Raw genomic sequence first — 57,671 nt, forward strand, 5'->3', positions numbered from 1 at the left:
GCCAATCCCGCGGGAGAAAACGAAATCGTTTTGGACGAAGAGGGCAAGGAAGTCTCTCTAAACACGGGAGATCATCCCGCGTTTCTCAAACCTTCCAAGGATCCACTGGAATACTTTCGAGTTCATATTTCGAGCGACGGGTATCAACTCCGACAACTTCGAGGCTCCAAATACATCAAAAGAAAAGTGGATAAGGGCGGAGACGCTCTCATCAGCGAAGAATTGGTTCGTTACAATAAGATCAACTTTATCGACGACGGAATCATCATCGTTGTATTAAACGGAAATACGGGAGCTTTTGAAACGATTCGTTTTAATACGAGGGTTCCCAGAATCAACGACTTAGCAAAAATCGTACAAAACGACGTAACGCGCTGGTCCATGGAGCATTCGGAAGAAAAACCTGTGGTTACTAAATTCCAAATCCATTATACTCTCGAACTCAAAAACAAAGTGGGAAGCAATCGGGATGTTGTGAAGGAAGAATTGAAAAAAGAAGTGATTCGAAGGAAGTAAATTTTCGAAAACGAAATTTCAATCCATTTGCATTCGAAAAAAAGGGCTCGAAAACATTTCGAGCCCTTTTTTATTTATTCTCCGTTTTCCAGCTCCTATTTTGTCAAATCGAAACTCGAGTTTATAAATTTCTAAAGTGGGCTTCTACTCACAAATCGATCCGACTAAACCTTTTGGATCCTTTAAGTAACTTCTAATGAACTTGAATTCTAAAATTTGAATCTATATTACGGAAAAATCGTTTTTCCAGTTTAAAAAACTTGTTTTGAGTTTTGTAAAGAATCCGGGAAAGGTTTTATCGTATTTGCATTCCGCGATCAAACCCTTCGAAATCGATGATTTGGATCGATTTTTAACTCCTTTTTTCCTTTTACGCCAAGACTTTAAAAACGGAATCAATTGTAATCGAATCAAAATTGATAATAAAACTTAAATAGAGAGACATTCATAAATTTCCTGAATGAAATAGAGTTTGTCTTCCATTTTGATCCATCCTGATCCGGGATAGAAAGATTTATCCTAGTTAAGGCGAAGGCAACGCCATAATCTTAATCTGCTTTTGATATATAAATTGTTTATAATAAACTAATTAGATTTCGTTTTCTACATTCTAAATATTAAAGCCTTGTTTAAAATTTATTTAGCCTTATATTGATAGGATAGAAGGTTCATGCGTGTTGATATTAGTACTATCACGTCTGAATCCGTTCATATGCTCCATTTTTGTATAATAAGGCCTTTCATTTTAGATTCTAAATAGATTTATTATATTCTTACTTTTGAAACTACTACAAAAAAATTATTTAAAAACAATCTTCTCTTTTAAAACTACAAAATGAATAACAAACTTACTATTATAGAATACAATCCCTTATTATTTTATCGAGTTGCTTCCATTGAGTGAATGTTCCATGGAGCCATATAGAATTCAAAATATCCTCATTGTCGACGATCAAAAAACGAATCTCAAGTTGCTAAAAGTACAACTTGAATCCTTCGGTTACATAGTTTTCGAAGCATCCGACGGAATGGAAGCTTTGGAAGTATTAGAAAAAAGGAAAGTAGAAGTGATTATATCGGATATTCTGATGCCGAACATGCACGGATACGAGTTTTGTGCCAAGGTAAGGGCGGACAAGGCCTTGGATTCCGTTGTATTCATTTTTTATACCGCAACGATGACTTTAAAAAGTGAGGAACAGTTTGCGCTCAAGCTCGGCGCGGACGCATTTTTTAGAAAACCAACATCCTTAACTGCCATGCTGGAAGTGATCCAGGGTATCGCGAAGGATACGCAGCACAGAATTCTTACTCCGTTGATTCAATCGACGGAATCGATTCTCAGAGAATATAGCCAAAGTATCGTTAATAAATTCGAAGACCAGAACGCGATGCTGATCGAAAAGAACAATCTCCTGACGCATGAGATCGGTGAAAGGAAAAAGGCGGAAGAGGACGGCAAACGGCAGTCGGTGTTTTTTAGAATGTTATTCGAATCGTCTCCGATTGGACTCGTGATGGTCCACACGGATAATTCTGTCATCGCCGCAAACCGTATGTTTACTGAAATTTTTCAATATTCGGCGGAGGATTTGATCGGAAATAACCTGAGTGATTTTATCTCTCCGAATGGAAAATCAAACGAATCCAAAGAACTTTTGGAACAAGCGATTCTTGGATCCATTCTTCCTATACAAATCGTGAGAATGAGAAAAGATAAAAGTTTAGTCGAAATCCTGTTTCATATGTATCCGTTTATCGTCGATAACGAGCCGATTGCTCTTTGCGGGGTCTATGTAGATCAGACAAATCAAAAATCCCTCGAAAAACAATTGAGACAATCTCAAAAATTGGAAAGCCTCGGAACTCTTGCAAGTAGCATCGCACACGATTTTAATAATATTCTTACAATCATCCTGGGACATACCGGTCTTCTTGAATCCAAAAGTTCGGATAAGACCAAACTTTTACATAGTATTCAAATCATTCAAAACGCTTCCGAACGAGGGGCATCCATAGTAAGACAACTGCTCACCTTCGCTCGTAAGACGGAGATGATCTATCGGTCTGTAATGTTAAACGACATCGTAAGGGAGATCGAAAACCTGCTCCAAGATACGTTTCCAAAGACGATCGTCATCAAATCCGATCTGGATTCGGATATATCTTACATTTCCGCGGACGCAGGACAAATTCATCAGTTGTTATTAAATCTTTGCATCAATGCAAAGGATTCCATCCAGGAAATTCAGAGAATAGGAGCAATTACGATTTCCACAAAGGAAGTAGCGAAGGAGATAGTTCTTCAAATTTTTCCGAATGCCACCGAACATTCTTATATTAGAATACGCGTTAGCGATACCGGCGCCGGTATGACCGAAGAAACGATACAAAGAGTTTTCGAACCGTTTTTCACGACAAAAGGAGAAGAAAAAGGAACGGGCTTGGGACTTTCGGTCGTTTATGGAATCGTTGAAAATCATCATGGGTTTATCGATTTTCGAAGTAAGGTTGGAACTGGAACGACCTGCACGGTTTATTTTCCGAGTGAAACAAACGTTTCTAAATCTAAGAATTCCGATAAAGAAGAGAGCAGTTATCTGGTTAAAAAAAGAGCCGGAACGATTCTTTTAGTGGAAGATGAGGAATTTATTCGGGAGTTCACGAAAGAGGTTCTCACTGAGGTCGGTTACAATGTGATCTCGACGGAGAATGGGAGAGAAGCTCTGAGCAAATTTGAACAACATAAGGACGAAATATTCTTAGTTATATCCGATTTGGATATTCCGATCATAAACGGAGACGAAGTCTGTATAAGGATTTTTGCATTAAAGCCCGAAATGAAAATTATCGTTGCGAGCGGTTATATCAGTTCCGATGTAAAGCAAAGTTTGTATGATTGGAAGGATCAGATTCGATACGTACAAAAACCCTTTCGGCCAAGCGAACTTTTGGAAGCGATCGACCAATTGATAAAGGCAGTTTAACGTCCCAAACCGCAAAAGAAAAAATTCTGATCCTTTTGTTTCTATGACCGTAAACTCCTTTCCTCTTCGGACCGCCCATAAACGATGATCTAAAATACATTTAGACTCGCGCTAAAAGGTAAAGAATTCCGCTCAACATGTCTCGATTAAACTTCCTCCTCGAAGCCGAAGCTCCTCATTCCAATGCTCGCGCAGCAACGTTTACTACATTGCACGGGAAAGTTCAAACTCCTATCTTTATGCCGGTTGGAACCCAAGCCACCGTAAGAGCTCAGACGGTCGATTCTCTAAAGGCGATGGGCTCCCGCGTTCTATTGGCGAATACATATCATCTTCTTTTAAGACCCGGTGCGGAAGTTTTTCGCAAGATGGGTGGAATTCATAAGTTTATGAACTGGGATTTTCCCGTGCTTACCGACTCGGGTGGGTTTCAAATCTTCAGTCTTCCGAATTCTCGAAAGATGACCGAAGAGGGAGCTCTTTTTCGAAGTTACGTGGATGGAAAGATGATTCTTCTTTCTCCGGAACTGAGCATCGATATGCAAAGAGCGATCGGCTCCGATATCATGATGGTTTTGGATCAGTGTATTCCGTCTACCGCCGATTATGCGAAAGCAAAAGACGCGATGGAGATCACACATCGATGGGCGAAACGAAGTCTGGACGCGAGAGGGGATTCTTCCCAATCTATGTTTGGAATCGTACAAGGGGCTTGTTTTCCGGATCTCAGAAAAGAAAGCGCAAAGGCTCTGACTCAGATGTCCTTTGACGGATTTGCGATCGGCGGCTTGGCGGTGGGAGAAACCAAAGAAGAAAGAAACGATTTCTGCGAACTCTCGGCTTCCTTGCTTCCCAAACATCTTCCGCGTTATTTGATGGGAGTTGGAACTCCTATCGATCTTTTGGAGGCGGTTCACCGCGGAGTGGATATGTTTGATTGTACGATTCCGACCGAACTCGCTCAACACGGAGTCGCTTACACGAGCGCCGGAAAATTACAACTCCATAGAACCATTTATAAGTTTGAAGAATCTAAACTCGATGAAAACTGTGAATGCCCTTGTTGTCAGAACTATTCTCGTTCTTATCTCCATCATCTTATCAAGACGAGTGAAATTTTGGGATGGCATCTGATCGCGATGCACAATCTGAATTTTTATCACCGTCTTATGGCCGAGATGCGCGCTCGTATCTTTGAAGGAAATTTTGCTTCTTACTATTCCCAAAAAAAGGAAGAACTGACTCGAAGCGACAACGTAGATCCTTCCTTACACAAAAAAAGAACTCCGAAAGCACAGAGAAAAAGAATTCTCGGAGACTATGAGATTCGAGAAAACAAAGAAGGAAAGTATTGGAGCGTTCGTCAGAGAAGTTCCGGCGAAACGATGCATTCGGTAAACAATCCTTCCCAAGAAGCAAAGTCCCTTTATATCGTTCAATCCAAACTTTCAGAAAAACTTTCAGTCGATAGTTCCTTGTCTAAAAACTCTCGACCCTTTGTGATCTGGGACGTGGGTCTTGGCGCGGCTACCAATTCCATGGCGGCGATTCAGTGTTACGAAGAAGTCGATTCTCCCGTTCCGATGAATATGATTAGTTTTGAATGTGATCTGGATCCGTTTCGTCTCGCGATGAGAAACATCGGATGTTTTCCCCATCTTTTTCACAAAGCTCCAAGATCCATTTTGGACAAAGGAAATTGGACTTCTCCTTTCGGAGGACTTACATGGAACTTGGTGCTGGGAGACTTTGCGGAAACGTTTCGCGAAGAGCAAACACCGGATCTGATCTTCTATGATCCATTCTCTTTTAAAACGGATTCTAAACTCTGGGAACCGGAATTCCTCAAAGAACTCTTTACATTTTTTCAAAACGATTCTAAGAATACGATGCTCGTCACGTATTCGGCCTCTACCGCGGTTCGTTCTTCTCTTCTTTACGCAGGCTTTTGGGTTGGAAGGGGAAAAGGAACCGGACCGAAATCCGAAACCACGGTTGCTTATACAAAACGCCCCCAGAACCCGGATGAGTTTTCACAACTTCTCGGCGCGGAATGGTTGGGAAGAAGGGAACGAAGTCACGCTCGTTATCGAATCGAATGGAACGAGGAAGAAAATAAAATCTGGGAAGAGTCGATTCTTTCTCATTCCCAATTTCAAATTTAGCCTCATTCGTTTTTCGAGAATGGTTGCAAAATTCGCTTTCGATTGTATAAAACTTTCATTTTGAATCATTCTAAAAGGTAATCCAAAACTCTCTGATTCTACGTTGCGGGCCGAAGCCGTTTTAAAACTAGCTTGTCCGAGTCGGTTCCACTTTTTTTTAAACCAATCTCATTCATAAGCATATTTTAATTTATTACGAATGTGTAGTATACATAAATTCCTGCTTCACGATTCCGATCACAAATTCAAATACTTCGATTTTTCTAAAATCTTCTTTCAATCGTTTTTTCAGCATTAGATCCGAATCAGGGATTCACAATTCTTAAACATAAAGAGAGTTTGACACGGATAATTAGGGTTTAATGGAATTATTACATATTTAAGAAATAATTAGTTGATATTGAAATCGGTTCACCTATAATTCATCACACTCTAAAATCGAATATTTTTGGGCAATAGTAGAATATTCTTATGCAATAAGATAATGACAAATGCAAATATTTCAGAAATCGAAATCAATCTCTTGTTGGAGGCAATCTATCAAAAATACGGTTACGATTTTCGACAATACTCGGAAGCGCATATCAAACGGCGAATAACGAGTCGACTGGCGATTTCCGGATTGAAAACGATATCCGAAATGCAGTTTCAAATTTTACACAGCGAACAATTCGCATATGCATTATTGCAGGATTTGTCAATTACGGTCACCGAAATGTTCCGTGATCCCGAGTTCTATAAATCGTTAAGGGAGAACGTGATACCGATTTTAAAAACGTATCCCTTTATAAAAATCTGGCACGCGGGATGTTCTTCGGGAGAAGAGGCGTATTCGATGGCCATTCTTCTAAGAGAGGAAGGTCTTTATGAACGTTCCATGATTTACGCAACCGATTTCAATCAAAAGGTTTTAGATAAGGCAAAGGCCGGAGTGTTTCAAAACGATCTAATCAAGGATTATACGACTAACTATCAAATGTCGGGTGGCACGGAGTCCTTTTCCGATTATTATACTTCGAACTATAACATGTTTATCATGGACCAATCCTTAAAAAAGAATATAGTCTGGGCCAATCACAATATGGTGACCGACAACGTTTTTGCGGAGGTTCATGTGATCTTCTGTCGAAATGTGTTGATCTATTTTAAAAAAAATCTTCAAGAAAACATACATCTGCTTTTTTATAAAAGTTTGGTAAACGGAGGTATTCTTTGTCTTGGATCAAAGGAAGGATTGTATTTTACGGATTTAAAAAATAAGTACGATGAGCTGGATAAGAAACAAAGAATATTTAAAAAGAAGTATTGAGTAGGTTTGTTCGAATCAATGAAATATGAGGTGATCGTAATGGGAGCGTCTTCGGGGGGATTGAATGCAATCAAAACGGTTTTAACGCTGCTATCGGCCGATTTTGCCATTCCTATCATTTTAGTACAACACGTTTCACCTCGTTCGGACGGACAATGGATTCGATCACTTCACGTTACCGGTCTCAACATAAAAGAGGCCGATGAAAAAGAAACGATCCAAAAAGGAAACGTTTATGTAGCTCCGCCTAATTATCATTTGTTGATAGAAACGGATAAAACATTTTCTCTGACGATCGATACAAGAGTCAATTTTGCAAGACCCTCCATCGATGTTCTTTTTGAATCTGCCGCTGATGCGTATCGGGAAAAAATAGTCGGAATTATTTTCACCGGCGCCAATTCGGATGGTGCGATCGGATTGAAAAGAATCAAAGAGTTGGGAGGAACTACAATCGTTCAAGATCCTAATTTTTCAGAATCGCGATACATGCCCGAGGCGGCGATTTCATTGATGCCGGTCGATTACGTTCTTCCGTTGGAAAAAATCGCCGAACTGTTGAATACATTCGATAAGGATAATTGAGTTAGAATGTTATGGAACTAAAAATCAAAACCAAACTGTTATTCGGATTTTCGGTTATATTGCTTACGCTTATTGTCGCGTCCCTATTTGCAATCGATAAACTCGCAGAATCCAATAAGCGTTTGTTGAATCTCGTAGATGTCTCATCTAAAAGAATCAACTTATCCAACGAAATTTTGGTTTTTATTCTGGAATCGACTCGTCAGGAAAAAAACATCATTCTGGAAAAAAATCATTCGAGAAGAGTCTATTATAAAGAAAGAATATACGCTGCCGCCGATGCCGCCGATAAAAAAATAGCCGATCTGGAACCTTTACTGGAAGAGGGGGAAAGGATTATTTTGAATGAAATCAAATTTGCCTGGGTCGATTTTAGAAAAGATCTGGATCAACTCGTTGTGTATTCGTTAAACGGACAGACTGAAAAAGCGTTTGAGATATCCATAAAAAAAGGACTGAAAATGCGCGATGAAAACTTCAAACGTTTCGTTCAGTTAAACGCAAGAAATGAAGCAAAAATGGAGGCGGATAAGCTCAAGAATGACAGAGATTATAATTTAGCTCTATCCTTGTTGATCGCATTGATGGCTTCGAGCTTAGTCGCATCCTTATTTATTTTTTACTGGATCTTATACAGCATCACGCGTCGGATTTCTTTCATTGCGATCGAAGCCGAAAAAATAGCCAGCAGAGAATTGACCGCAGAGAGATTAGAGGACAAAACGGACGACGAACTCAATCCTATATTCAATTCTTTGATCAGCATCAACGAAAGTTTCCGTGAAGTAACCGAGAATGCAAACAGCGTGGCCGCAGGAAATTATACGATCGATCTGATTCCGAGATCGGAAAAAGATATTTTAGGAACGGCTCTGAAACGGATGACAAACTCCCTTAGGATGTCGACCGAAGAAAATGAAAAATACAATTGGCTCGTTACGGGTCAAAATAGACTCAACGAAAAACTTCGAGGAGAACAGAACTACGCCGAATTGTCGGAAAGTATAATCACATTCCTATGTGATTATTTAAACGCAAATATAGGAGCAATTTATCTGTATAACGATCTGGATAATTCCTTACGATTGAGCGGTAAATACGCTTTTTCTTCGACAAATCATGGAATTGATAGATTTGCTCTAAACGAAGGTTTGATTGGTCAGGCAGCTTACGATCAAAAACTCATTTCTATCAACGATATTCCCGAGCAGGATATTCGAGTCGTCTCTTCCGTCTTGGAATCAAAACCGAAACATCTGCTGATCGTTCCTTTTTCATTCGAAGGGGAAACTCTCGGCGTATTTGAAATTGGGAAATTAGTTCCATTCACTCAAACCGAGATACAATTTTTAAATTCTTCCACGGAAAGTATCGCGATTTGTGTGAACTCCGCACTCTCTAGAAAGAAAATACAGGACCTCCTGGAAGAAACGCAGGTCCAGAGCGAAGAGCTGCAGTCACAACAAGAAGAACTGAGACAGATGAACGAGGAATTGGAGGAACAGACACAGTATTTAAAACAGCAGCAGGAAGAGCTGCGCATGACAAACGAAGAACTGGAAGAACAAGCGAGATCTTTGGAGGCAAAAAATAAGGAAGTCGAGTTTGCAAGTTATGATATAGAGCAAAAAACAAAACAGCTGGAGATTAGCAGTAAATATAAATCAGAATTTTTAGCCAACATGTCTCATGAGCTGCGTACTCCGTTAAACAGTTTATTGATCTTATCCAAGGATTTATCGGATAATAAAAAAAAGAATCTAAACGCAGATCAGATAGAAAGTGCCAATATCATCTATAAAAGCGGGCAAGATCTTCTAATTCTTATCAATGACGTACTCGACTTATCAAAGATAGAATCAGGAAAGATGCGCATCAATATCGAACGGGTTTCTTTAAAAGAATTTGCAGGCGATCTCCTGCGCGATTTCGGACGTCAGGCAGAACAGAAAAATCTTCAGCTCACGGCTACGATTGACAGTGATATGCCCGAGTATATTCGAACCGACTCACAACGTTTGAATCAGATATTGAAGAATCTATTATCGAACGCGATCAAGTTTACTCAACAAGGAAAGGTTGATTTAAATATCCGATTGCACGGAAAAGACAATGCGATCCTCTCAGTAGTCGATACCGGGATCGGAATTCTTGAAGAAAATCAAAATTCGATATTTGAGGCGTTTCAGCAAGCGGACGGAAGCACATCGAGAAAATACGGAGGAACCGGTTTAGGATTGTCCATTTCAAAAGAATTGGCTAAGTTATTGGGAGGAGAGATCGTTCTTAAAAGTAAAATCAACGAAGGATCGTCCTTTTCTCTGATCATTCCGCTTGTCTTGGAGGAGGAATCTCAGAACGAACGTGACAAGGTCAGGATTCAAGAATCCATTCCGCACACCGTAGAAAATCCAAATAAATTTTTAGATTTCCCAGCCGCCGAAGACGATAGAACTCAGATTGAAAACGGAGACAAGACCGTCTTGATCATCGAAGACGACTTAAAGTTCGCTTCGATATTGATCAAACAAGCCAAAGTAAAAGGATTTAAGTGTCTATCCGCTTCCACGGGGGAAGACGGTTTGGTTTTGGCTAGGAAATACAAACCTCACGCTATCATTTTAGACTTCGCTTTACCCGGAACGAACGGTCATAACGTGTTAAACGAATTAAAAGCGGATCCTTCCGTTAGACATATCCCCGTGCACATTATTTCCGCGGAAGAACATTCGTTACAGCCGATCAAAGAGGGAGCAGTATCCTATCTTAGAAAGCCCGTCAACAAAGAACAACTGAATCAAGCGTTTGGCAGAATCGAAAACTTCATCGATCGAAAGATGAAAAATCTTTTAATCATCGAAGACGATCCGAACGCAAGAATCGCGATCAGAAAGCTGATAGGAAACGGAGATGTAAAATGTTTAGAGGCCGGCAGCGGACAAGAAGCTTTAACCGTTTGTAAGGAGAATTACGTAGACTGTATTGTTTTGGATATCGGACTCCCGGATATGAGTGGATTTGATTTAATCTATGAACTTGAAAAAATAGAACAACAGATCCCTCCGATTATCATTTATACCGGACGGGAACTTACAAGGGAGGAAAACGACGAACTTCAAAAATACGCGGAGAGCATTATCATCAAAGGAGTAAAATCAGAGGAGCGTCTACTGGATGAAACCGCTCTTTTTCTCCACAGAACGATCAAGGACTTACCCGAATCAAAACAAGGGATCATTCATAAATTGTATGATAAAGAGGCCGTTTTCCAATTGAAAAAAATACTTTTGGTAGACGATGATATGAGAAACGTATTCGCATTATCTAAAATACTCAAAGATAGAGGAATGAACGTAGTAAAAGCAGAAAATGGCAAACGAGCCCTGGACATATTGGAAAACATAGGTGATATCGATATCGTTTTGATGGATATTATGATGCCGGAAATGGACGGATATGAAGCGATGAGAAGAATCAGATCGAACATAAAATATAAAAATCTTCCCGTCATCGCTCTGACCGCGAAGGCGATGAAAGACGACAAACAAAAATGTATCGATGCGGGAGCCAACGATTATATAGCAAAGCCGGTCGATGTGGAACGATTGCTTTCCTTAATGCGGGTTTGGCTCGGGGCCTAAAAAATAAAGAAGATGGATTTAAAACCGAAAATATTAATCGTAGACGATAAACCGGAAAATCTAATCGCTTTAGAAGTCGTATTAAAGGATCTGGACATCGATCTTATAAAAGCATTGAGCGGTAACGAAGCATTAAAAGCCACAATACACAATGATTTTGCTCTGGCTTTATTGGATATCCAAATGCCTGAAATGGATGGTTATGAATTGGCCGGAATTCTCAGAGAGGAGGAAAAAACCGCCCGTCTTCCTTTTATATTTATATCCGCCGTATATACAGACAATCTAAACGTCTTCAAGGGTTATGAAAAGGGGGCATTTAGCTTTATCACTAAACCCTTTCAACCGGAAATATTGATCAATAAAGTGAAGTTCTTCATTGATAAACACATTCAAGAAATTGCACTTTTCAATTTGAACAAAGATCTTCAAAAGAAAAACTTAGAACTTGAATATATCAATGCGGAGCTTGATTCCTTTTGTTACTCCGTCTCGCACGATCTAAAGTCTCCGTTACGCGCTATTGACGGATATTCTAAAATTCTCAAAGAGGATTACGCTCAAAAATTTGACGAGGAAGGGAATCGATTGCTGGATGTGATTACCAGTAACGCGATGAGAATGAACGATCTGATCGACAGTCTTCTTACACTTTCTCGCTTGGGAAAAAAGGAAATCAGCAAGAAAACGATCGATATGAATTTGTTGATCAAGAAAGTAATCGAAGAATTTCCGCATGATACATTATCCAAGAATTTACACTTGGAAATTCAAGACTTACATCCAGTCATGGGAGATTTGGTATTGTTAAAACAGGTTTTTGTAAACCTTATCTCGAATGCGATCAAATACTCCGCGAAAAAAGAAAATCCTATTATTAAAATTGAAAGTCATACTCAAGATAATTCCATTGTCTACTCGGTTCAAGACAACGGGGTCGGTTTTAATATGGAATATCATAATAAACTTTTCGGGGTCTTTCAACGTCTTCATGACGGAACCGAGTTTGAAGGTATAGGAATCGGTTTGGCGATCGTCCAAAGAGTAATTTCGCGCCACGGAGGTCACGTTTGGGCGGAAGGAGCAGTGGACAAAGGGGCAACTTTTCTTCTTTCTTTACCTGCAAATTGATATAGATAACACTTGTTCGTATCGAATTTACAGATTTTTCAAGAAGAATTTTTTCGTTCCGAATAAAGTCGTTTATACTCTAAAAACATTCTAATTAAAACAATTTTTCAAAACAAAATTAAGCACTCTTTATAATTGTATAAAATATAATTAGAAGGATTTAATTGAATTTGAAGAATGTTTCAAAAAATAAGTGATATTCATACTGAACTTTGGTATATTTCTCTTCTGTGTTTTAGATTTAGCTAATAATGTATCAATAACTTATTTACTGTTGTGTCATGAATCGGATTCAATTTAGAATCTAACGATTATAGACTCATATTCGAGTCCCTGCTTGGATTGTATCTTTATCCTATTGCCCGACCTATCTATCACATCGGCAAATCTTGCCAATGTGGTTCAGAATATCGCAGCTCACTTTGATTCCGTCGCAAAGGAACGAAACATCCAATTTGAACTGAATACTCCCGAAACCTGCAAGAAGCAAATCGACGTTGCAAAGATAGAACTTGCAATTCTCAATTTGATTTCAAACGCGTTTAAATCCACTCCGGATTTAGGCAGGATTCAATGTTCTCTGAATCCGAACGGAAATTCCGTATGGATTCTGGTGGGCCACCGTTTTCTCTCAGGCGTTTAAACTCTTTTATTTCAGTTTGATGATCATTACAAACATAGGGATCATCAAGATCATTCCGGAAAGTACGGAGGCGGCGATCATTGTGCTCTTTGAGGCGATTTTTTCCTTTATCACCATCATCTTTGTACTTTCGGATTTTTTAAGTCTAAAAGAATCCTTAGGCCGGAGAAGAGGCGCCGTAACTAAGGATTCCGATTGAGAATTATTTTTTAGAAAGAAGTCTTTCTTCTTCCCATTCTTTCCAACCCAAGTAGACGTTTCCGATTCCTGAAATCAGAAAACCGGTTCCAGTCCAAATTAGAATCGTAAAGATTCCAATGATAGGGAAGAATAGAATTCCGATCGCGAAGAGTAAGGTTGCGATTCCCAAAGTCAAGGTCCAACCCCAAGGATAAGACTTGTAGACTCGAATTTCCATGGAAAAAGAAATGAGAGAAGAGGCTCGGAAGATCAGCAAAAAACCAAAGATAAACGGAAGAGTGACCACTGTGATTTCCGGATGTAAGACTAAAATGGATCCCACAACTAAATCAACAATTCCTAATATGAGATTCCAACCTAAGATTCCTGGACTTTTACGATTATAAAAAGCAAAAAGAATCTGGGCCACTCCCGTAACCGCAAGGATCACGGAAAATAAAAGTGCCAGTCCAAGATAACTCTGCTGTGGAAAAAAAACCGTAAAAGCTCCGGTTGCAATCCAGATCAGTCCTACGAGGATATGCAGCCACCAATGTTTTGTGTCTTTGAAAATACTCATCTGTGGATTATTTTTTTACCGCGCAAGTGCTGATTCCCAAAAGAGAGTAGACCGGGCACCAACCGACAACACCGGTTCCGATCGGAATCAAACCCACCAAAGATATCCCAGTTCCGAGCAAACCTTGCGTCATAAACCCGAGAACTACCAATCCCAAACCTACGACAATTCTAAGAATTCGATCTATATTACCTTCGTTCGTTTTCATCTTTTAAGTCTCCTACGATTTTGTTATCTCTATTTTGAAACAAAATTAGGAAAAATGAAATCTGAATTTGTGAATCAGAAGCCTTTGGGACGATGATATTTGTCAAGACAGGACTTTGTAGAACATATATACTCAGTGAGAGCATGACTTTCTTTCTCTTTGGCATCCTTACCTAAACAAACCCTCAAAATCATTTCTCAAAAGTGTGGTAAAATTCAAAAAAAATCATCTAAATCAAGGGATTAGTTGAAAAATTATTGAAAGCCGACTTATAATTTGATAGTTTCTTTCTCTGCCGCAAGTGAAGTATAGTGAATAGACGATTTTAAGATTATCTCAAGCCCAATTCGGATTTTATAATGAACGTGACTGAGTTAGAATCCAACGACTACCGCCTTATTTTCGAGTCCCTGCCCGGGCTTTATCTCATTCTACTTCCGAATTTCCAAATCACCGCCGTCAGCGATTCTTACTTACAAGCCACCAATACCAAAAGACACGAGATTCTTGGTCGTGGTCTTTTCGAAGTGTTTCCGGACAATCCTTCGGACCCGAACGCCACAGGGGTGAGTAATCTCAGAGATTCGATCCTGAGCGTGATCAAAGACAAGATCGCAAACGCAATGGCGGTTCAAAAATACGACGTAAAACGTCCCGAATCGGAAGGTGGAGGTTTTGAAGAAAAATATTGGAGTCCGATCAACTCTCCGGTTCTAAATTCCAAAGGAGAAGTTATTTATATCATTCACCGAGTCGAAGACGTAACAGAATTCGTTCGATTGAAGAATCTCGGAAACGAACAGAATAAAATCACCGAAGAATTAAGAAGTCTGACCGCTTCGATGGAAAACGAAATCTTTCAGAGGGCGCAGGAAATTCAAACTTCCAATAAAAAGCTTACCGTTCTCAACGAGGACCTAGTGCGAAGAGAAGAGGAACTGCAACAGGTTTATCAAAAGTTAATCGAACTCGATCAGTTAAAAACTCAATTTTTTGCAAACGTAAGTCACGAACTCAGAACTCCTCTCACTCTCATTCTTGGACCGACTCGAACCTTATTAAAACAAGAAACCGTTTCTCCCGAACAAAGAAACCTTTTAGAAACGATAGAAAGAAATTCTTATACTTTATTAAAACACGTCAACGACCTCCTCGACTTTTCCAAGCTCGAAGCCGGAAAAATGACATTAAATTATTCGAATGTAAATCTTTCTAAAATCATTTCCAATATCACAGCTCACTTTGATTCCGTAGCAAAGGAAAGAAATATAGAATTTTTGACGATCGTCCCGGAAACTTGTATCGTTGCGGTGGACGAGGCAAAAGTGGAACGGATCGTATTAAATCTGATCTCAAACGCTTTTAAATTTGCGCCCGACAACGGCAAGATTCGTTGTAAACTCAGTAGCGATCCGACAATGGCTCTGATCGAAGTGGAAGACGACGGTCCCGGAGTTCCGGAACCTTTGAGAGATTTGATCTTCGAAAAATTCAGACAAGGAGACGAAGGAGATTCTCGCTTCTTTGGCGGCACTGGTTTGGGGCTCGCGATCGTTCGTGAATTTTCAAATCTTCATCTTGGAAGCGCTCAAGTGGAAACGTCTTCCCTGGGAGGAGCTTCCTTTCAGATCCGGCTTCCGATCAAAACAAAAACCACCGTGGAAGACAAACATTCTTTCGAACGCGAAGATCTAACACCCGCGCTGATCAGCGGCTTGAACGATCAGAGAAAGATCAATCTAACTTTGGAAGAATCCAACCACACTTCTTCCTTAAAACGTCGAATCTTGATCGTAGAAGATAATCCGGAAATGAGGCGTTATATCTTCGATTCTCTTTCACACGAGTTTCAGGTATTAGTTGCGACCAACGGAAAAGAAGGATTGGAAAAAGCGATACAGGAAAAACCGGATATCATCGTAACCGATATCATGATGCCAGTTATGAGCGGAGACAAGATGGTTCGAGAGATACGCAATCGTCCGGAACTTTCTTTAACTTCCATCATCTTTTTGAGCGCGAAAGCGGATCAGGACGATCGTATCAAACTTTTGGAAGAAGGGGCGCAGGATTATCTGATCAAACCGTTTACTCCGGAAGAACTTTTGGTCCGAGTTCGAAATTTTATCAAACTGAAAAAAACGATCGAGTCGCTCGAAACCACCAACCAAGAAATGGAAGCGTTTAGTTATTCAGTTTCTCACGATTTAAGGGCTCCCATTCGTGGAATAGAAGGATTTGTGAATATATTGATGGAGGATTTCGGGGAAACCTTAGATCCCGAAGCAATGAAAGTCGTTCTGATCATACAAAAGAACGTGGTTCTGATGAACAATCTGATACAGAATCTTCTCGATTTTCACAAGGTTAGCAAAGTCGAACTGGCGACACGCGCCGTGGATATGGAAGCTCTCGTCCGAGACATTGTCGTCATGCTCCAGCAAGAACGTCCAAGCGAAAATCATAGTTCCATACGGATCGGAAAACTTCCGAATGCAATCGGTGACGGCGCCGCCCTAAAGCAGGTTTGGGTAAATTTGATTTCGAACTCGATTAAATATTCTTCCACACGTGAAAAACCTGAGATCGAAATCGGGAGCACGGAAGGAGAAGAATTGAACACCTATTTCGTAAAAGACAACGGAGTCGGGTTTGATAAACGTTATGCCGATCGGCTCTTCAAGGTGTTCCAAAGACTTCACTTACAGGAAGAATTCGAAGGCACAGGAGTGGGCCTCGCGATCGTGGCAAGAATCGTTCAACGTCACGGAGGCCATGTTTTTGCCGAGGGAGAAGCGGGCAAGGGCGCCATGTTTTCATTTACACTTCCTAAAATTTAAAAGTGATAGTTGCAGACAATTGTATATTCTAATATATTAAAACAATATATAGAATTAAAAATAAAGAACAAGGAGAGAATAGGATGATAAAGTGGAGGTTTCTTTTTTTAGAAGATTCTCTTTTGGATTTGGAGCTGATTCAAAGACAATTGAGAAAGGCAAAGATCGATTATGAACCGATTCACGTAAGTGATTCCGAGGGATTTTCTAACGCGATCTTACAGGATAAACCTCACCTGATTCTTTCCGATTTTAGTCTTCCAAAATACGACGGCTTCTCCGCGTTAATGGCCGCAAAAAAAATGTGCCCCGAAACTCCCTTTATCTTTGTATCCGGAACTTATGGAGAAGAAGCCGCGATTCAAACTCTTACGATGGGGGCAACCGATTACGTTCTCAAGGATAGAATTGAAAAATTGTTGCCCGCCGTACAAAGGGCGCTTCATGAACTCGAAGACCATGAACTCAGAAGAAAGGCCGAAAAAGAAAAATACGAACTGGAAGAGCAGTTGAGGCAGAGTCAAAAATTGGAAGCCATGGGACTGATGGCTGGAACTCTTGCTCACGAGATCAACAATCCTTTGTTTGCGATCGCCGAATACGCGGCTTTGATCGCAAAAGAAGACTTGGATCGCGAGAAGATAAAAAAGCTCGCGACTAAAATTCGAGATGAAAGCGCGAGAATTTCTACGATCATGAAGGATCTTTTGCGTTTTTCTCGAGAGGAGAAGGGAAACTTTTATCCGGTGGATGTTTCCGAGATTCTCATCAAAATTCAATCGATCTCCCAGCAGATCTTTAAAATGAACAAGATCGACGTTCGTTGGGAGAACATAGAACAGGGAAACATCATCCTTTGCAGATTGGGTCAGATTCTTCAAATCTTGCTCAACCTCATCAACAATTCCGTGGACAGTCTCAATCAAAGATTTCCGGAATATGATGAAAGAAAACGAATCCGAATTTCGGTCTTTCTACAGGAGATTCAGGGAAACATGTTCGCACAGTTTGAAGTGGAAGATTTCGGAATCGGAATTCCCGCAGAAATCCAGGCTTCGGTCTTTAAAACATTTTTTACCACAAAGTCGGCGGACAAAGGAACCGGACTTGGTTTATCCGTAAGTTTAGGAATTGCAGAGGAACACGGAGGCTCTTTGTCTTTTAAGAGCGCTCCGGGTGAGAATACATGCTTTTATTTGAATATTCCACTTTCGAAAACTCCCTTGAACTAAACTTAAATAAAAATGGAAGAATCGCTTTTTAATATGGAATGGATGAGGTGGAAACCAGCGAACCAAATCGGTAATACAATGCAAACTCGCGAAATGAGAGAAAATCAAAAGGCCTACGGAATTTTAAAAACCGAAGGCCTTTGATCTCTTCTTTAAGGTTTTTTAGGAGCGAACTTCAAAAAGTGTTCTACTTCTTTTTTGCTTCCGACGATCAGAGTCGTACGTTGGTGCAATTCTTCCGGAGTGAGATCCAAAATTCTTTCTCCGTAGACCGTCACCGCGACTCCACCGGCTTGTTCGGCGATAAATGCCATCGGAGCCGCTTCGTAGAGAAGTCGTAACTTTCCATTCGGATATTTGGTCGACTTTGTATCATTCGGATAAAGAAAGATTCCACCCTTCAAAAGGTTTCTATGAAAGTCGGCGACCAAGGAGCCGATATACCTTCCCGATTGAGGTTTTTTTCCGCCTTCGATCGATTTGATATCACGGATGTAGTTTTTGACTTCATCGGACCAGTAGTTGTAATTTCCTTCGTTGATGGAATAGATTCCGCCTGTCTCCGGCATCTGCATATCCGGATGAGAAAGAATAAATTCTCCACAGGAAGGATCCAAAGTAAAACCGGAAACTCCCTTGCCGGTGCAAAGAACGAGCATCGTAGAGGATCCGTATAACACATAACCGGCGGCTCTTTGTTTAACGCCTTGTTGCAAAAGATCGTCTAACGTTCCAGGCGTTCCGCCCGGAGTCTTTCTCAAATGAACCGAGAAGATCGTTCCGATGGAAACGTTAGCGTCGATATTGGAAGAGCCGTCCAGAGGATCGATCGCGATCGTATACTTTCCGATCTTGTAACCGTTCGGAACGGGCACGGTTTCTTCGTGTTCTTCGCTTCCGAGGATACAAAGGTGACCACAACGAGTCAAGGTGTGATTGAATACTTTATCCGCATACTCATCCAGCTTCATCTGGGTTTCACCTTGTACATTGACAACGTCCGTAGAACCGAGAATGTTTTCTAAAAGCCCGGCTTTACGAACCTCTCTGGATACGATCTTAGCCGCATAAACCAAATGGCTCATCAGAGCCGTAAAATCCCCGGTCGCCTGGGGTAACTTGAGCTGTTCCTCGATTAAATACTGGGAAAGACTCAATGTTTGTGTAGGATGGACAGACATAAATTCCTCTAGGAAAATGATTCCAACAGAGTTTTCTGAGTGCCTGCGAATTCAAGCGAAAAGCTCTTCTCAAAAAAGGCCGAGAACTTCGTCCCAAAATCTGAATTTGTGGGAACTCCTCCGTTTTTACTGATCGACGGATCAATTTCCCGAAAGGCGAAAGAGAGTAAACTGAAAGACTTTGTGGGAGATTCTACAAAGTCTTTTTCCGGTTTTGAAATAGGCTCGGAATTCTTCTTTGAAAAATTAGAAAAGGAAGGGAAGAATCTTGCGTTTTCGTAAGGATCCAATCCGATATTTAAGAAAAGAGGAAAGGCTCGTGGAATCTACAATCAAACCGATCACTCATAAGTATAAAATTTCGGAAGATCTCTTCGAAGAATTCTCAGATCAAATTTTGAGGGATATTCGAAACTCTTTGAGTAGCGAGATTGTGATTACTCATTTTCGCTTCCAAGACCTCTATTCGTATTTCAAACTCTTAGGAGAACAAAGATCCGGAGAGATCATGAAAGAGCTCAAGGCGATCATACAAGCTCACCTCAGACCTTATGACAAGCTCTATGTGCTCAATACAAGATCCATTCTGACACTTTCCCCCGATTGTAAAATTGAAATCGTACAAGCTCGTTTTGACGAGGTCGTGTTTCAAGTAAACCATCTCATTATAGACTATGAAATCCAGTTTATGGAACTGAATTCTCCATTGGAAAGTTTGGAACCGATCTGGAGAGAACTTCTCGTTTCTTCAAAAAGTACATGACGCCTGTTAAGCCTTCGTTTCCGATTCCGATGTACAAAGTTTGCCTTTTTTAAAAAGTTCTTCAGGGAATAGTGGATTGTACCGTAACTTTTCACGAGGCTTCAAAGCTTCGGAGGAACGTATGGATCAAGCAGAAAAGTTCAAGAGCACCTTGGCGCGATACATTGACTACAGAGGAATCGATATCATTCTCCATTTAAAAAACGGAACCGTGATCGAACTTGATAAAAACAGAAGATTAAACGGGGACGTGGTGATCAAAAACGGGAAAACTGGAATCGTAGCCCAGATCGAAATCTCTGAAATTCAGAGAGCCGAATTCTTTGCAGCCTAAAAGTTTCTGGAGAATCCCGACTGGATTCTGAGATTTTGTCGGAAAACCCTTGACATAATACCCCCTTTTTCCGGTAATGTAAATCTGGTCTATCCATTTCTTCCGGAAATTGGTAGTCATTTTTGCATGCAATTTTGTCACCGAATGTTTCGTTTTCGGGACATCTATTAAAACGAAGGAATCAAAAAATCGAATGGTAGGAATCATTGTTAAAGACGGAGAATCGATTGAATCGGCTCTGAAACGTTTCAAACGCGACTGCGCAAACGCTGGAATCATGAGCGAAATCAAACGCAGAGAATACTTCGAAAAACCAAGTATCAAAAAGAAAAAAGCGATCGAATCCGCGAAAAGAAAAGCTGAGAAGAAAAAACGCCTTTTCTCTAAAAAAGACAAAGCCTAAGTTTAGGCTTTGTTGAAACCGGAATCCACAAGATTCCTCTCTTTAAAGAATCATAAAACCTATGTCCCTGCAGATAAAAATCAATGACGATCTGAAAGAGGCGATGAAAGCGAAGAAGGAACCTCATCTTTCTACGCTTCGTCTTTTGAAATCCGACATACAGTACGAGCTCACAAAAACCGGAGCTAAAGAGCTTTCGGACGAGCAAGTCATTACCGTCATCAAGAAGGCCTATGCAAAGCGACTGGATGCGATCGGAATGTATGAAAAAGCGGGGAGAAAGGATCTTTTAGCTCAAGAAGAAGGAGAAGCTACCGTATTGAAGGAATACCTTCCTCCGGAACTTCCAGAGTCTGAAATGATTGCAACAATCGACCAAATTTTTGCGGAATTACAACCAACCGCAAAGGATATGGGAAAGGTAATGGGTCGTGTGATGGCCGCATTCAAAGGAAAGAGCATAGACGGTACCAAAGTTTCGGCAATTGTTAAATCCAGGCTTTCCTGAGTGGGCTCCCTTTGTCTAACAAAAAGGATTTCATCGATCGAATTCACCGGGAAGTCCCCATCGAATCTTATATATCTCGTTTTGTACCTCTTAAAAAAAGAGGGAAGAATTTCATAGGACTCTGTCCGTTTCACCAAGAAAAGTCTCCTTCGTTTAACGTTTCTGCGGAAAAACAATTCTACTATTGTTTCGGCTGTAAGGCCTCCGGAGATCTCATCCGCTTCGTAATGGATTACGAGAGAGTGGATTTTACAAGAGGTCTCGAAATCCTTTCGGAATATTCCGGAATTCCCTTAGAAGAGAAAAATTCCAAACTCGCTGAAGTTTCCGATTTTCTTTATAAAATCAATCAAAAGGTCTCCGAGTATTATCAACATCTTTTACATACACCCGTTGGAAAGAACGCCCTGGACTATTTGAAATCGAGAGAAATCGAAGATTCCGAAATCCGCCTCTTTGGTTTGGGTTATGCACCCGAAGGGTTTGATACCTTGGCTAAAGAAGTTCTTAAAACCAAGGATGAAATAGCAGGTGCGATCCAGCTCGGACTTCTCCGAGAAAAAGAAGCCGGGAACGGACGTCCCTATGACTTTTTTCGGGATCGAATCATGTTTCCCGTGTTGGATCTTTCCGGAAGGGTGATCGCGTTTTCCGGAAGAATCTTAGGTCCCGGAAAGGAAGCCAAATATATCAACAGCCAGGCTTCGGTTGTCTTTGATAAAAGTAGGACCTTCTACAATTTCTTTCGCGCCAGAGAAGGGGTTCGTAAAACCGGGGAAGCAATGCTCGTGGAAGGATATCTGGATGTGATCGGGCTGACGAGAAGAGATTTTGAAAACGTCATCGCCTCCATGGGAACCGCAATTACGGAAAATCATATCCGCACTTTGAAGAAGTTTGCGGAAAGAGTCGTTTTGGTTTTGGACGGCGATGTAGCCGGAAGAAAGGGGGCTCTTCACGCCGCTGAAATTTGTCTAAAAGAAGGAATGGAATGTTCCATCGTGATGCTTCCCGAAGGAAAAGACCCGTTTGATTTGGCCAAATCCTTAAATCGACAGGAATTGACCGAACTCCTTTCCCAACGAGTTCAGGGTTCCGAGTTCGTTGTGGAAGAATTGTTGGATAAAGCGGATTCTCGCGCGCTTCCGGAGAAAAAGAGAAAAGCCCTTCAAAATCTATATTCTTTTATTCAGAATCTAAATCGGGAAACTGACAAACAGTTCTTCCTTGGACTCGGAGCCAATAAGCTCGGAATCAGCATGGACGCGGTTCTTCGAGATTTTAAAGGCGGGTCCGGTGCTAAGAATGGACCTGCCAATGCCGATAATAGATCTAACGTAAAAGAAACGCAGACTCTCACGGGTCCGGCTCTGGATTGTGAAAGAAAGATCATCTCCATGCTCGTAAAACATACGGGTTTATTTTCCTATTCGGAAGAAATTTCTTCTATGGAATTTATGGATACCGCGAGCTCGTTTCTTTGGGATTATTTGTATACGATCTACACGGGAGAAGGGGAAATTTCCCCGGTTCAGATCTTAGCATCTGAAATTCCCGAGGATCTTAAACAAGCCCTGGCTCCTTATCTTTTGGAAGAGGATTTTGAAAAGATAGAACCGGGAGAGTTGCAGAAAGTATTTAGAATTCTGCTTTTGCAACAGAAGAAGTTTAGAATCGAAGAACGAATTCGAGAACTCGATCTAAAGAGAGAACGTTTTTTTACACCCGAGATCTTTACTGAACTCAGTTTTTATCGTAAAGAAAAAGAAAAGATTCTGGAGCATATCCGGAGTCAATCAGCTACCACATAAATAGAGGGAATTTGAAATGATGGAAAATCTGCAAAGCATGCCTGAGGTTCAGAAGATAATATCTCTTGGAAAGGCAAACGGAGAAGTTTCGTATGATGATATCAACGAGATTCTTCCCGACAAAATTCTGAACTCAGAGAAGATCGACGATTTCTTTACCCTCTTACACGAGATGGGAATCGAAATCGTGGAAGAATATACCAGAAATACTCTGGAGCCTGCTTCCACACTTGTTCCCAAAGACGATTCCAAACCGGCGAGAAAGAAAAAAGAATCCTCCGCGTCTGCGAGCGGTTCCGAAGACCCGATCAAATTGTACTTAAGAGAAATCGGAAAGGTAAGTTTAATCTCCGGTGAAACCGAAGTTTTTCTCGCAAAAAGAATCGAGAAGGGCGAGAAGATCATCGAAGAAACGATCTTGAGTTCTTCCATTCTCAGAGCGAACTATATAAAACTTCTTCCAAAGATTCGAAGCAAGAAGATCAAAGTCTACGATCTGATTCGTGTGGATAAGATGTATGCGCTCAACGCGGAAGAAGCTCACAAATTAGAAGAATTATTCTTTAAAAATATCCTCGTTATACAAGAGCAAGAGAAGGTTTTACAAGAAGCCGTTTCTAAGATTAGAAAGTATTCCGAGACTTCCAAGAAGTTCAAAGAATTCAAAGAGAAGATCGACGCATCCACAGACGTCATTCACAATGCGATCCGGGAACTCGGAGTTTCTCAGAAAGAGATTCAGAAAATCTCCCAGAAGATCAAGTCCATGGTTTTCAGAATCAAGGAGATCGATCGTCATTTCTTAAAAATCAAAGCTCAATACGGTCAAGACGTAAGAGACATCAAGGCGTTTAACAGATTTATCGAAAAGAACGAGAAGTTAGACGACATCGAAGTCAAGATGGGAGTGAATATCGACGAAGTTCGCGAAGTTATAAAAGATATTCGTAACAACGAAAGAAAACTCCGCCGTATGGAACAGGAAGCCGGTTCTACGGTTCAAGAAATCAAGGACTGGGGCGAGAAGATCATCAAGGGTGAGAGGGAAATCTCTCAAGCTAAGAAAGAACTCGTAAAAGCAAATCTTAGACTCGTGGTTTCGATCGCGAAACGTTATGCCAATCGCGGGATGCACTTCTTTGATTTAATCCAAGAAGGGAATATCGGTCTCATCAAAGCGGTCGATAAGTTCGAATACAAGAAAGGTTATAAATTCTCCACTTACGCTACTTGGTGGATACGTCAGGCGATCACGAGAGCGATCTCGGATCAGGCAAGAACGATCCGTGTGCCGGTTCACATGATAGAACAGGTCAATAAGGTAATCAGAGAGACTAGACTTTTTGTTCAGGAATTCGGAAGAGATCCGAGCAACGAAGAGATCGCGGAAAGACTCGGATGGCCGGTTCAAAAAGTCAAGATGGTGAAGAACGTTGCGAGAGAACCAATCTCTCTCGAAATTCCTGTCGGCTCGGAAGAAGATTCGGAACTTGGAGATTTTATTCCGGACACTGAAGTCGAAACTCCTGTGAACGCGGCGGCTTCCAGCATTCTCGCGGAACAGATTCGACAAGTACTTCATACGCTGCCTGCACGTGAACAGAAGGTGATCCGGATGCGTTTTGGTCTGGACGACGGTTATCCTCAGACTTTGGAAGAGGTCGGATATCAGTTCAAGGTGACGAGAGAAAGGATTCGTCAGATCGAGGCGAAGGCGCTTCGAAGGCTCAGACACCCGTCTCGTTCCAAGAAACTCAAGGATTATATTGACGGTTGATTTTGTAGGAGTTCCTACAAGCCTAAGAGGAAAAATTTTGTTTGAAAAAGAGAGATTTTTCTGATAAGGCAGAATCTCCGGAGTTTTCCCACCACCTCACCCCTCCACCCAAAGTCAGGGTGGGGCCGGCGCTTTTCGCGGTAAAACTGTAGTTGTTCCTACGAGATATTCTTTGAAGCTTTATTATATTCTAATTTTAGAATATAATAAATTTAGAATTTTCTTCTTCTATTCGGGCTGCAAAAAGTCGTCAAAGAATTTTATCGATATGATTTTTTCAAACTCTCGATAAGGTTCAAGGCTTCTGCTTCTTCCGCCTTCTTTGTCTTCTCTTTCCATTTGAGTTGTTTCGCAAGAATTGTCGCCACAGGAGCTACCATTTTTTGGGACAAATCCAGGTCTAAGAAAAGAATCCGAAACCTTCTCGCGAGAATATCGGTGACGCCTAACGCGAACTCTTCTTTGGCCGCAAAGACAACCTCTTCTTCAAAGAATGGAATTCCTTTTCCGATCAACTTAGGTTTTTTTCCTAAAACTTCAAAGACTTCAGTTCCATAGTAATTCTGAAGACGTTTCGCAAGCTTGGTTTCGATCTTATATGTCTTTTCCAATTCTTGATAAAGAGTTTCGGAATAACCCTTGGATCCTGGAAAAGGATAAACCTTTGTAGAACATTCTTCTTTGGTCTCTATACTTCCAACTTGAACGAGTCTATCCACAAGTTCTTCGGCCATCTTTCTATACGTGGACCATTTTCCTCCGCCCATCGTCACAAGCCCTGAGTTGGAAACGAGAATCACTTCCTCTCTAGAAATATTCTTCGTATCTTGATTTCCTTCGGGGGAAATGAGGGGACGAATTCCGACAAAGACGGAAACAATATCCTTTTGAGTCACCTTAGATTCCAAATAATCATTTCCGGTATCCAATAAGAATTGAACTTCGTTTCCGATCGGAAGAGGTTCATCTCCCGGATTTTCAATCGGAGTATCCGTGGTTCCTAAGATCACGTGATCTTCCCAAGGAATGATAAATACAACTCTTCCGTCCTTTGTCTTTGGAATGATCATTGCGGACTCGCAAGGAATTTTTTCCTTGGAGAATACAAGATGGATTCCTTGACTCGGAGATAAAACGTTAAACGTCCTCGAATCATCGAGTCTTCGAACGTGATCCACCCAGACTCCGGTGGTATTTGCGATGACCTTTGCATAGATTGGAAAGATTTTTCCGGTTTCGAGATCCTTGAGATTCGCACCCTTGAGCTTTCCATTTTCTTTGATAAAAGAAACGAGTTCGACTCTGTTCGCGACCGTTGCTCCTTCTTTCTCCGCGGCTCTCGCAAGAAGGACGTTCAAACGAGCGTCGTTGAATTGGGCGTCGTAATAGGTAATTCCGCCGAAGAGCCCGTCTTTTTTTATCGCTGAGAATTCTTTGATTGCTTCCGATTTGGAAATCGTTTTGTGAGAAGGAAGTTTTCCTCTGGATGCAAGAATATCGTAGAGGGTAAGTCCGATTCCGTAGTAAGGTCTTTCGTAAAATCGATAGGCCGGGAGAACAAATTTGAGGGGTTTTACGAGATGAGGAGCATTTTCTAAAAGTCTCTGTCTTTCGGTAAGAGCTTCGTGTATCAGCTTAAAATGAAACTGAGCCAAATAACGAACCCCACCGTGGATGAGCTTTGTGGAACGAGAAGAAGTTCCGGAAGCAAAGTCTCTCTTTTCAATGAGAGCGGTTTTGTAACCTCTTTTGGCAGCGTCAAACGCGGCGCCGGCGCCGGTGGATCCTCCTCCGATAAAGAGAATATCATAAGATTCTTTTTGTAATTTTGAAATTTGTTCGGCTCTGCCTTGTTTTTCCATTTTCACAATTCTTCCTGCTTTACAGGTTTCTTTCCCCCTGCAAATTTGCATTAAGTTTCACAATCGAAACCAATTTTTCTTGCATGGACATTCAAAAACAAATCGAAATTATTCGCCGGGGTTGCGTTGATTTAATCAGCGAAGAAGAACTCAAATCCAAACTCGCCAAAAAAGGTACGCTCAAAATTAAGGCAGGTTTTGATCCTACGGCTCCCGATCTTCATCTGGGACATTTTGTTCAGTTAAAAAAACTGAAACATTTCCAAGACCTAGGTCATGAAGTTTCCTTTTTACTCGGAGACTTTACCGCAATGATCGGGGATCCAACCGGAAAGTCCGAAACCAGAAAACGTCTTTCCAAAGAAGAAGTTTTGGAAAACTCGAAAACATATCAGAGCCAGGTATTTAAGGTTCTCGATCCTCAAAAAACCAAGATCGTCTACAATTCAACCTGGTGTAGCGAGATGAAATTCGAGGACGTTCTTGTTCTAAGTTCTAAATACAACGTCGCGAGAATGCTGGAGAGAGACGATTTCAGCAAACGTTACAAAGCCGGACAATCGATTTCGATGATAGAATTTTTATATCCCTTGGTGCAGGGATATGATTCCGTCGCGATGGAATGCGACGTCGAACTCGGGGGAACCGATCAGAAATTCAACCTTCTTGTGGGAAGGGATTTACAGAGAGAATACGGAAAGGAAGCCCAGTGTGTAATCACACTTCCTCTGTTAGTCGGTCTTGACGGTACCAAGAAGATGTCCAAGTCCCTCGGAAACTATGTGGGAATTACGGAAGCTCCGATCGATATGTTTGGAAAACTCATGTCCATCAGTGACGATCTGATGTGGAATTATTTCGAACTTCTCACCGATCTTCCGCTTCCTGAAATTCAAAATCGAAAGAATGGAATTGAAAGAAAAGAACTCCACCCCAAAGAAGTAAAAACCGAACTTGCAAAATTGATCATGGACCAATTCTCGTCGCCTTCTGAAAACAGCGAAGCGATCGAAGAATGGAAAAAAGTGCACAATCCAAAATCTCGCGCCGTCCCCGATGATATCCCGGAAGTAAAACTCGGAGAAGAATTTTTTGCGGAAACCCCCGAACCTTTGCTCGTTTGGGTTTTGAGCAAATTGGCTTTTGTCCCTTCCGTCTCGGAAGGAAGAAGGTTGATCAAAGCGGGCGGGCTCTATCTCGAAGAAGATAAGATAACCGATGAAAAATTGGCGATCCAGAAGGGAAAAGAATACTTGGTGAGACAGGGGAAAAAGGGAAAATTTTTAAAAATTCTTTCCTAAAAATGATTTGAAGAATCTGCGTTTTCTCTTTTCAATCAAATCCCCATGTTAAGCGAAGAAGAATCTTCCGAACTCTCCAGAACGATTTCCGAAATCAAAAGAAGCGGAATCGAATCTGAGGTAATAGAAAGAAAGTTTAGAATGCTACGCATTCTATTTTCCATCGGATTCTTTACTTTTTTGGGTTCGGTATCGATTCTTACCCTGACTCATAAGATCTTTCGATTGGAAGCGACCGTTGAAAAACAAACGGTCCATATTACCAATTTGGAAGAAACTCTTACCTCTCTTCGTTTGGAAGAACAGCAACAAGAAGAAGAACTTCTCAAATTCAAATCCGAACTCTACAACGCGGTTCCGGACGGGGATTTATCCGATCAAGTCGCTGAAAACAAAACGAGCCTGGAAGCTCTTCCCGGTCCGGATATCGGAAAGAATATCAATCGAGGAAACGTAAACTTTAAGGAAATCTCCCTTACTTTTGACTTGGGAACGGGAGAGGACCTCAAACTTCTCTACGAGTATCTTTCTAAATTTCCGATCAAGATCACTTTGTTTGTCTCCAATGAAAACCCGGCTCATAAAAACGGATCCCTCTTTAGCAATACAAACATCTACTATCTAAAAAAACTTTCGCAGCTCGGAAATCGAGTCGTTTTTGGAAATCATACATGGAGTCATTATAATATTCCAAGAAGCTTATACGAGGCATCTTTGCGAAAGAGAGCGCTTTTGACTTATGTTTCGGATGAGATTCCGGATACAAATTTCCTCCAACAAGAAATGAGAAAGGTAGAAGAGAAGTTTGAATCGATTACGGGAAAAGAACTTACAAAACTCTACCGTCTTCCTTACGGAGGTTTCGACCCGCTCGTGATCAAGACCTTTGGAAAAATCGGATTTACCCAGCATATTTTTTGGAGTAACAATTCCGTAGGCTCTTTGGATATTCCAGATTTCGTATATAAGAAATTTATTTATAAGAAGGATCCGCAGACCGGGAAAACACGGATTCTACCAAATCCAAATTATAAAACGCGGGCAGAGGCGCTGGACTTTTTATATCGTTGGGAAGAGGCGGATAAGAATGGAATGAACGGGGCCATTATCTTGATGCACTTGGGTTCGCCGAGACAGACTGAAAAGTTGATTTATATTCTTCCGGATTTTATCCAAGAGATGCTCTCGAAGGGTTATAGTTTTGTAACGATTCCCGAGACCCTCAATGATCAACAAGACTGATTGATCATTCGCTTTGCGTTTTTGAAAAGGATTCTTTGATTGAATTCTTGTGAGAGTTCCTACATGAGAAGTGATCTTTTTTTCATTGCCAATTTGGGATTTTTCTGATAAAGCAGAATCTCCGAAGTTTTCCCGCCGCCTCACCCCTCCACCCAAGTTTCAGGGCGGGGCAATTTTTCACAAAAGAACGGTAGGAGCTCCTACAAATTCTTTGAAAAAATTCTGATTGCAAAAGATGGAATATTCTGCTAAAGGAAAATTTCCGAACTTCTCCCGCCAATCCCGCCTCCACCACCCAACGAGGGTGGGGCGCGTTTCTACTACAAAATTGTCGTTTAAACGACTGCAATCTAAATGAAAGGACCTCTTTTAAAATCCATCGAGTTTGATTTGAATTTCTTTGAATAACGGATCCCAAACATTCTGTTTACACCATTCCGTGTTCAACTCGGTTTGTTCGAGATTGTTATTCCAAAGTCTATACTTTAGATGCCTTTTTCTTTATTCTGTTTTTCAATAGCAATTTTGAATTCTTTCAACGCACGAAACGTTTTATCCTTTGACTGGTTATAAGATCTTGTCAGATCTCTATTGTAAAGCGCTTCGTCAATCTTTGTCGCAGTTACACAATTCGTATAAATACAAATAGACGCAAAGATAAGTAAAATTTTCTTCACTTACAAACTCCTTTTGATTTCGCCTTTTTCAAGGCTCTCATCGGAAGCGCCAAAGAAAAACAGTAAAAAGGGAACTAACGTTCTCGTTTTCGGAATCAAACGTTATATTCAATTCCTTTAAAAACGACAACGTTTTTCTATTTAGTATAGAATTACGCCCTTCCTAAAAGACGATTGAGTCTTTGTTGCGCGTTGTAAACCGTCTTATACAAAACGGGAACCGCGACTAACGTCAGAAAGGATGAGAATGCCAATCCCCAACCGAAAGCGAGAGCCATAGGAACTAAGAATGGATCCCTTCCTCCAATTCCATAAGCGGTAGGCAACAATCCCAATACGGTAGTTACGGTCGTAAGGACCACCGGTCTCAAACGCAAAAGACCCGTTTCGATCAGAATCGAATCGATGTCCTCACCGGGTTTTTCAGTTCTTAGCTGATTTGCAAAATCAACGAGGACAATGGAATCGTTTACGACCACTCCGGCTAAACCTACGATTCCTAAAAAGGCAAGGAAACCGAAGTATTCTCCGTGTAAAACGAAAGCAAGAATCACTCCAATCAAAGAGAATGGAATGGAACTGACTACGATCACAGGTTGGATCAAAGATCGAAAAAGGGACGCCAAAATCATAAAAATGATGATAAACGCGACAAGAAAGGCTCTTCCTAAGCTTGCGAGAGATTCTTCCGTGTCCTTGTTTTCTCCTCCGAAACGCATCCGATAACCGGGATATTTATCGATGATTCCTTTTGCGAGCTTCGCAATTTCCGCATTCGCTCTCCTTGTATCGGTCTTCGATTCATCCAAGTTAGCCGTCACCGTAAGAAGACGTTTTCCGTCTAAGTGATTGATGTTTGCAAAACCGGGTTCTCTTATATAAGTGATCAGCTTGGAAACCGGAATCAATTTACCGATTTGATTGCTTACGAAAATATTATTCAAAGAACCGATGGACTTTCTGACTTCTTCCGGAAAACGAACCTTGACTTCGACTTCTTCATCCGCTCTTTTTATCTTAGTCGCAACCGTTCCTTGAAAGGCGGTGTTGATCGCTTGAGCGACCTTGAAAACGGAAACACCGGCCGTGGAAGCAAGAGATTCGCTGACCTTGATTCTTACCTCGTCCTTTCCTTCGTTGAAGTCGTCTCCGATATCGGTAACTCCGGGAACCTTTGCCATAACTCCCTTGTATTCTTCTCCGATCCGAATCAAGGTTTCATAGTCGTCTCCTCGAATTTCAATCGCGACCGGTTTTCCGACGGGAGGACCTCCGGAAATTTTTTCAAAATCGAGCGCGAGCAACTGTCCTTTGAATCTTGAGAATTCAGCCGGAAACGAGTTTAGATTAAAAGGTTTGTATTCCTGTTTCTTTTTCTCCGCTTCCTTTTTACGAGTCTCTTCTAAAATCTGAATCGATTTTTGATTGAGAAGCCAGATCGTTTTCTCTCTGACTTCCGAAATGATTTCATCCGTATTTCTCTTTCTATTTTCTTCGGGCGTTAAATAGACAAGAATTTGTCCGTAGTGTTTTCCTCGTTTTGTAAACGGATCGTTCGGATCTTTTTGAATGATCCCGACTCTCGTTACGTAGTTCTCCACTTCTTCCTTGGATACTTTCGCGAGTTCTTTTTCTAAAACGTTTGCGAATCGTTCCGTTTCCTGTAAAGAAAGTCCGGTTTGTCCCGTGAGTTTGATTTGAAAGACGTCGACGGAACCCGGAAAAAGTTTGAATTTGCCGGCAACTGCGAATAACGCAAAACTTCCGATCAACATGGCGAACAAATAAACAAAAATTTGAAGTCTGTGTTTGAGCGCAAACTTTAAGAGAGGAAGGTAATAGTTGACCTTAAGTTTATAAAACCATCCGCTTTCTTCCTTGATCTGCCCCGAATGAAACTTGTTTTTATTAATATCATATAAGTGAGAAGGAAGAATAAAGAACGCTTCCGAAAGCGAGGCGAGTAACGCGATGATTACGACCAAGGGAATACTATAGATAAACTTTCCAAAGATCCCGGTCATAAAAAGCATCGGTGCAAAAGCCGCGACGGTTGTCGTTACGGTGGCAGTTACCGGATCAATTACTTCCGAGGTTCCCTTGAGAGCTGCTTCGTAAGCGGGCATCCCTTCTTCCATATAACGATAAACGTTTTCGCAGATGATGATCGCGTCATCGACTAAGATCCCGACTACGATGATCAAACCGAACATAGAAATCAGATTGAGGGTCAATCCGAGATAATTCATGATCACAAAAGTAGCGCCGAAAGAAACCGGGATTCCAAGCGCGGTCATTAAAGCGACTCTCCATCCTAAGAATAGAAAGAGGGAAGCAGTTACTAAAATCAAACCACCCGCGGCGTTTGAAAGAAGAACACCGAGTCGTCTTCGGATGTATTTTGAAAGATCGTTTACGAACGCGTATTCAAATTCTCCGTTGGAACTCTTTCTGAATTCTTCTATGACTTTTTTGGCTTCGTCTACTACGAGAATCGCGTCCGCTTTCTCCCTTTTGATGACGGTCATAGCGATCGTCTTTCTTCCATTTACCTTGTCGAGATACTCCGCCTCTTTTAGGCCCTCGGTTACGGTCGCGACGTTATCGATTCGAATCGAATTTCCAATTTCGTTCGATCGGATATGTACTCCCGAAATTTCTTTTGGAGAATCGAATTCTCCGATCGTTCTTAGTATGACTTCTTTTTGATTTCCGGCGATGTTTCCACCTGGAAAGTTTATATTACGATTTTTTAATGCAAGGATTACGTCCTGACTCGTGAGATAGTGGGAGAACATTGCGGCGGGATTGATATCCACCTGCATCTCCGTTTCTCTCCAGCCTCTTTTGGAAATTCTCGCAACACCGGGAATATCTTCGAGAGCCTGTTCTACGACCTTGGCTTGAGCCTTGAGTCGTTTTTCCGCTTCTACGCTCGCGTCCTCGGATTTTAAACTGATATCGATTTCGATCACCGGTTGTCTGGAAGTAGTGACTTCCGTTACCAGCGGATCCTCGGCTTCCTCGGGAAGATCTTCCACTCGATCAATGGAGGACTTGATATCGTCCACGACCTTTTGTGTATCCTTTGCATCCGGATCGAGGGTAATCACAATACCGGAACGATTTTCGATCGAGGCGGATCGGAACTCTTTGATTCCATCCACTTCTTTGATCGCTTCTTCCAAAGGTTTTGTGACCAGTTTTTCAATTTCGGAAGGAGACGCGCCCGGAAAGACGGTGACCACGCTTACGATATCGAAGTTGATATTTGGAAACGCTTCCCGATTCATTCTCACTGCGGTAAAACCGCCGATAAGGATGATCAGAAATGTAAGAAGGTTTACGAAGATACTTTTAGAAAGGAAATACTCAACAAGGGATTTCATATATTTTTATTTTATAATTTTCTAATCTAGAATTTTTCCGCCGGAATCCAATGTGTCATTGAATCCAAATAACTTTGTGTCTTTCAGTCGATCCACATAAAGAACGCCCAAAAGATGATCGCATTCGTGTTGATAAACTACGGCCTTGTAGCCGTCGATTGTCTCGTCGAATTTGTTTCCTTTTTCGTCCATCCATTGCATTCGAATCCGATTCGGTCTTTCAACATAACCGCGCATTCCGGGAACGGAAAGACATCCTTCCCAAAACCCGGAACTCTCGCTCGTCAGGGGAGTGATGATCGGATTGAGAATGACTCGATCCGGCACATCCGGGGTTCCCGGATAACGCTCGTTATCCTCCGAACCCACCACCACGATCTGTTTCAAAATTCCGATCTGCGGAGCCGCGAGTCCCACACCTTCCGCGTGACGCATCGTATCGAACATATCCTTGAGCAATTTCTTAAATTCTTTTGTCTGGATCTCGTCTTCAGTGACGGGTTCGGATACTTGACGGAGAAGCGGGTCTCCCATTCTTAAAATTTTTCTTACTGACATATTAAAAACCAGGTTCTATCTTAAAGTTCGACTTTTTTTGGACAGAAGAAATCGGTATCTCGGCGAGAATTTTCACGATCAATTCTTTAAATAGAACTTGGATCGAATTTCGATCTGCGGACTCGATTCTATAGACTCGAAAGGACTGTAATTCTTTTCCGGACGCTTTCATTTGTTCCGTGATCATCCCCGGAATTCCAGTGAACAAAACCGTGGGCAGAAGATTCGATTCTTCCATTCCTTTCCGAAAACTTCTCTCTAACGTTTCAAACAAGAGATGTAAATCCTCCGAGAGAAGAAACCAAGGATTCCAAGGAAATCGTTCCAGGATCCATTCTACATTTTTTGGAAACCAGGGGAAGGGATCTCGGACTTTTGGAAACGGAGGGTTGACGATACAAGCCGCTTCGATTCGATCCGGAAATTTCTTGATCAATTCGAAAACGATCCCCGAAAAATATCCTTCTCCCAAAAGTTTAACTTTTCCCTTGGTCTTTCGGATTTCCTCGGAAATCGATTCGATCCATTCTTCGTATCTTGGAAAGTCCGTTTGGAAAGATTGAATCGGAACCTCGAAGACTCGAAGCGAAAAAGCGGAGGCAAAGGATTCCGTCTGAATTCTTCTTCCGGGAAAGTCAAAATCCGGAAGAAGGAATAGGGGCGCTTGTGTCGAAGAGCCCAGCCGTTGAATGGAGATTCGATTTGACATAGGTTTGAGGTTTTGACTGGGTTTTAAGATCGCTTTAGCGAGCTTTCTCTTTCCAGTGGAAAATAGCCATAAAAAAAGGACGGATCAAGAGCGGATTACAAATGAAACGATTCGAACTTAGGAGCTTCCCGTTCTTGTTTTCAAAGGCGAAAGGTTTCCACTTTCTTCCAGGTAAAATCTGGTTGGCAAGAAGTTGTAAAAGAGTTTGACAGAGGTTAGAAAGTTTAAAAACTCAAGTGGCGGAAGTCGTAACTGGAGACGAGGGGAATCGAACCCCCGACCTTTTGAATGCCATTCAAACGCTCTCCCAACTGAGCTACGTCCCCATTTTGGAATCAGGTTTTTACCAAATTCCATGAAGTCAATACAAATACAGGAGTGTAAGGATGAGTGAATCTATCGAGGATTTACAAAAAAAATTAAAGATTCAGAACGATATCATCAAAGGTTATGAGAAAGTTCTTAGACTCAACGAGCAGGAATTGGAAAACGCCGACGAGATCATTCGTATGTACGAAGGTATCATTCAGTATTCCGGTTCCGAACTCAAAGACGCGAAGGAAGCTTTTGACGCGACTAACGTTGTTACCAATCTCTCTCGCGAAGAATTGATGGGAGCCTTGACCCGCATTCGTGAATTAGAAAATGCAAATAAGAAACTGAGAGAAGAATCCTTAAAGTTTCAGGCCGGCTGAACCTCTGCTTTGATCTCGAGTAAAAAACAAGATTCTCTCCTCAGACAAACCTCTGATGGAAAACTTTACCTGGAAGACAATCCAGGTTTAACAATTGTTTTTGAATCTCTCCTCACGGAAATCATCCAACTCACTTCCGCAAAATTCGGTATATTCAGTTTTCGTTTAGAAGATGGAACACCCCGTTCGATCTTAGGAAATCCTCCTCCAAATGCGATCGAAGAAGCCAGACTCGTTTCTGATTTTTGTTTCAAAACCGGACAAGACATCAACCTCAAAAAAGGAAGAAGCCCGAGCAAGCTGATCCCTCCGCTCCAATACAATGCGGTTTGTTGCGTCCTTCACGTTGGAGAATTGGGTGTTTCTTCTTCTGAAAATCAGAAAAAAATATTCGGAACCATCTTCATCGGAAGACCCGAAAGCGAAGGAGGAGAATTCAGAGAATCGGACTTTGAACACCTGCGGGCCACGACTCGAATCATCTCCGATCTTTTGGAAGAATCCTTTGTTTCCGGAGAATCTTCTCTTGTAGTTTTGTCTCTGATGACGACATCCCGGGTCGCATTGGAATCGGTGCAGATTCGCAAGCAAACCGATCGTTTTGATTTTTTATTAACGGAGATCATTCGAGTTTCCGGTCTTATCAATAAGTCCTTGGATCTTTCCCAACTTCTGGAAGCGATTATGCTTTCTTCGAAGTCAGTCTTTCGCACGGAAGCCTGTAGCGTTTTGCTCCTGGACGATTCCAGAGAATATCTCTATTTTCATACGGTCTTGGGAGAAAAGAAAGACGAGGTGACGAAGGTAAGAGTCCCCGTTGGAAAGGGCGTCGCTGGAATGGTCGTACAGGACAAAAAGCCGATGATCATCAACGACGCGATGAACGACCCTCGAGTCTATCGCGAAGTGGATAAGGTCTCTCACTTCGTAACCAGAAACATCATGGCAGCTCCGTTGCTCGTGGAAGGACAGGTCATCGGTGTGATCGAGGCGATCAACACGATCGATCGTTCTTTTTTTACGGAAGGGGATCTCGAGTTGTTCTTGAGTTTTTCAGGAACTTCCGCGCTCGCAATTCAGAAGACCGGACTTCTTCAAAATTTAGAAGCCGCCAACAAGGATCTTCGTAAAAAAGTTTCGGAATTGGAAAGTCTCTTTGAACTTTCTCAAGTGGTTTCTTCCGCTAAAAATCAAGCGGATCTTATGAAACAATCCATCCCCGTGATTCACGGAGAAATGGACGCGCGTAAAACGGGAATCTTTCTTATCAACCGAAAGTTGGGAATCCTGACTTCGATTTCCTACACTTCCGAAAAAACCGTGGAGATTTTTCGAACCACGAACTACCAAGGAAGTTTTATCCATCGTTCGATCGAAGAGGAAAAAACGATCGTCAAAGAAGATATTCAAAATTCTGCATTCGATCACGAACTCGATCAGGAATATCTCAAAGGTTCTTATATCGTTCTTCCTCTCACTCACCAAGGAAGAAGCGCTTTTGGTGCGATTACGGTTTCGGATCGTGTGGACAAACTTTCTTATAATCATTCTCATCTCAGACTTTTACAAACCTTTGCGTCTTTGATCGCGAGGGGACACGAAACTCTCAAGCTGCAAAACGAAATGATTTCGAGGAAGGCGATGCAGCGTTCCTTGGAGCGGGAAATCGAGATCACGCGAGAGATTCAAAAAAACATTCTTCCGGAACCGAAAAGTTTTAATTCCAACTTTGATCTCGGAGTAAAGTCAGTTCCCGCAAAGGAAGTTTCCGGAGATTTTTACGATTACTATCAATACCAAGACGGACAGTATTCTTTTTTAGTTTCGGATGTTTCCGGAAAAAGTCTTCCCGCCGCGATCTTTATGGCGATGAGTTCTTCTATCATTCGAACCTTGGCTCGAAATCACGATCTCAATCCGGAAGAGATCTTAAAACAAGGAAACGCGCTCATCTACGAAGATTCTCACAATGGAATGTTTGTGACTACCTTCTTTATTCATTACAATCCCGCAATATTTACTTTGGATTATGCTTCCGCAGGTCACAACGATCAGATTCTCATCCGCAAAGATGGAACCTGGGAATTGATCAAAGGCTCCGGTCCTCCGCTCGGGGTCATCACTTCCGCGAGTTACAAGGGAGGAAGTCTGATTGTAGAACCGGGTGATATGGTGATTCTGTATACGGACGGTGCGATTGAAGAGAAAAATGCAAAGGATGAAGAATTCGGTTTAGAAAGAATGATCCAAGAGATCATCGCGAGAAGAGATCTTCCTTCTTCACAGATCATCGACGAACTTTTCGGTTTGGTCCGAGCATTCTCGGGAACGCCTGAACTCTACGACGACTTCACTGTGATGATCTTAAAGTTTAACGACGACTATCAATTCTCAAGAGAATTTGAAGCGAGCACTTCTGCGATTCCTTTGTTTCGAGAATTTGTATATGAGACGATCAAGGTTCGAGATCTCGACGAAGCTCTGAGAGACGATATTCTTCTCGCTTGCGACGAAGCCGGCACTAACATCGTAATGCACGGTTATGAAAACACAACTCTGAAAAATCCAAAGTTTGAATGTAAAATACGCTTTACAGGGGACTGGATCACCATTGTATTAATTGATTCCGGGAAAGTCTTTCAGAGAAAAGAAGTTCAAGAACCTTCGATCGAGGACAATCTGAGCGGTAAAAGAAAAGGTGGATTCGGAGTCTATCTGATCGAAAAGCTCATGGATTCCGTCGATTATTCGAGCGAAGGCGGAAAGAACGTTTTAGTTCTCAAGAAGAATTTTCAACACAAGGCCTCGAATGGAAATCACATCTGAAATAAAAAATCATTCTAAAATTATCCACTTGATCGGAAACTTAGACGTTCATAACACTCACAGAATTGAATCGGTGTTCATGGATCAGATCAAGACAGGCAATTCTCCCGTTCTCATATTAGATCTTTCTTCCGTCGAATTCATTTCTTCCGCAGGCCTCCGTATCATCGTAGCGGCTCTCAGAGAATGTAAGGAAAGAGACGTGGAACTCAGACTCGCGGGAATCAAACCCGCCGTAAAAAAGGTTTTTGATATCATCGATATGAATTCGATGTTCAGCATTTTCGAAACTCTCGAGTCCGCTATAAAATAGCTACGATCCTCGCCTCGATTTCGAATTTAACTTTCCCGAGAATCCTTTTCTTAAAAACTGGATATATTTCATTCCATTTAAAGGTTCCCGTATGTCCGAAGCAAAATACTCACTGGATAATCCATTCCAATCCGCGACCGAACCTGACGTTCCGAAAGCTCGTGGTCTTTATGAAGAGGCTAACGAATTAGGAAAAGAACTCCTAAACAAACCCCTTGCGGGCGGTGGAGTCGACAGGATTCTCGTTCAACATTCAAAAGAAAGAATGACCGTTTGGGAAAGAATCAAAGTTCTCACCGAACAAGAACCCAACATTCTTTATCAAAACTGGGGAAAGAGTCTCGACGGGGCTTCCCTCGTTACAGGAATTTTAAACATCAACGGAAGAGACGTCGCGATCTACGGACACGACTTTACTCTTCGCGCGGGTTCGATGGATGCGACCAACGGAAGCAAACTCGCCCGACTTATCTATATGGCTGGGGAACACGGAATTCCATTGATCGGAATGAACGATTCTGCCGGGGCTTATGTTCCTGCGGGAGTAGGCGGACTCGACGGTTACAGCGAGGCTTTTACCGCACTTCGAAAAATCAGCGGCGTGGTTCCGAGTTTGATGCTCATGTTCGGATTCAACGCGGGGGGCGGTGCCTATCTCCCTCGTCAGGGATCGTTTATGATCCAGTGCGAGAATACGTTTTTCGGTTTAACAGGACCGGGTGTAGTGAAGTCCGTTCTCGGTGAGGACATTTCCGCGGACGATCTAGGCGGACCCAAAGTACACGGACAAAGCGGAGTCGTCGATATCGTAACCGGAGACGAGCTCGGATCTCTTAGAACCGCGCTACGTTTGTTATCGTATCTTCCGGACAACAACCATTCCTTCGCTCCATTTCATCCGACCTCGGATCCTACGGATCGTTTTATCTACGAAGAAGAAATTCTATTTAAGAAAACGTTCAACTCTCCGACGGGGATGAACACTCCTTTTGATATCACCCTCTATCTGCAAAACATCTGCGATCACGGTCAATATTTTGAAATTCAACCGCAGAGATCCAGAAACCTCGTCACCGCTTTCGGAAGAATCGGAGGTCACGTCGTTGCCTTTGTCGCGAACAACTCGGCGGTTTCTTCGGGACAGATCGACATCAATGCCGCAAGAAAGGGAACTCGTTTTATCCGTTTTTGCAACCTCTACAATATCCCGATCGTCTTTTTGGAAGATACCACCGGATTCTTACCAGGAAAAGATCAGGAACAAAACGGAATCGTTTTAGAAGGAAGAAAACTTTTGGATTCCATCATCGATATCCGTACACCACGTCTGACGTTGATTATCCGAAACGCATTCGGCGGAGCCTATGCTTGTTTTAACTCTTATCACGTGGGAGCTGATATGGTTTTTGCGCTTCCTACCGCGAGAATCGCGGTGATGGGACCTGCTGGAAAAGACTACGTCTACAAAGACGACGTTTCCGCGATTCACAGAGAATATCAGGAAAACGTAAAGAAGGGAATGTCCGAAAAAGAAGCGATCGTGGTTCGAGACAAAAAACTTCAGACCCTTTCCACACAGTATGAAAGGGAACTGATGAATCCGAAAGAAGCTCTTTCTCTCGGTTCGGTTTCCAGAATCGTTCTTCCCGGAACTACCAGAAACATTCTTTTTCAAAACCTGGATTATTTAATCCGACATTACAAACCGGCGCCTTTGTCCGGACCTCAAAGGGAGTTTGAGTAATCGACATGATCGACTTTCAAAACAATCGCATTCAATTTCATCAGTCCAATTCGCCTTGGATCCGTTCTTTTTCTCTGGAATCGATCAAGTGTTTGATCGTTTGTAGAGGACCGGTTCGAAAAGAAGCCATGGAAATCTTTGATCTAATCGGAATCAGAGAATATGGAATTCTTCTTTCCGAAAAAGATTCCGTCGTGTATCCGATGGCGCTCGCTCCCGAACTCAGAGGATTTCGTTTTCCTCATAACATTCATCGTGTTCCCGATTATATGGGATCGGGAAACGCTGAAAAATTAGAAAGGATTCAGCAGATCATCTCTATCGCAAAGGATAACAAATACACTCATATCTTTGCCGGTTACGGATTTATGGCGGAAGACTCCGAGTTTATTTCCGCGATTGAAAAAAGCGGAATCGTTTTTATGGGTCCCGCTTCTTACGTGGCCGACCAAGCAGGTTCCAAGGACGCGGCGAAGAAGATCGCGAGAAAGCTGGAAGTTTCCGTAACTCCCGGTGTGGATAATATTTCCTCGCTTGCGCTTCTCGCCAAAGCTCCCGATGGGAAAGCTTTGGAAAAGCTCGCGAAAGATAAGGGAATCGATTTTACTTTTGATTCTTCCGTTTCTCTCGAAACAAACGCCGAAAATTTATTGGATCTCGGATACGCTAAAATCGTAGAACTCGTGAGTATCGCCGACCTTCAAGTCGAAGCCGAAAAAGAATGTAAGAAGATCTGGGAAAAATTTTCCAAAAATCGGATTCGTTTTAAATATATCGGCGGAGGCGGGGGAAAAGGTCAAAGGGTCGTTTCCAAAATCGAAGAAGTAAAAGCCGCGGTTCAAGAAATTCTATCCGAATCAAAAGTTACGGCTCCCGGAACTAATAAAAACTTTCTTATAGAATTAAACATCGAAAACACAAGACACAACGAAATTCAATTGATCGGTAACGGAGAATGGTGTCTCGCTCTCGGTGGAAGAGATTGTTCCGTGCAGATGCACGAACAAAAACTTCTCGAGATATCTCTCACTCAAGAATTGCTTGAAAAAGAAATCGCGGTGTCGGCTTCCACGAATCCGAAAAAAGCTGAAGTTTTAAAAGGTGATTTGAAAGTTCTTCGCGACATGGAAGAACAATCCGAACGTTTCGGCGCGGCCGTAAAACTCAACAGCGTTTCGACATTCGAGTCCATCGTGGATGGAACCAATCACTTCTTTATGGAAGTAAACACTCGAATCCAAGTGGAACACAGAGTAACCGAGATGGTCTATTCCCTGAAGTTCAAAAATCCGGAAAATGCAAACGATTTTTTTATCGTAGATAGTTTGATCGAGGCGATGGCTCTTCTTTCCTTACACGGAAAAAGACTTCAGAAACCGGAAAGAATTTTGAGATATCCTTCCGGAGCCGAGGTTCGTATCAACGCGACCAACAAAGCGATCCAACCACACGCAGGCGGCGTGATCATGGGTTGGTCCAAACCGCTTCCCGAAGAAATTCGCGACGATCAAGGGATCAGCATCCGAAACCCGGATATGGGTCTATTCGTACATTATAAAGTAGCCGGAGCTTACGATTCCAATATCGCCCTCTTGATCACTCATGGTGAAACTAGAGAAGACAACCTAAAACGTCTGAGCAATATTCTGAGAAGAACCGAACTTCGAGGACACGATCTTCAGACAAACCTTCTGGTTCATTACGGTTTGATCAATTGGATTCTTGGAAAGGACGCGATGTTCAAACCTTCTACCGCGTTTATGATTTCGTATCTCGCGGGAGTTGGATCCTTGGAAAGATTGATGAAGGACGTGGATTTGGAAATCGCCTGGAAAAAAACGATCTCCGAAGCCCCTGCCGAAGCAAAAAAAGTTCTGAGTCGTAAACTCACCCTAATCACAAGACCGATTGAAGCGATCGCAAAGGACGCTCATTTGGTCGCGGGTTTTATCGGATTTCATCTCAACCATTCTTGGAAGATCGCAGGATCTAAGATTGAGTGGCTGAGAAACCCGATTTTTATTTTAGCGGATCTCTATCACTATCTGAACATGGAAGCGGACGTAACTCAACCTCCTTCCGAACAGATCTGGGATCACGATAATGAAATCCTTCAAAAAGCGATTTCATTCTATCAGGAATTGTCAAAGAAAACAGGGATTGCGGCCGACTCCATCGAACTCGTTTCGAGCCTAAACGCAGGAAAAGCTTTGAAAGGTGTGGATGCTTCGATCCTACCGCAAGTGATTCAATCGCACAATGGATTTCAAATCGGACTCGAGTTGATCAAACTTCTTCCGTCCGCAGGTTTGAACTCCGGTTTTTACAACCTGGGTGTAGATGAAAAACTGGAAGCCATTCTTCCGGAAGAATTTAAAAAATCCGATACGAGAGACGCTTTTATTAAATTCTTAGCTCCTCCTCCGAAAGCAAGTTCGGATGAAATCGTAGCTCCTATGGGTGGAATGTTTTATTCGAAAGAAGCTCCTGATCTTCCTCCGATGGTTCAAGTCGGAGATCATTTCAAAGCTGGACAACCTCTCTTTATCGTCGAAGTGATGAAGATGTTTAATAAGATTTCGGCTCCGTTTAGCGGAACCGTGAAAGAGATTTTGTTAAACGACAGCGACGGAAAGATCATCTCGAAAGGTCAAACGATCTTCAAGATCGTTCCGGACGAAGTGATTCATATCGAAACGGATCAAGAGATCGCAGACAGAAAGAAAAAAATTACTTTAAGTCTGATCTAACCTTCCATTAAGAACGCGGAAATCATCCGCGTTGTATATTCAAAAACGCTGAACTTCTCCCACGATCTTTGAAAGTGGGAGAATCGTGTCCGCGGCGCCTCTAAGAATCGCTTCTTTTGGCATTCCAAAAACTACACAAGTCGCTTCGTCCTGAGCGATTGTAGAAGCCCCGTGTTGTTTCATCTTAAAAAGTCCGTTCGCACCGTCGCTTCCCATTCCCGTTAGAATGATTCCCTTTGCGTTTCTACCTGCGACCTGTGCCACCGAATTAAAAAGAATATCGACGGATGGTCTGTGCCGATTAAACAAGGGCCCGTCTACGATTCGTATACGAAATTGGGCGCCGCTCAAATAGATTTCCATGTGCCGATTCCCCGGAGCAATGTAAGCCGAACCTTCCTTTACCGGATCTCCGTCTTTTGCTTCCTTCACTTGAATCTCACAGATAGAATCCAATCGATTGGCAAATGCTTCCGTAAATTTTTCGGGCATGTGTTGAACGATTACGATTCCCGGACAGTGAACGTTTAGTTTTGTAAGAATAAATTCGAGAGCTTGTGTTCCGCCGGTCGAAGTTCCAATGGCGATCAATTTATCCGTTGTGCTGATCTTTGAAAAATCGGCTTTGATAGGTTTGGAATCGGAAAGTGCGGAAAGAGAATCCTTCCCGGAATGAAACTTCATTCTCGCCCTTGCCGCGGCTTTGATCGAATCTGTGAAGAGGATTTCAGATTCTTCTAAGAAGTTTTTTACTCCCAATTTCGGCTTTTCTATAATATCGATCGCTCCGAGTTTCATCGCGAGCATCGCCGTCTCCGATTCCTTTTCAGCTAACGAGGAACAGATGATCACCGGAGTTGGTCTTTCGGACATGATCTTTTTTAAAAAAGAAATCCCGTCCATCCGAGGCATTTCCACGTCTAGGATAAAAACATCGGGCCACATCGTGGATAATTTTTCCGCAGCGAATATGGGGTCGGAAGCAAATCCGATGATTTCTATCTCCGGATCTTTTGTAAGAATTTGAGTCAGAACCTGCCGAACAACGGCCGAATCGTCTATGATAAAAACTTGAATCATGAATCTTTCGGCCTTTCGATATAAATTTCTCCATCCCACAAAGAAAAGAAAACTCTTCGATGAGAAAATCCTCCCAAATCTTCCGATGCGATAGGGAGATGATTTCTGGAAAGAATCTCTTTTACGGAATGAATGTTTTTCATCCCGATATCGCGGACCGATTTGATTTCTAAAAGTTTTTCTTCTTCCGTAGAAAACATAGACGCTCCTCCGAAAAGTTTGATTTGATATTGACCGTATCTCCCACCGGTCTTTTGAATCTTATCAAAAAATAATTGAATGGCGTCGTCCGCATACTTTGCATTCAACTCAAGAGCGGATTCTCCCGGCGGACGATTGGGAAGCATCACGTGCGCCATTCCTCCCGAAAGCTGAACCGGATTCCAAAAACAAATAGAAACACAGGATCCAAGTAAAGTCCTGATTCTTAAATTTTTTTGCCCCCAACAAAATCCCCCAGGTTGTAAAAATAAATCCCGAACGATATCCGGTTCCATCATGTATTTTCTACGAGCGCCTCTGTGTCTTGATTTTCTTCTAAAGAAGTCAACTCATCCAGATTCAGAATTTTTTCCGTATTCAAGATGATGATAAATCCGTCTTCCTGACGAGCCATTCCAAGAATAAAGTCCACTTTAATCCTGGAACCGAAAGTAGGGGCCGGTTCAATCTCGGAGCCGGAAATGGAAACGACTTCGTTTACGGATTCGACGAGAATTCCTAAATCGGTCTTTTCCTTTTTATCCCCGGTTTTCGTGGCGTGAAGTTCCACGATGATTACACAGGTTTTACGATCCGGTTCTATTTTCTGTTTGAAAAACTTGTGTTTGAGGTCCACAACGGGCACAACGTTTCCACGCAGATTGATCACCCCCGGAATGAATTCTGGCATCAAGGGAACGTTTGTTAAACCGGAATATTCAATAATCTCTTTGATATGTAATATTCCAATTCCGTAACATTCCTCTCCCAGATAGAAGGTCAGAAATTGATTGTCCTCCATCGTGCTCATACTTTCACTCCGGTTCAGTATTTCTCGAATTTATCGGCGGGAGACATTCCCGTTGTATCCGACTTTGGTTTCGCTAAGACGTCTTTTTTGGCAGGTAAAGCCGTCTTACGCGCTGCGATGGACGGAGTCGGAGGAGTTCTCTGCGCCAATCCTCCGTTAGTCGATCTTTTATTTTCTCCGTCTACGATCTTAAAGAACAAAACCGATTCTCTGAGTTGTTCCGCTTGAGAATTCATTTCTTCCGAGATCGCGGCCAATTCTTCCGATGCGGAAGCGTTCTGCTGAGAAACCTGATCGAGTTGCCCCATCGCCTTATTGATTTCGGAAACTCCCGCGGCTTGTTCGTCGCTAGCCGCTGTGATTTCTTGCACCAAATCCGCGGTCTTACGAATGGATGGAACAATTTGGGAAATCAATTCTCCCGCTTTTTCGGCGATCGCAACGCTATTGCCTGCGAGACTGCTGATCTCATTCGCCGATTTTTGACTTCTTTCCGCAAGTTTACGAACCTCGGAAGCCACTACCGCAAATCCTTTTCCGTGATCTCCGGCTCTCGCAGCCTCAATCGCCGCGTTCAACGCGAGAAGATTCGTCTGATAAGCGATGTCTTCGATGATACTGATCTTTTCCGCGATCTGTTTCATGGCCTTAACCGTTTCAACAACGGAGCTTCCGCCTTCTTCGGCGTCCTTAGAAGACTTGGAAGAGATTTGTTCCGTTTGACGGGAATTCTGCGCGTTCTGATCGATCGACGCCGTCATCTGTTCGAGAGAGGAGGTGGTTTCTTCCACACTCGCGGCTTGCTCCGAAGCGCCTTGACTCAGAGAATTCGCCGTAGAAGAAACTTCAGTTGCCGAGGTAACCAGACTCGAAGAACGGATGATGATATCACCGATGATCTCGTTTAACTTGTCCATCGTGGTATTGGAATATTCTTTCAATTTCCCGAAAGTTCCGTGATATTCGTTCGTGATTTTTTGGGTGAGATTTCCGGCTGAAATTCTTTCCAGCGCGTCCACAACCTCGTTCAAACCTCGATTGCTTACTTCCAAAAGTTGATTGATCGACTGACTGAGTTTTAAGAAGAATCCGGTTTTGGCCTCGAGGGAAATCCTAGTCACAAAATCACCGTTAGTCGCCGCCGTTACAATTCTTTCGACTTCTTCTTGGACGACGAGTTCGTTGGTAACGTCGGACCATTCCACAACGGAACCCAAACGTTTTCCATTCGCGTCGATGATCGGATTTGCAATCAGATTGAAAGATCTCACTCCGATTTTGATAGAAGCCCGGTGGACGTTGGTGAAATTACCCAAAAGCCCTCGTTGATGTGCCGGATTCTTATGAAAGGTGTCGATGCTCGAGCCGATCAGAGTTTTTAAATTGAACTGAGAAAATTGTTTTTTAATATCACTTTCCCCGTTCTGGAACATTTCAATAACGGCCTTATTCATATAACGAATATTGAAATCATTGTCGGCGATCATGACGTTTGTCGTAGTGCTGTCCAGAGCGACCTTAACTCGAGTCAATTCTTCATTTTCGATTTCTCGTTGCGCCGCGATTTTATTCTGCTCGGTGACATCGGCCCATTCCACGACGGAACCGAGGCGATTTCCTTTTTCATCCACGATAGGATTCGCGATCAGATCAAACTGTCTTCCTCCGATCGAAATCGAAGAACGAAATACATCGGTAAGTTTGCCAAGCAGGCCTCTTTGGTGCGCCGGATTTTTATGAAAAGAATCGATATTGGTTCCGAGGAGATTCGCAAGATTGAAGTTCCCCAATTGTTTTTTGATATCAGTCTCCGCCCGATTGAACATAGAACGAATCGCTTTGTTCATATAGACGATATTCAAGTTTGCGTCCGCCATCATGATGTTGGTTGTGACGTTATCCAGAGCGACCTTGACCCGAGTCAGCTCCTCGTTTTCAATCTGTCTCTGCGCGAGAATCTTGTTTTGTTCGGTGACATCGGCCCATTCCACAACCGAACCAAGCCTCGTTCCTTTTGCATCAATGATAGGATTTGCGATCAGATCAAATTGTCTTCCTCCGATTTCGATCGAAGAACGGAAGGTTTCGGTAAATCTACCAAGCAAACCTCTTTGATGCGCCGGATTTTTGTGAAAGGAATCGATATTGGTTCCCAGCAGATTTGCAAGATTAAAGTTTCCGAGTTGTTTTCTAATATCCGATTCGACGGCGCCAAACATGGAACGAATCGCTTTGTTTACGTAGACGATATTCAGGTTGGAATCCGCCATCATTATATTCGTGGTAACGTTATCCACGGCGGTTCTCATTCTTAGATATTCTTGTTCAAACTTTTGCGCCATTCCGTGACCCGCTTGATTGAACCAAAATAGAAGTCCCAAAAGAAAAATCGAAATGGAAGAATAACCCAAGATAATAGTAAAAAAGTTATTTCCGCTTGTTTGCGTCATAGAAGCCACTTCGGTATCTTTTAACGATTGAGCTAAGAATGCGGTTCTTGACTTTCTAAACTGAGAAAGCTCCGAATAAAAATCCGCTTTGGAAATATCCGGAAATTCTTTTTTTAGATCCGAGGAAGTAAGTATCTTTTCTTTAAATTCATTCGTTGAAGAGAAGAGAACGGTTATACTTTTTTCAAACTTCCGAACCTCTGGATCTTCGGATTGTTTCGAAGTGGATAAAAGGGTTTTTAACTTTTTCAAACTCGCTTCGACTTCTTCCAAATCGGAAACTAATGCGTCCTTATCCTTTCCAACCGAAAAATGGATTGAAAACTCGGCCACCGCTTCTTCCGTACCGAGCAACGACTCGTTTAGAGTGGGAAGAATTCCCAAAAGACTTTCGCTCGTTGTAGTCGTCTCCGAGGCTGGCGAATAAAAATTCTGAACGGATAAAAATAAAAAACCGTTCAGCACGATTGCCAGACCAATGAAAATTCCTAAGCTTTTTCGAAACATTTTATTTCTCCAAATTCAAAAAGTAAAATACTCTCTACCGAATGGAAGCTTCCTTGCTTCTCAAAATCTCCTGATCTCTGACCAGGTTGTACAATCCCGGAACGTCCAAAATAAAAGCGATTTCTCCGCTTCCTAAAATCGAAGTTCCGCTAAAACACTTCACGTTCTTAAAAATTTCCGCCATCGGGCGAATTACGGACTGAACCTCTCCGTGAAGTTCGTTAACCACAATTCCAAAGGTTCTGTCCTCATATTCTAAAATCACTATATTCTCTTTTTCTAATTCTTCTTTCTGGATCGATAAAAAGCGGGAAAGATGAAGAACCGGAACCAGTTCATTTCTTAGATTCATGGTTCCTGAGGCCGAATCGTCCAAATCCGCTCTGGATTCTACGGTTTCCCGCACCAACTGCATCGGAACGATAAAGTTGGAATCGGAAGCTTTGACTAAAAATCCGTCTATGATAGCGAGAGTAAGGGGCAGACGGATCAGAAAAGAACTTCCTTTGTCCTTTGTGGATTGAATCTGCACGGAGCCTCTTAGAGATTCTATGTTTCTAAGAACTACGTCCATTCCGACACCGCGTCCCGAAAGATTGGTAACCTGTTCCATAGTGGAAAAGCCAGGTTGATAAATGAGAGAATAGATTTCCGATTCCGTAAGAATCTGATCTTTTCCTATCAGACCCTTTGCGATCGCCTTGTTTACGATTCGTTCCGCATCCAATCCCTTGCCGTCGTCTGTGATCGAAATCAAAATACTTCCCGTTCCATGACTTGCCTGGATTTGAAGTTTTCCGGCGGGAGATTTTCCTTTTCGAATTCTTTCTTCCGAAGTTTCGATTCCGTGATCAAGAGCGTTTCGAAGAATGTGAACGATCGGGTCCGCGATCTTTTCAATCACGGAACGATCGAGTTCGGTTTCTCCTCCGAAAATCTCGAGTTCAACTTGTTTATTCAGTTCTTTGGAAAGATCTCGAACTACACGTTTGTATTTTTCAAAAAGATCCGCGATCGGAACCATACGAAGACTCAACGCAAATTCCCGAATCTCACTTACGAGTCGATAGAGTGATTCCGAACTTTCGATCAACTGAGTGTCTTCGGAATCGATGATCTTTCTGCTGAGATTGGCTTCCTGTGTGATCAATTCTCCTACAAGACTGATCAGTGTATCGATCTTGGAAGAATCCACTCTCAAGGTTTTGGTCTGCATTCTCAAGGCTTCGGATTCTTTTCCATTCTCTTTTGTGGAAGAGACTTCCGATGAAAGGTCCGTTTCTATACCGGTTGTAAATAGGCCGTCTCTTAGGGTCTGAATTTCCGTCGCACTCAGCACCTTTTGAATTTCAAGCGCGGTCAGATAAGCTTCTTTTCCCAATGGAAAGTTTTTGCAATTCTCATCAAAGAGTTCGAGATCACAAAGGGGAGGGAGAATCTTTAGATAACTTCCTTCTTTTAAGAATTCGAGAGTGGAATGAATTTCCTCTCCGTTCGAAGGGGATTCATAACAAATTTCAAAACCAAGATAAGAATGTTCCGGATTGAATCCCGACCATTCCGGGATCGATTCCGGATAGATATAGAGGTGTTTGATCTTTCCCGATTGAGAAAGATATTTCAGAAACGTATAAGTGTCCATTCCCGATTCAAATAGATGAAGATTCGGAATGAGAGTAATCTGCCAGTTCGCGGAATGAGAAGGTGTTCCTGACTTAGAAACCGTTTGGGGATTTTGAGAAGAATCTTTTGTTTCGGAGAGAGGACTCGAGGAAACTTCGGAAAGTAATTTTTTCGCAAGAACGATAAGCTCCGCGTGTTTTCGTGAAGCCTTGGAATCCAGAACCAAAGTATCGCTTACGTTCTCCACCATATTTCGAATGTGATCGCAAGCCAGGAAAAGAAATTCGATTCCTTCTTTCGTGAGATTTTGTTTACCGGAACGAATCCGATCCAGAAGAGTTTCCACTTCGTGTGTGAATTTTTCGATCGGTTCGTATCCGAACATCCCCGATGTTCCCTTGATCGTGTGGATTGCTCGAAAAACCGAATGGATGTCTTCTGAACTTTTAAGATCCTTCTCTAGTACAAGAAGATTCGATTCCATAGAGGAGAGGAGTTCCAAAGACTCCGAAATGAATGTGTCCCGAACCTCGGATAAATCCATTTTTAATCCCTACCCATTCCGTATTGAAAGGAGAATTCTTTTAAGTCTTCTTTTTGAAGTTTGATCTTATCTCTTAAAAAACCGGTAAGACCGTAGAGATCGATAAGTTTTAGAACCGCGTGACTGTGATTGATAAAACGAATCGTAAATTCTTGTTTCCTCGCTTCCTTTTTAAGGGCCAAAAGAATCTGCAAACAGGAAGTATCCAACTTTGAAATTCGGGAAAGATCGATTTCAAAAATCGAATTCGGATTTTTAAAAAGACCGTCGAAGGTTTCTTTTAATTCCATTGCGTCATAGATCGTAAGTTCGCCCTCAATAAAGATCTTCAAGCCCGAAACTTGAGCGTTATCCAATCGGAAGGTCACTGATTCTTTTTTAAATTGGAATGCCATGGCTTTTAATTACGGTAAAAGTTTGTGAATCGTTTGTACGAGTTCTTCTGGTGAAAATGGTTTTGTAAGCCAAGCCCTAGCGCCTGCGGCGAGACCTTCCGTTTTGACTTCTTCTTGTGATTCCGTGGTCAACATGATGATCGGAGTGAATTTATTCTTGGGATCTTTTTTGATCTCCTTTACAAAGGTGATTCCGTCCATGTTCGGCATATTCATATCGCTGACGATGAGATCCACTTTCTCATTTTGTAATTTATCCAATCCGTCCTTTCCATCCACGGCTTCTACGATCTGAAACTCGGAATTGCTGAGATGTAGATTTAAAATTTTCCTAAAAACGGCTGAATCGTCTACGATGAGAATTCGTTTCATTCCAATCTCCTTATTGAACTAACGGTAAAAATATTTCGGCGAGCACGCAAAGACTGATATCATCGGAAGTGTGATCGTTCGCATTGTGAATAAAGAAAAGCCCGCTGTGTTTTCTTACGATATGATCCACAGCGGTGAGGCCTAATCCGAGACCGAATTTTTCCAGATGAGAAACGTTTTCGACCGGAGGATAAATTCTAAAAAACGGTTGAATAACCAGTTGTTCGAACTTTTCAGGAATTCCTCCATAGGGTCTTTCGTTCACTCGGTTTTTAAACGTGATACAAAAGTATCCTTGATTGATGTTCGCGAAGATCTCAATTGGAGCGTTATTGGAAGAATATTTGTATGCGTTGAGGAAGAGTTCTTCCAACGCCAGATTCAAAAAGGAAAGATTGACTTTAATTTTATATTCTCTTTTAAAAATCGGGAGATTGACGGTGATTCTTTTTGAAAGAAGAAACGTTTTTAATTGATCCGGAAGCTCTTTGATCTGATCCAAGACCGCGTTCGTAGAAATTATGGAAGGATCCAATTCTTTATCGATCAGATTTAAAAGTTTTTCCAAACCCAAAAGCATATTTTTAGTAATTCGATTGTTGGTAAGAAGGAGATCTAAAATTTCCTTATCTACCTTGTATTGATCCCCGTCGGGAATCTTAACGGAATCCACCATATCCAAAAGACTTGTCATCGCTCCGATTCCACTTCCTTGAGAAAGGGAAGTTTTTAGACTATAGATCGAAGTTTTTTCAAAGGATTCGCTATCGGACTTACGAATCGTTTCCTTGTATGTAAGCCATTCCAATTGACTTCGAAGTTTTTGACTTTCAATCTCGGCCAAATTTTCTTCCATTCTTTTTAGATGACAGTAGTTTAGAGCTTTCTGAAGAGTTCGGAGAAAGACGTCGGGGTAAATCGGCTTTAGAATATAATCGAAAACTCCGAGTTTCATAATCTCTATGATTTTTTCGGAACGATCGATCGCGGTTTGAACCAAAACAACTGCGTTTGGTTGAGTTTCTTTGAGCTTTATCAGAAAGGAAGCCCCGTCCATCACCGGCATCATAAGATCCAAAATAAAAAGGGAATACTTTTGATTTTCGATCATCTTCAGAGCTTCCGCGCCATTAACGGCTAACTCGTGTTTGACGCCGATCTCGTCGCAAAGACTTTCCAGGAGAATACTGTTTTCCTGCTTATCTTCAATGATCAGAACGGGATCGTTCGGAATACTATGAAGTGACGTCTTCTTTTTCAACTCGGTTTCCAAATGTTCGCTCCTTCTGAATTTCAAGTAATATCAATTTCAATTTTTCAAGGGAGAAAGGATTTTGAATCGTGTAGTCCGGAAAGAACGGAAGCAGGTCTTCCAGAAACGGAAGCGGTATATCCGCAGTGTCCAAAAGTACGAGCACCCTGTTTTTTGGTTCTTCCAATAACCAAGTTCTCAAAACCTTCACGATCCCGATGTCCTCCAAGAGGAGGTGTGTATCATATAGTAAAATTTTGTGATAATCGAGGCTTTTTTGAGGAATTGTGGAAAAATCTTCCGGAGAACGCAACGAAACGAACTTTTGAGAATTCATTGTGAAGTAACGTTCGATCGCGGAGTCGAAAATCCTTTCTCGAATCGCAATGAAGATCAAAGAAGACTTAATTCCAGCGGGATAATCCACTTCCAGATTTTCGGTCGGTTGAATATTCGCATTGGGACCCGCGTCTTCGGAAAGCACTATGTCTTTTTTCTGGAGAACAATAGGAAGAAGAATGGAGAAGGTCGTTCCGATTCCTAAACGGCTCTCGGCGGTTATAGAGCCTTCGTGAGCGTCGATGATCTTTTTTACAATGGGAAGACCCAGACCACTTCCTTCAAACTCACCTTGATTTTCACCTTTGATTTGATAGAAGGTATCGAAAATTTTCGGAAGTTCAACGTCGGCGATACCGATCCCGGTGTCCTTTACGATAATCTCATATTCCGAATCCGTTTTTCTAAGACTTACAAAAACTTCTCCCGGAGGTCGTGTAAACTTGATCGAATTTCCAATGAGATTTAAGAGAACTTGTCGAATCCGTTTCGGATCTCCGTTCATTTCATACTCGTCCGAGTCCGAGTCCGAGTCCGAGTCCGAGTCCGAGTCCGATAGAACTTCGAAAGAGATCGTTATTCTTTTGGTAATCGCTTCCCCCAGAATGATTTCAATTGAAGTAGAGATCAGGTTCTTAAGATCAAACTCGGAACGATTCAAAAATAATTTTCCGGCTTCGATTCTAGATACGTCTAAAATATCGTTGATGATATTGAGAAGATGAACTCCGGAATGAAAGATTAAGTCTTTGTATTTGTTTTCTTTTTCCATTTCATCGGGCAATTGCATCAGTCTCGAAAAGCCGATGATGGAATTTAAGGGAGTTCTCAATTCATGACTCATGTTTGCTAAAAATTCGGACTTAGTCCTGCTTGCTTTTTCGGCTTTTTCTTTTTGCAAAATCAACTCTTCGGTCCTTTCTTGGACGAGAACTTCTAATCTTTCCCTGTGGATTTTTAATTCTTCTAATATATTTTTTCTTTCCAAGAATACGCTTATCAGATCGATAAAGGTCCGAATCGTAAAAATTTCCTCTTTCACCACTTGTGTAGTTTTAAAATTTTCGAATCCCGCAAAACCGAACCATTCGTTGGATACAAAAAGAGGAATCAAAGTGATGGATTGGATCTGTCTTTGATCAAAAAAACTTATTTCCAACTCGGGAAAGTCTCGAATCGTACCTTGTATATAGCCGCCCGTGGAAAATATTTTTTTCCAACGCGCGTGATTTTTTGCATAGGAGATGAGTTTTGTAAGAGGAGTTTTGGTGGATTCTATGGAAGGATCGACTACTTCTAAAAAGAGTTCGGCCTCGTCCTGGCTTTCCGTGTTTCTAAAAAGATAAAGTCTTTCCGAATCGACAAAGACCAAAAACTGTTCCATCGCATATTTTAGAATTTTTAGTTCCGTGGACGTAGAGAGAAGAATCTGCGTGGCCGCGGTAATTCCCATCTCCAAACGAAGACGCCTCGTTGCAAATTCTCCTTTTCTGACCCTTTCGGTAATGTCCCTTTGGATCGATATATAATAGAGTATGTCTCCGTTTGCGTCTCGAATCGCCGATATATGCCACTCTACGTTGTAGGAACTCCCATCCTTTTTGTAGTTGATCGTTTCTCCCGAAAAATCGTTTCCCGATCGGAGAGCCCGTTTGAGATCTCCCATCAGCTTTCGATTGGTCAGCGGTCCTTGCAGGATACGAGGAGTTTCACCGATTAGCTCTTGTAAAGAATATCCGGTCATTTTACAAAAAGCTGGATTTGCAAAAATGATTTTAGGACCGGGAAAATCCAAAAGAGAATCCGTAACAAGGATCGAATCTGAAATCTGGTTAACCAGAATTTCATAAAGTTCCTGCGAAAGCTCAAAATTTTTCGGATCGCGTTCCACGGCCCGCAAACATCTCTAAAGTTATAAAAAGATCAATACTTTTCTTTTTTCAGATTCTAAGATGGAATATTAAAGAAGTAAAAAATACTTAAATTAGAAGTTCCCATTGTATACAAAATGCACCCCTCAAGGAATGCATTTTGATAAAGGAGGAAATAAATTTTCTATGTCACCTACGGATTTGATTCCTTAGGCGAGCAAGTTGGTAGGAAGTTTAAAATTCATCGAGTCTTCTCTGGATCCGGGAAACAAATCCACGACTGCGTTTGGATAGAATGTTTTTAATTTAGAAATTATTTCGTCAACGAGGACCTGAGGTGTGGACGCACCCGCGGTCAGGCCTAAAATGGTAATTTCATTATTTTGAATATACTCTTTTGAAAGATCGTCAGCCCCGGTCACCTTAAAGGAGTGCGGTTTGGATTTCTGAGCGAGTTGTAAAAGCCGCAAAGAATTCGAACTATTATCCGCTCCGATTACGAGCATCGCGTCAATTTTTTCCATCATTTCGGAAACTGCTTCCTGTCTTTCCGTAGTCGCATAACAAATATCATCCTTTGCCGGATGTTCCACAAAGGGAAAAGTTTTTGCGATTTGATCGACTACGTTTCTTGTGTCCGCAACTGACAAAGTCGTTTGCATCAAATAAGTGAGCGGTTTTTTAGGATCGATTTTTTCTTTGAGTTGAATCACGTCCTCGGCGGATTCTACAAGAAACATTTCCGCTTCTCCCATCGTCCCGATCGCTTCGTCGTGTCCCTCGTGTCCGATATAGATGATCTGATGTGTGTCCTTGATTCTTCTCGCCTTACGATGAACCCGAGTTACAAGCGGACAGGTTGCGTCTCCGATCTTCATACCTCGATTTTTTGCGGCTTCGACGACCGAAGGCGAGACCCCATGAGCGGAGAATACGACTGTGGCTCCGTCCGGAGCTTCTTCGAGTTCGTTGATAAATAAAATTCCTCTTTTTTTCATGTCTTCCACAACTCTTCGATTGTGAACGATCTCTTTACGAACGTAGATTTGCTCCGCCGCGTTCGCCTGAACCTGTTCCACGTAAGAAATCGCATACTTTACACCGGCGCAAAATCCTCTGGGGTTGGCTAAATAGATCTTTTCTAACATGATAACTCCGTTCGATTACCATTCTTCGAAACCGCCAGCGAGCAAAGAATCAAAAAATATCCTCTCACATCTCGTTTTTCCACTGCAAAGAAGGAAGAGATGAAACGCTCTCTGAACTCAGGGCGTCTCGCTTCTACAGTCGCTCGACGGACCCACGCTAACTCGGCGAACGCCTTTCTATTGGCGCGGGGACATAGTAGGTTTAATGAGGAAGAGATTTTTATCTTAGAATCTTATAAAAAAGACCGTTATCGGATTTCTCAGAAGGGTCGATTGATTCTTTGAAAAGGTCAAGGAAGACCTTTGAAAAATCATTACCCCCTAAGTTAGGGAATCGGATTCAAGGAGGAACCGAATGATTATCAACCATAATATCAGTGCCATTTTCGCACACAGAACATTGAAGTTCAATAGCGAAAACATGGGTAAGGACATCGAGAAGTTGTCCTCCGGAATGAGAATCAACCGTGCAGGTGACGACGCTTCCGGTCTTGCAGTGTCCGAAAAAATGAGAACCCAGATTCTGGGCCTCAGAAGAGCGGAAATGAACACTGAAGATGGTATGTCTCTAATCCAGACTACTGAAGGATATCTCCAGGAAACTCATGAGATCGTTCAAAGAATCCGCGTATTGGCTGTTCAGGCTGCTAACGGTATTTATACCGAAGAAGACAGACAACAGATCCAAGTGGAAGTTTCCCAGTTGGTCGATGAGATCGACCGGATCGCTTCTCAAGCCGAATTCAACAAAATGAAACTCCTTACGGGAGCTTTTGCAAGGTTGAATCCGACTGCGAGTATGTGGTTTCACATGGGTGCAAACATGCACCAGAGAGAAAGAGTTTACATTGAAACGATGAATACGGCGGCATTGGGTCTTAGAAACCCGACCGTTTTAACGTTTATTTCTCTTTCTACTGCCGGCAAGGCTAACTCAGTGATCGGATTGGCTGACGATGCGCTTCGTTCCATCTCTAAACAGAGAGCGGACTTAGGTGCGTATTACAACCGTCTGGAACACGCCGCTAAGGGTCTCATGAACGCTTATGAGAACATCCAGGCTGCGGAATCCAGAATCCGTGACACCGATATGGCTGAGCAAATGACCAGCTTCACGCGTTATCAGATCCTGACTCAGGCTGCTACCGCAATGCTGGCTCAGGCCAATATGAAACCGCAAACGGTTCTCCAGTTACTGAAGTAACCGTTTCTTCCGGCTGAAAGACTCTAATTTCAGTCGGAAGCGTTAAGCAATCGCCGGAAAAGAACGATATCTAAAATGGATTTATAATTCCCGTTATAAATCGCCGTACGACTCTGAAGCCCGGGTGTTCGATAAGAATCTCCGGGCTTTTTTTCTTTCCTTTCTTGAGTTCCTCGAGTCCAATGGACAAGATGGAAACGATTCGTAAATGGAGTGGGGGGCTTTTCCTTTTTGGAATTGCGTTTAATCTTCTCTGCGCCTCTTGGATGAATCTTTCCGGAGTCTGTCCGATCGGTATTTCGAATTTGATCGGTACCGTATCTGCAGATTCTACTCCTCCTTGTCATAAAGAATCTTCGAACTCGACTTCTTCCGATTCTTCCGCACCTTGTTGTTCTTCCGAAGTTGTAAAGGCGGATTCTTCCATTGAGTTTCGATTTGAAACTCAGAACTTCTTTGCAACTCATGTGATTCTTGTTTTGTTTTTACTGCCTCCGGATTCGATTCTAAATCCTAGGGGCCAAAATATCGATTCGGACCGTCGTCATAGTGCCTCTCTTTCCGATCTCAAAAATCCAATCTCCTTACTTCAAGTTTTTCTAATTTAATCCGACTCATTCTTCTTCTTTTTTAAAAAATTAGGAGGAACCTATGAGTTCTCTACGCATTTATTTTACGATTTTTCTATTTTCTCTTTCCCTTCCCATTTTGGGAGAAGGAAAAGACGTGCATACGGTTTTAGAACTGATTGCAAAAGAACATCCCGAAGCAAAGTCTCTCGGTCACCTAACACACGCGCACCAATCGCATACGGAAGCGACCGGTATTCTTCCCGATCCGAAGATCGGTGTCGCCTATCGTAACTTTCCCACAAGAAACGGTTACGCACTCAACGACAGACCTCTGGATACGCCTACGATGACCGGAGTTGAGTTTTCTCTTTCTCAAGAATTTCCGTTTCCGGGAAAGTTAGGCGCCGAGCAAAAAATTTCCAAATATATGGAGAAAGAAGCG

43 protein-coding genes, 1 tRNA gene and 2 pseudogenes (2 of these 46 cut by a window edge) are annotated in these 57,671 nt (G+C 42.1%); 27 read left to right on the top strand and 19 right to left on the bottom strand.

Annotation, left to right across the window (positions count from 1 at the left end; translation table 11 throughout):
- The 9 genes from A0128_RS09520 to A0128_RS09565 form a co-directional block, all read left to right on the top strand.
- On the top strand, positions 1-516 hold the 3' portion of the coding sequence (locus tag A0128_RS09520; RefSeq protein ID WP_069607293.1) for an LA_2219 family laminin/E-cadherin/plasminogen-binding protein. 141 nt of this gene lie to the left of the window's left edge; 516 of the gene's 657 nt are visible here — the last part of the coding sequence; the start codon falls outside the window, past its left edge; the stop codon is at positions 514-516.
- A 911-nt stretch (positions 517-1,427) separates the two neighbouring features.
- Positions 1,428-3,503 (top strand): ATP-binding response regulator, encoded by a 2,076-nt coding sequence (locus A0128_RS09530; protein WP_069607295.1) that lies wholly within the window; start codon positions 1,428-1,430, stop codon positions 3,501-3,503.
- A gap of 137 nt (positions 3,504-3,640) precedes the next feature.
- Positions 3,641-5,668, top strand: a complete 2,028-nt coding sequence (gene tgt / locus A0128_RS09535) for a tRNA guanosine(34) transglycosylase Tgt (protein ID WP_069607296.1) — start codon at positions 3,641-3,643, stop codon at positions 5,666-5,668.
- 484 nt (positions 5,669-6,152) lie between these two features.
- Positions 6,153-6,977 (top strand): CheR family methyltransferase, encoded by an 825-nt coding sequence (locus tag A0128_RS09540; protein ID WP_069607297.1) that lies wholly within the window; start codon positions 6,153-6,155, stop codon positions 6,975-6,977.
- Between the two features lie 18 nt (positions 6,978-6,995).
- A complete protein-coding gene (locus A0128_RS09545; protein WP_069607298.1) occupies positions 6,996-7,562 on the top strand; it encodes a chemotaxis protein CheB in 567 nt (188 codons plus the stop codon).
- A gap of 11 nt (positions 7,563-7,573) precedes the next feature.
- Entirely contained in the window at positions 7,574-11,203 is a 3,630-nt protein-coding gene (locus A0128_RS09550) for a response regulator (protein ID WP_069607299.1), read from the top strand.
- Positions 11,204-11,215: 12 nt separating this feature from the next.
- Positions 11,216-12,334 carry a sensor histidine kinase gene (locus tag A0128_RS09555; protein ID WP_069607300.1) on the top strand — a complete coding sequence of 373 codons (1,119 nt, stop codon included), beginning with the start codon at positions 11,216-11,218 and terminating at the stop codon, positions 12,332-12,334.
- Between the two features lie 358 nt (positions 12,335-12,692).
- The gene (locus A0128_RS09560) at positions 12,693-12,977 is read left to right on the top strand and encodes a sensor histidine kinase (protein ID WP_069607301.1); all 285 of its coding nucleotides are present in this window, start codon (positions 12,693-12,695) and stop codon (positions 12,975-12,977) included.
- A 16-nt stretch (positions 12,978-12,993) separates the two neighbouring features.
- Complete coding sequence (locus A0128_RS09565; RefSeq protein ID WP_245667218.1) at positions 12,994-13,176, top strand: hypothetical protein; 183 nt, start codon at positions 12,994-12,996, stop codon at positions 13,174-13,176.
- A gap of 3 nt (positions 13,177-13,179) precedes the next feature.
- Here the strand turns inward: A0128_RS09565 and A0128_RS09570 are convergent, their stop codons facing one another.
- Both A0128_RS09570 and A0128_RS09575 read right to left on the bottom strand, forming a co-directional pair.
- Positions 13,180-13,737, bottom strand: coding sequence for an HdeD family acid-resistance protein (locus tag A0128_RS09570; RefSeq protein ID WP_069607303.1), 558 nt, complete (start codon positions 13,735-13,737; stop codon positions 13,180-13,182).
- Positions 13,738-13,744: 7 nt separating this feature from the next.
- Positions 13,745-13,945, bottom strand: coding sequence for a YgaP family membrane protein (locus A0128_RS09575; protein ID WP_069607304.1), 201 nt, complete (start codon positions 13,943-13,945; stop codon positions 13,745-13,747).
- A gap of 359 nt (positions 13,946-14,304) precedes the next feature.
- Here A0128_RS09575 and lvrA point away from each other — a divergent pair, with 359 nt between their 5' ends.
- Together lvrA and lvrB are read left to right on the top strand one after the other, a co-directional pair.
- Positions 14,305-16,785 carry a hybrid histidine kinase/response regulator LvrA gene (gene lvrA / locus A0128_RS09580; RefSeq protein WP_427854338.1) on the top strand — a complete coding sequence of 827 codons (2,481 nt, stop codon included), beginning with the start codon at positions 14,305-14,307 and terminating at the stop codon, positions 16,783-16,785.
- Between the two features lie 83 nt (positions 16,786-16,868).
- Positions 16,869-18,017 (top strand): hybrid histidine kinase/response regulator LvrB, encoded by a 1,149-nt coding sequence (gene lvrB / locus A0128_RS09585; RefSeq protein WP_069607306.1) that lies wholly within the window; start codon positions 16,869-16,871, stop codon positions 18,015-18,017.
- 152 nt (positions 18,018-18,169) lie between these two features.
- On the opposite strand, the gene fbp is transcribed toward lvrB, so the two are convergent.
- Positions 18,170-19,198 (bottom strand): class 1 fructose-bisphosphatase, encoded by a 1,029-nt coding sequence (fbp, locus tag A0128_RS09590; RefSeq protein WP_069607307.1) that lies wholly within the window; start codon positions 19,196-19,198, stop codon positions 18,170-18,172.
- A 319-nt stretch (positions 19,199-19,517) separates the two neighbouring features.
- Here fbp and A0128_RS09600 point away from each other — a divergent pair, with 319 nt between their 5' ends.
- From A0128_RS09600 to rpoD, 6 genes are all read left to right on the top strand, one after another.
- Entirely contained in the window at positions 19,518-19,961 is a 444-nt protein-coding gene (locus tag A0128_RS09600) for a hypothetical protein (RefSeq protein WP_069609226.1), read from the top strand.
- A gap of 121 nt (positions 19,962-20,082) precedes the next feature.
- The gene (locus A0128_RS09605; RefSeq protein WP_069607309.1) at positions 20,083-20,295 is read left to right on the top strand and encodes a hypothetical protein; all 213 of its coding nucleotides are present in this window, start codon (positions 20,083-20,085) and stop codon (positions 20,293-20,295) included.
- Positions 20,296-20,488: 193 nt separating this feature from the next.
- Positions 20,489-20,698, top strand: a complete 210-nt coding sequence (gene rpsU, locus A0128_RS09610) for a 30S ribosomal protein S21 (RefSeq protein ID WP_000232823.1) — start codon at positions 20,489-20,491, stop codon at positions 20,696-20,698.
- Positions 20,699-20,759: 61 nt separating this feature from the next.
- Positions 20,760-21,206: a GatB/YqeY domain-containing protein gene (locus A0128_RS09615; RefSeq protein ID WP_069607310.1), complete on the top strand. Its 447-nt coding sequence runs from the start codon at positions 20,760-20,762 to the stop codon at positions 21,204-21,206.
- Positions 21,207-21,217: 11 nt separating this feature from the next.
- Positions 21,218-23,017, top strand: coding sequence for a DNA primase (gene dnaG / locus A0128_RS09620; RefSeq protein WP_069607311.1), 1,800 nt, complete (start codon positions 21,218-21,220; stop codon positions 23,015-23,017).
- A 19-nt stretch (positions 23,018-23,036) separates the two neighbouring features.
- Positions 23,037-24,794: an RNA polymerase sigma factor RpoD gene (rpoD, locus tag A0128_RS09625; RefSeq protein ID WP_069609227.1), complete on the top strand. Its 1,758-nt coding sequence runs from the start codon at positions 23,037-23,039 to the stop codon at positions 24,792-24,794.
- 260 nt (positions 24,795-25,054) lie between these two features.
- Here the strand turns inward: rpoD and A0128_RS09630 are convergent, their stop codons facing one another.
- Positions 25,055-26,707 carry a glycerol-3-phosphate dehydrogenase/oxidase gene (locus A0128_RS09630; protein ID WP_069607312.1) on the bottom strand — a complete coding sequence of 551 codons (1,653 nt, stop codon included), beginning with the start codon at positions 26,705-26,707 and terminating at the stop codon, positions 25,055-25,057.
- A 32-nt stretch (positions 26,708-26,739) separates the two neighbouring features.
- Between A0128_RS09630 and tyrS the strand changes: the two genes are divergently transcribed.
- Positions 26,740-27,957: a tyrosine--tRNA ligase gene (gene tyrS, locus A0128_RS09635; protein ID WP_069607313.1), complete on the top strand. Its 1,218-nt coding sequence runs from the start codon at positions 26,740-26,742 to the stop codon at positions 27,955-27,957.
- A gap of 45 nt (positions 27,958-28,002) precedes the next feature.
- Positions 28,003-29,199 carry a polysaccharide deacetylase family protein gene (locus tag A0128_RS09640; protein WP_069607314.1) on the top strand — a complete coding sequence of 399 codons (1,197 nt, stop codon included), beginning with the start codon at positions 28,003-28,005 and terminating at the stop codon, positions 29,197-29,199.
- 829 nt (positions 29,200-30,028) lie between these two features.
- Here the strand turns inward: A0128_RS09640 and A0128_RS09650 are convergent.
- The 4 genes from A0128_RS09650 to A0128_RS09665 form a co-directional block, all read right to left on the bottom strand.
- Positions 30,029-33,265: an efflux RND transporter permease subunit gene (locus tag A0128_RS09650; protein ID WP_069607316.1), complete on the bottom strand. Its 3,237-nt coding sequence runs from the start codon at positions 33,263-33,265 to the stop codon at positions 30,029-30,031.
- A 21-nt stretch (positions 33,266-33,286) separates the two neighbouring features.
- Positions 33,287-33,823 (bottom strand): peptide deformylase, encoded by a 537-nt coding sequence (gene def, locus A0128_RS09655; protein WP_069607317.1) that lies wholly within the window; start codon positions 33,821-33,823, stop codon positions 33,287-33,289.
- A gap of 1 nt (position 33,824) precedes the next feature.
- On the bottom strand, positions 33,825-34,532 hold the full coding sequence (locus tag A0128_RS09660) for a hypothetical protein (RefSeq protein WP_069607318.1): 708 nt from the start codon (positions 34,530-34,532) through the stop codon (positions 33,825-33,827).
- A gap of 253 nt (positions 34,533-34,785) precedes the next feature.
- Positions 34,786-34,858, bottom strand: a tRNA-Ala gene (locus A0128_RS09665).
- Positions 34,859-34,918: 60 nt separating this feature from the next.
- On the opposite strand from A0128_RS09665, the gene A0128_RS09670 reads away from it, so the two are divergent.
- The 5 genes from A0128_RS09670 to A0128_RS09690 all read left to right on the top strand — a co-directional run bounded on the left by A0128_RS09670 (position 34,919) and on the right by A0128_RS09690 (position 42,860).
- Positions 34,919-35,227 (top strand): hypothetical protein, encoded by a 309-nt coding sequence (locus A0128_RS09670; RefSeq protein ID WP_069607319.1) that lies wholly within the window; start codon positions 34,919-34,921, stop codon positions 35,225-35,227.
- A 9-nt stretch (positions 35,228-35,236) separates the two neighbouring features.
- Positions 35,237-38,053 (top strand): SpoIIE family protein phosphatase, encoded by a 2,817-nt coding sequence (locus tag A0128_RS09675; protein WP_069607320.1) that lies wholly within the window; start codon positions 35,237-35,239, stop codon positions 38,051-38,053.
- Entirely contained in the window at positions 38,037-38,366 is a 330-nt protein-coding gene (locus tag A0128_RS09680; protein ID WP_069607321.1) for an STAS domain-containing protein, read from the top strand. The genes A0128_RS09675 and A0128_RS09680 overlap by 17 nt, the downstream gene beginning before the upstream one ends.
- A gap of 91 nt (positions 38,367-38,457) precedes the next feature.
- On the top strand, positions 38,458-40,110 hold the full coding sequence (locus A0128_RS09685) for an acyl-CoA carboxylase subunit beta (protein WP_069607322.1): 1,653 nt from the start codon (positions 38,458-38,460) through the stop codon (positions 40,108-40,110).
- Positions 40,111-40,115: 5 nt separating this feature from the next.
- Complete coding sequence (locus tag A0128_RS09690; protein ID WP_069607323.1) at positions 40,116-42,860, top strand: ATP-binding protein; 2,745 nt, start codon at positions 40,116-40,118, stop codon at positions 42,858-42,860.
- 39 nt (positions 42,861-42,899) lie between these two features.
- Here the strand turns inward: A0128_RS09690 and A0128_RS09695 are convergent, their stop codons facing one another.
- From A0128_RS09695 to ispH, 11 genes and pseudogenes are all read right to left on the bottom strand, one after another.
- On the bottom strand, positions 42,900-43,940 hold the full coding sequence (locus A0128_RS09695; RefSeq protein WP_069607324.1) for a protein-glutamate methylesterase/protein-glutamine glutaminase: 1,041 nt from the start codon (positions 43,938-43,940) through the stop codon (positions 42,900-42,902).
- Entirely contained in the window at positions 43,937-44,440 is a 504-nt protein-coding gene (locus A0128_RS09700; protein WP_069607325.1) for a chemotaxis protein CheD, read from the bottom strand. Before A0128_RS09700 ends, A0128_RS09695 begins: the two co-directional genes overlap by 4 nt.
- Positions 44,437-44,952 carry a chemotaxis protein CheW gene (locus A0128_RS09705; RefSeq protein ID WP_069607326.1) on the bottom strand — a complete coding sequence of 172 codons (516 nt, stop codon included), beginning with the start codon at positions 44,950-44,952 and terminating at the stop codon, positions 44,437-44,439. The genes A0128_RS09700 and A0128_RS09705 overlap by 4 nt, the downstream gene beginning before the upstream one ends.
- A 14-nt stretch (positions 44,953-44,966) precedes the next feature.
- Positions 44,967-47,909, bottom strand: coding sequence for a methyl-accepting chemotaxis protein (locus tag A0128_RS09710; RefSeq protein ID WP_069607327.1), 2,943 nt, complete (start codon positions 47,907-47,909; stop codon positions 44,967-44,969).
- Positions 47,910-47,943: 34 nt separating this feature from the next.
- Positions 47,944-49,614: pseudogene (locus tag A0128_RS09715) on the bottom strand (chemotaxis protein CheA); the annotation flags it as partial.
- A 77-nt stretch (positions 49,615-49,691) separates the two neighbouring features.
- Positions 49,692-50,076 (bottom strand): annotated as a pseudogene (locus A0128_RS22550) (Hpt domain-containing protein); the annotation flags it as partial.
- Positions 50,077-50,078: 2 nt separating this feature from the next.
- On the bottom strand, positions 50,079-50,471 hold the full coding sequence (locus A0128_RS09720) for an STAS domain-containing protein (RefSeq protein WP_069607329.1): 393 nt from the start codon (positions 50,469-50,471) through the stop codon (positions 50,079-50,081).
- A 9-nt stretch (positions 50,472-50,480) separates the two neighbouring features.
- Entirely contained in the window at positions 50,481-50,843 is a 363-nt protein-coding gene (locus tag A0128_RS09725) for a response regulator (RefSeq protein WP_069607330.1), read from the bottom strand.
- Positions 50,844-50,853: 10 nt separating this feature from the next.
- Positions 50,854-52,116: a response regulator gene (locus A0128_RS09730; protein WP_069607331.1), complete on the bottom strand. Its 1,263-nt coding sequence runs from the start codon at positions 52,114-52,116 to the stop codon at positions 50,854-50,856.
- Complete coding sequence (locus A0128_RS09735) at positions 52,079-54,325, bottom strand: PAS domain-containing sensor histidine kinase (RefSeq protein WP_069609228.1); 2,247 nt, start codon at positions 54,323-54,325, stop codon at positions 52,079-52,081. The genes A0128_RS09730 and A0128_RS09735 overlap by 38 nt, the downstream gene beginning before the upstream one ends.
- Positions 54,326-54,514: 189 nt before the next feature.
- On the bottom strand, positions 54,515-55,453 hold the full coding sequence (ispH, locus tag A0128_RS09740; protein WP_069607332.1) for a 4-hydroxy-3-methylbut-2-enyl diphosphate reductase: 939 nt from the start codon (positions 55,451-55,453) through the stop codon (positions 54,515-54,517).
- Positions 55,454-55,808: 355 nt separating this feature from the next.
- Between ispH and A0128_RS09745 the strand changes: the two genes are divergently transcribed.
- The 3 genes from A0128_RS09745 to A0128_RS09755 all read left to right on the top strand — a co-directional run.
- A complete protein-coding gene (locus A0128_RS09745; protein WP_002176528.1) occupies positions 55,809-56,657 on the top strand; it encodes a flagellin N-terminal helical domain-containing protein in 849 nt (282 codons plus the stop codon).
- Between the two features lie 182 nt (positions 56,658-56,839).
- Positions 56,840-57,265, top strand: coding sequence for a hypothetical protein (locus A0128_RS22085; protein WP_156781811.1), 426 nt, complete (start codon positions 56,840-56,842; stop codon positions 57,263-57,265).
- A gap of 43 nt (positions 57,266-57,308) precedes the next feature.
- A protein-coding gene (locus A0128_RS09755; protein WP_069607333.1) for a TolC family protein crosses the window boundary here: on the top strand, positions 57,309-57,671 show its start. 1,026 nt of this gene lie beyond the right edge of the window; the window shows 363 of its 1,389 coding nt (coding positions 1-363); its start codon is at positions 57,309-57,311; the stop codon falls past the right edge of the window.

Origin of the sequence: Leptospira tipperaryensis (assembly GCF_001729245.1) — a bacterium.
In the GTDB taxonomy this organism is placed as follows: domain Bacteria; phylum Spirochaetota; class Leptospiria; order Leptospirales; family Leptospiraceae; genus Leptospira; species Leptospira tipperaryensis.

Coding starts and splice junctions, on each gene's coding strand:
- A0128_RS09615 (WP_069607310.1), top strand. CDS start 20,760: ATGTCCCTGCAGATAAAAATCAATGACGATCTGAAAGAGGCGATGAAA.
- A0128_RS09575 (WP_069607304.1), bottom strand. CDS start 13,945: ATGAAAACGAACGAAGGTAATATAGATCGAATTCTTAGAATTGTCGTA.
- tgt (WP_069607296.1), top strand. CDS start 3,641: ATGTCTCGATTAAACTTCCTCCTCGAAGCCGAAGCTCCTCATTCCAAT.
- A0128_RS09630 (WP_069607312.1), bottom strand. CDS start 26,707: ATGCAAATTTGCAGGGGGAAAGAAACCTGTAAAGCAGGAAGAATTGTG.
- A0128_RS09550 (WP_069607299.1), top strand. CDS start 7,574: ATGGAACTAAAAATCAAAACCAAACTGTTATTCGGATTTTCGGTTATA.
- lvrB (WP_069607306.1), top strand. CDS start 16,869: ATGATAAAGTGGAGGTTTCTTTTTTTAGAAGATTCTCTTTTGGATTTG.
- A0128_RS09745 (WP_002176528.1), top strand. CDS start 55,809: ATGATTATCAACCATAATATCAGTGCCATTTTCGCACACAGAACATTG.
- A0128_RS09695 (WP_069607324.1), bottom strand. CDS start 43,940: ATGATTCAAGTTTTTATCATAGACGATTCGGCCGTTGTTCGGCAGGTT.
- A0128_RS09720 (WP_069607329.1), bottom strand. CDS start 50,471: ATGGCATTCCAATTTAAAAAAGAATCAGTGACCTTCCGATTGGATAAC.
- A0128_RS09555 (WP_069607300.1), top strand. CDS start 11,216: ATGGATTTAAAACCGAAAATATTAATCGTAGACGATAAACCGGAAAAT.
- A0128_RS09685 (WP_069607322.1), top strand. CDS start 38,458: ATGTCCGAAGCAAAATACTCACTGGATAATCCATTCCAATCCGCGACC.
- A0128_RS09660 (WP_069607318.1), bottom strand. CDS start 34,532: ATGTCAAATCGAATCTCCATTCAACGGCTGGGCTCTTCGACACAAGCG.
- A0128_RS09705 (WP_069607326.1), bottom strand. CDS start 44,952: ATGAGCACGATGGAGGACAATCAATTTCTGACCTTCTATCTGGGAGAG.
- A0128_RS09725 (WP_069607330.1), bottom strand. CDS start 50,843: ATGAAACGAATTCTCATCGTAGACGATTCAGCCGTTTTTAGGAAAATT.
- A0128_RS09530 (WP_069607295.1), top strand. CDS start 1,428: ATGGAGCCATATAGAATTCAAAATATCCTCATTGTCGACGATCAAAAA.
- fbp (WP_069607307.1), bottom strand. CDS start 19,198: ATGTCTGTCCATCCTACACAAACATTGAGTCTTTCCCAGTATTTAATC.
- A0128_RS22085 (WP_156781811.1), top strand. CDS start 56,840: ATGGACAAGATGGAAACGATTCGTAAATGGAGTGGGGGGCTTTTCCTT.
- rpsU (WP_000232823.1), top strand. CDS start 20,489: ATGGTAGGAATCATTGTTAAAGACGGAGAATCGATTGAATCGGCTCTG.
- A0128_RS09640 (WP_069607314.1), top strand. CDS start 28,003: ATGTTAAGCGAAGAAGAATCTTCCGAACTCTCCAGAACGATTTCCGAA.
- ispH (WP_069607332.1), bottom strand. CDS start 55,453: ATGTTAGAAAAGATCTATTTAGCCAACCCCAGAGGATTTTGCGCCGGT.
- A0128_RS09650 (WP_069607316.1), bottom strand. CDS start 33,265: ATGAAATCCCTTGTTGAGTATTTCCTTTCTAAAAGTATCTTCGTAAAC.
- A0128_RS09605 (WP_069607309.1), top strand. CDS start 20,083: ATGGATCAAGCAGAAAAGTTCAAGAGCACCTTGGCGCGATACATTGAC.
- A0128_RS09710 (WP_069607327.1), bottom strand. CDS start 47,909: ATGTTTCGAAAAAGCTTAGGAATTTTCATTGGTCTGGCAATCGTGCTG.
- def (WP_069607317.1), bottom strand. CDS start 33,823: ATGTCAGTAAGAAAAATTTTAAGAATGGGAGACCCGCTTCTCCGTCAA.
- A0128_RS09700 (WP_069607325.1), bottom strand. CDS start 44,440: ATGATGGAACCGGATATCGTTCGGGATTTATTTTTACAACCTGGGGGA.
- lvrA (WP_427854338.1), top strand. CDS start 14,305: ATGAACGTGACTGAGTTAGAATCCAACGACTACCGCCTTATTTTCGAG.
- A0128_RS09540 (WP_069607297.1), top strand. CDS start 6,153: ATGACAAATGCAAATATTTCAGAAATCGAAATCAATCTCTTGTTGGAG.
- A0128_RS09545 (WP_069607298.1), top strand. CDS start 6,996: ATGAAATATGAGGTGATCGTAATGGGAGCGTCTTCGGGGGGATTGAAT.
- A0128_RS09670 (WP_069607319.1), top strand. CDS start 34,919: ATGAGTGAATCTATCGAGGATTTACAAAAAAAATTAAAGATTCAGAAC.
- rpoD (WP_069609227.1), top strand. CDS start 23,037: ATGGAAAATCTGCAAAGCATGCCTGAGGTTCAGAAGATAATATCTCTT.
- A0128_RS09570 (WP_069607303.1), bottom strand. CDS start 13,737: ATGAGTATTTTCAAAGACACAAAACATTGGTGGCTGCATATCCTCGTA.
- A0128_RS09690 (WP_069607323.1), top strand. CDS start 40,116: ATGATCGACTTTCAAAACAATCGCATTCAATTTCATCAGTCCAATTCG.
- A0128_RS09680 (WP_069607321.1), top strand. CDS start 38,037: ATGGAAATCACATCTGAAATAAAAAATCATTCTAAAATTATCCACTTG.
- tyrS (WP_069607313.1), top strand. CDS start 26,740: ATGGACATTCAAAAACAAATCGAAATTATTCGCCGGGGTTGCGTTGAT.